Annotated in this window: 52 protein-coding genes (1 of these 52 cut by a window edge); 25 read left to right on the plus strand and 27 right to left on the minus strand. The window is 56.3% G+C overall.

Features of this window, described 5'->3' with window-relative positions; translation table 11 throughout:
* Window positions 1-908, minus strand: the 5' portion of a protein-coding gene (gene rfaD, locus OXR04_RS21035; RefSeq protein WP_267372692.1) for an ADP-glyceromanno-heptose 6-epimerase. It extends 25 nt beyond the left edge of the window; 908 of the gene's 933 nt are visible here — the first part of the coding sequence; it begins with the start codon at window positions 906-908; its stop codon lies beyond the left edge, outside the window.
* A 230-nt stretch (window positions 909-1138) separates the two neighbouring features.
* Here rfaD and OXR04_RS21040 point away from each other — a divergent pair, with 230 nt between their 5' ends.
* A complete protein-coding gene (locus OXR04_RS21040) occupies window positions 1139-2335 on the plus strand; it encodes a glycine C-acetyltransferase (RefSeq protein WP_267372707.1) in 1197 nt (398 codons plus the stop codon).
* 10 nt (window positions 2336-2345) lie between these two features.
* Complete coding sequence (gene tdh, locus OXR04_RS21045; RefSeq protein WP_058957367.1) at window positions 2346-3374, plus strand: L-threonine 3-dehydrogenase; 1029 nt, start codon at window positions 2346-2348, stop codon at window positions 3372-3374.
* 28 nt (window positions 3375-3402) lie between these two features.
* On the opposite strand, the gene OXR04_RS21050 is transcribed toward tdh, so the two are convergent.
* The 4 genes from OXR04_RS21050 to envC form a co-directional block, all read right to left on the minus strand.
* Window positions 3403-4314: a hypothetical protein gene (locus tag OXR04_RS21050; protein ID WP_009088083.1), complete on the minus strand. Its 912-nt coding sequence runs from the start codon at window positions 4312-4314 to the stop codon at window positions 3403-3405.
* Complete coding sequence (locus OXR04_RS21055) at window positions 4307-5536, minus strand: glycosyltransferase (protein ID WP_267372693.1); 1230 nt, start codon at window positions 5534-5536, stop codon at window positions 4307-4309. Before OXR04_RS21055 ends, OXR04_RS21050 begins: the two co-directional genes overlap by 8 nt.
* Window positions 5537-5638: 102 nt before the next feature.
* Entirely contained in the window at window positions 5639-6541 is a 903-nt protein-coding gene (locus OXR04_RS21060) for a divergent polysaccharide deacetylase family protein (RefSeq protein WP_267372694.1), read from the minus strand.
* 3 nt (window positions 6542-6544) lie between these two features.
* Window positions 6545-7846 carry a murein hydrolase activator EnvC gene (gene envC / locus OXR04_RS21065; RefSeq protein WP_267372695.1) on the minus strand — a complete coding sequence of 434 codons (1302 nt, stop codon included), beginning with the start codon at window positions 7844-7846 and terminating at the stop codon, window positions 6545-6547.
* 252 nt (window positions 7847-8098) lie between these two features.
* Between envC and OXR04_RS21070 the strand changes: the two genes are divergently transcribed.
* From OXR04_RS21070 to cysE, 5 genes are all read left to right on the plus strand, one after another.
* Complete coding sequence (locus tag OXR04_RS21070; protein ID WP_140029944.1) at window positions 8099-8530, plus strand: rhodanese-like domain-containing protein; 432 nt, start codon at window positions 8099-8101, stop codon at window positions 8528-8530.
* A 26-nt stretch (window positions 8531-8556) separates the two neighbouring features.
* Window positions 8557-8811 carry a glutaredoxin 3 gene (grxC, locus tag OXR04_RS21075; RefSeq protein ID WP_008926942.1) on the plus strand — a complete coding sequence of 85 codons (255 nt, stop codon included), beginning with the start codon at window positions 8557-8559 and terminating at the stop codon, window positions 8809-8811.
* 38 nt (window positions 8812-8849) lie between these two features.
* Window positions 8850-9320 carry a protein-export chaperone SecB gene (secB, locus tag OXR04_RS21080; RefSeq protein ID WP_009088070.1) on the plus strand — a complete coding sequence of 157 codons (471 nt, stop codon included), beginning with the start codon at window positions 8850-8852 and terminating at the stop codon, window positions 9318-9320.
* Window positions 9320-10336 carry an NAD(P)H-dependent glycerol-3-phosphate dehydrogenase gene (gene gpsA / locus OXR04_RS21085; protein WP_009088068.1) on the plus strand — a complete coding sequence of 339 codons (1017 nt, stop codon included), beginning with the start codon at window positions 9320-9322 and terminating at the stop codon, window positions 10334-10336. Before secB ends, gpsA begins: the two co-directional genes overlap by 1 nt.
* Before the next feature lie 68 nt (window positions 10337-10404).
* Window positions 10405-11226: a serine O-acetyltransferase gene (gene cysE / locus OXR04_RS21090; RefSeq protein WP_009088067.1), complete on the plus strand. Its 822-nt coding sequence runs from the start codon at window positions 10405-10407 to the stop codon at window positions 11224-11226.
* Here the strand turns inward: cysE and trmL are convergent.
* Genes trmL through cpxR form a run of 3 tightly spaced genes read right to left on the minus strand, consistent with a single transcriptional unit; the run spans window position 11223 to window position 13807 of the window.
* Window positions 11223-11696 carry a tRNA (uridine(34)/cytosine(34)/5-carboxymethylaminomethyluridine(34)-2'-O)-methyltransferase TrmL gene (gene trmL, locus OXR04_RS21095; RefSeq protein ID WP_009088065.1) on the minus strand — a complete coding sequence of 158 codons (474 nt, stop codon included), beginning with the start codon at window positions 11694-11696 and terminating at the stop codon, window positions 11223-11225. The genes cysE and trmL overlap by 4 nt on opposite strands.
* Window positions 11697-11732: 36 nt before the next feature.
* Window positions 11733-13112, minus strand: coding sequence for an envelope stress sensor histidine kinase CpxA (gene cpxA, locus OXR04_RS21100; protein WP_009088064.1), 1380 nt, complete (start codon window positions 13110-13112; stop codon window positions 11733-11735).
* Window positions 13109-13807, minus strand: coding sequence for an envelope stress response regulator transcription factor CpxR (cpxR, locus tag OXR04_RS21105; RefSeq protein WP_009088062.1), 699 nt, complete (start codon window positions 13805-13807; stop codon window positions 13109-13111). The genes cpxA and cpxR overlap by 4 nt, the downstream gene beginning before the upstream one ends.
* A gap of 148 nt (window positions 13808-13955) precedes the next feature.
* Here cpxR and cpxP point away from each other — a divergent pair, with 148 nt between their 5' ends.
* The 6 genes from cpxP to OXR04_RS21135 all read left to right on the plus strand — a co-directional run bounded on the left by cpxP (window position 13956) and on the right by OXR04_RS21135 (window position 19446).
* The gene (gene cpxP / locus OXR04_RS21110; protein ID WP_046100843.1) at window positions 13956-14465 is read left to right on the plus strand and encodes a cell-envelope stress modulator CpxP; all 510 of its coding nucleotides are present in this window, start codon (window positions 13956-13958) and stop codon (window positions 14463-14465) included.
* A gap of 455 nt (window positions 14466-14920) precedes the next feature.
* Window positions 14921-15076, plus strand: coding sequence for a general stress protein (locus OXR04_RS21115; RefSeq protein ID WP_003851267.1), 156 nt, complete (start codon window positions 14921-14923; stop codon window positions 15074-15076).
* Window positions 15077-15317: 241 nt separating this feature from the next.
* Window positions 15318-16220, plus strand: coding sequence for a CDF family cation-efflux transporter FieF (gene fieF / locus OXR04_RS21120; RefSeq protein ID WP_009088059.1), 903 nt, complete (start codon window positions 15318-15320; stop codon window positions 16218-16220).
* Window positions 16221-16425: 205 nt separating this feature from the next.
* A complete protein-coding gene (pfkA, locus tag OXR04_RS21125; protein ID WP_009088057.1) occupies window positions 16426-17388 on the plus strand; it encodes a 6-phosphofructokinase in 963 nt (320 codons plus the stop codon).
* Between the two features lie 143 nt (window positions 17389-17531).
* Window positions 17532-18521, plus strand: a complete 990-nt coding sequence (locus OXR04_RS21130; RefSeq protein WP_009088055.1) for a sulfate ABC transporter substrate-binding protein — start codon at window positions 17532-17534, stop codon at window positions 18519-18521.
* Between the two features lie 151 nt (window positions 18522-18672).
* A complete protein-coding gene (locus tag OXR04_RS21135) occupies window positions 18673-19446 on the plus strand; it encodes a CDP-diacylglycerol diphosphatase (RefSeq protein WP_267372696.1) in 774 nt (257 codons plus the stop codon).
* Between the two features lie 26 nt (window positions 19447-19472).
* Here the strand turns inward: OXR04_RS21135 and tpiA are convergent, their stop codons facing one another.
* Both tpiA and OXR04_RS21145 read right to left on the minus strand, forming a co-directional pair.
* Complete coding sequence (gene tpiA / locus OXR04_RS21140) at window positions 19473-20240, minus strand: triose-phosphate isomerase (RefSeq protein ID WP_009088051.1); 768 nt, start codon at window positions 20238-20240, stop codon at window positions 19473-19475.
* A 120-nt stretch (window positions 20241-20360) separates the two neighbouring features.
* Window positions 20361-20951: a DUF1454 family protein gene (locus OXR04_RS21145; protein ID WP_009088047.1), complete on the minus strand. Its 591-nt coding sequence runs from the start codon at window positions 20949-20951 to the stop codon at window positions 20361-20363.
* A 96-nt stretch (window positions 20952-21047) separates the two neighbouring features.
* Here OXR04_RS21145 and OXR04_RS21150 point away from each other — a divergent pair, with 96 nt between their 5' ends.
* Window positions 21048-21482: a DUF805 domain-containing protein gene (locus tag OXR04_RS21150; protein WP_267372697.1), complete on the plus strand. Its 435-nt coding sequence runs from the start codon at window positions 21048-21050 to the stop codon at window positions 21480-21482.
* Here the strand turns inward: OXR04_RS21150 and fpr are convergent.
* Window positions 21473-22219 (minus strand): ferredoxin--NADP(+) reductase, encoded by a 747-nt coding sequence (gene fpr / locus OXR04_RS21155; protein WP_154929290.1) that lies wholly within the window; start codon window positions 22217-22219, stop codon window positions 21473-21475. The two genes, OXR04_RS21150 and fpr, sit on opposite strands and share 10 nt — an antisense overlap.
* 273 nt (window positions 22220-22492) lie before the next feature.
* On the opposite strand from fpr, the gene emrD reads away from it, so the two are divergent.
* On the plus strand, window positions 22493-23686 hold the full coding sequence (gene emrD / locus OXR04_RS21160; protein ID WP_084690423.1) for a multidrug efflux MFS transporter EmrD: 1194 nt from the start codon (window positions 22493-22495) through the stop codon (window positions 23684-23686).
* On the opposite strand, the gene glpX is transcribed toward emrD, so the two are convergent.
* The 3 genes from glpX to OXR04_RS21175 form a co-directional block, all read right to left on the minus strand.
* Complete coding sequence (gene glpX, locus OXR04_RS21165) at window positions 23676-24686, minus strand: class II fructose-bisphosphatase (protein ID WP_267372698.1); 1011 nt, start codon at window positions 24684-24686, stop codon at window positions 23676-23678. The genes emrD and glpX overlap by 11 nt on opposite strands.
* 96 nt (window positions 24687-24782) lie before the next feature.
* The gene (gene glpK, locus OXR04_RS21170; protein ID WP_009088036.1) at window positions 24783-26294 is read right to left on the minus strand and encodes a glycerol kinase GlpK; all 1512 of its coding nucleotides are present in this window, start codon (window positions 26292-26294) and stop codon (window positions 24783-24785) included.
* Between the two features lie 30 nt (window positions 26295-26324).
* The gene (locus OXR04_RS21175; protein ID WP_009088034.1) at window positions 26325-27179 is read right to left on the minus strand and encodes an MIP/aquaporin family protein; all 855 of its coding nucleotides are present in this window, start codon (window positions 27177-27179) and stop codon (window positions 26325-26327) included.
* Window positions 27180-27584: 405 nt separating this feature from the next.
* Here OXR04_RS21175 and zapB point away from each other — a divergent pair, with 405 nt between their 5' ends.
* On the plus strand, window positions 27585-27824 hold the full coding sequence (zapB, locus tag OXR04_RS21180) for a cell division protein ZapB (protein WP_003851242.1): 240 nt from the start codon (window positions 27585-27587) through the stop codon (window positions 27822-27824).
* 71 nt (window positions 27825-27895) lie between these two features.
* On the opposite strand, the gene rraA is transcribed toward zapB, so the two are convergent.
* The 6 genes from rraA to priA all read right to left on the minus strand — a co-directional run bounded on the left by rraA (window position 27896) and on the right by priA (window position 35068).
* Entirely contained in the window at window positions 27896-28381 is a 486-nt protein-coding gene (rraA, locus tag OXR04_RS21185; RefSeq protein WP_009088032.1) for a ribonuclease E activity regulator RraA, read from the minus strand.
* A gap of 158 nt (window positions 28382-28539) precedes the next feature.
* The gene (gene hslU / locus OXR04_RS21190) at window positions 28540-29877 is read right to left on the minus strand and encodes an HslU--HslV peptidase ATPase subunit (protein ID WP_267372699.1); all 1338 of its coding nucleotides are present in this window, start codon (window positions 29875-29877) and stop codon (window positions 28540-28542) included.
* Between the two features lie 10 nt (window positions 29878-29887).
* Window positions 29888-30418 (minus strand): ATP-dependent protease subunit HslV, encoded by a 531-nt coding sequence (gene hslV / locus OXR04_RS21195; RefSeq protein ID WP_009088029.1) that lies wholly within the window; start codon window positions 30416-30418, stop codon window positions 29888-29890.
* Window positions 30419-30506: 88 nt separating this feature from the next.
* A complete protein-coding gene (gene ftsN / locus OXR04_RS21200) occupies window positions 30507-31520 on the minus strand; it encodes a cell division protein FtsN (RefSeq protein ID WP_267372700.1) in 1014 nt (337 codons plus the stop codon).
* Between the two features lie 152 nt (window positions 31521-31672).
* Window positions 31673-32710: a DNA-binding transcriptional regulator CytR gene (gene cytR, locus OXR04_RS21205; RefSeq protein ID WP_009088024.1), complete on the minus strand. Its 1038-nt coding sequence runs from the start codon at window positions 32708-32710 to the stop codon at window positions 31673-31675.
* 162 nt (window positions 32711-32872) lie between these two features.
* Window positions 32873-35068, minus strand: a complete 2196-nt coding sequence (gene priA, locus OXR04_RS21210; RefSeq protein WP_267372701.1) for a primosomal protein N' — start codon at window positions 35066-35068, stop codon at window positions 32873-32875.
* A gap of 226 nt (window positions 35069-35294) precedes the next feature.
* Between priA and rpmE the strand changes: the two genes are divergently transcribed.
* Complete coding sequence (gene rpmE, locus OXR04_RS21215; protein WP_003851227.1) at window positions 35295-35510, plus strand: 50S ribosomal protein L31; 216 nt, start codon at window positions 35295-35297, stop codon at window positions 35508-35510.
* A gap of 76 nt (window positions 35511-35586) precedes the next feature.
* On the opposite strand, the gene OXR04_RS21220 is transcribed toward rpmE, so the two are convergent.
* The 3 genes from OXR04_RS21220 to metJ all read right to left on the minus strand — a co-directional run bounded on the left by OXR04_RS21220 (window position 35587) and on the right by metJ (window position 39564).
* A complete protein-coding gene (locus tag OXR04_RS21220; RefSeq protein ID WP_267372702.1) occupies window positions 35587-37176 on the minus strand; it encodes a filamentous hemagglutinin N-terminal domain-containing protein in 1590 nt (529 codons plus the stop codon).
* 64 nt (window positions 37177-37240) lie between these two features.
* Entirely contained in the window at window positions 37241-38848 is a 1608-nt protein-coding gene (locus OXR04_RS21225; RefSeq protein WP_267372703.1) for a ShlB/FhaC/HecB family hemolysin secretion/activation protein, read from the minus strand.
* A 398-nt stretch (window positions 38849-39246) separates the two neighbouring features.
* The gene (gene metJ / locus OXR04_RS21230; protein ID WP_009088019.1) at window positions 39247-39564 is read right to left on the minus strand and encodes a met regulon transcriptional regulator MetJ; all 318 of its coding nucleotides are present in this window, start codon (window positions 39562-39564) and stop codon (window positions 39247-39249) included.
* Window positions 39565-39837: 273 nt separating this feature from the next.
* Here metJ and metB point away from each other — a divergent pair, with 273 nt between their 5' ends.
* The 3 genes from metB (at window position 39838) to metF (ending at window position 44535) form a co-directional block, all read left to right on the plus strand.
* Window positions 39838-40998 (plus strand): cystathionine gamma-synthase, encoded by a 1161-nt coding sequence (gene metB, locus OXR04_RS21235; protein ID WP_009088017.1) that lies wholly within the window; start codon window positions 39838-39840, stop codon window positions 40996-40998.
* Window positions 40999-41000: 2 nt separating this feature from the next.
* A complete protein-coding gene (locus OXR04_RS21240; protein WP_058957352.1) occupies window positions 41001-43436 on the plus strand; it encodes a bifunctional aspartate kinase/homoserine dehydrogenase II in 2436 nt (811 codons plus the stop codon).
* Between the two features lie 199 nt (window positions 43437-43635).
* Window positions 43636-44535, plus strand: coding sequence for a methylenetetrahydrofolate reductase (gene metF, locus OXR04_RS21245; RefSeq protein WP_267372704.1), 900 nt, complete (start codon window positions 43636-43638; stop codon window positions 44533-44535).
* A gap of 93 nt (window positions 44536-44628) precedes the next feature.
* On the opposite strand, the gene ppc is transcribed toward metF, so the two are convergent.
* Window positions 44629-47280 (minus strand): phosphoenolpyruvate carboxylase, encoded by a 2652-nt coding sequence (ppc, locus tag OXR04_RS21250; RefSeq protein WP_046100828.1) that lies wholly within the window; start codon window positions 47278-47280, stop codon window positions 44629-44631.
* 353 nt (window positions 47281-47633) lie between these two features.
* On the minus strand, window positions 47634-48782 hold the full coding sequence (argE, locus tag OXR04_RS21255) for an acetylornithine deacetylase (protein WP_009088011.1): 1149 nt from the start codon (window positions 48780-48782) through the stop codon (window positions 47634-47636).
* Between the two features lie 167 nt (window positions 48783-48949).
* Here argE and argC point away from each other — a divergent pair, with 167 nt between their 5' ends.
* From argC to argH, 4 genes are all read left to right on the plus strand, one after another.
* The gene (gene argC, locus OXR04_RS21260; RefSeq protein ID WP_267372705.1) at window positions 48950-49954 is read left to right on the plus strand and encodes an N-acetyl-gamma-glutamyl-phosphate reductase; all 1005 of its coding nucleotides are present in this window, start codon (window positions 48950-48952) and stop codon (window positions 49952-49954) included.
* A 14-nt stretch (window positions 49955-49968) separates the two neighbouring features.
* Window positions 49969-50745, plus strand: coding sequence for an acetylglutamate kinase (argB, locus tag OXR04_RS21265; RefSeq protein ID WP_009088007.1), 777 nt, complete (start codon window positions 49969-49971; stop codon window positions 50743-50745).
* A gap of 24 nt (window positions 50746-50769) precedes the next feature.
* A complete protein-coding gene (locus OXR04_RS21270; RefSeq protein WP_009088006.1) occupies window positions 50770-51990 on the plus strand; it encodes an argininosuccinate synthase in 1221 nt (406 codons plus the stop codon).
* Between the two features lie 91 nt (window positions 51991-52081).
* Complete coding sequence (gene argH / locus OXR04_RS21275) at window positions 52082-53455, plus strand: argininosuccinate lyase (protein ID WP_150030389.1); 1374 nt, start codon at window positions 52082-52084, stop codon at window positions 53453-53455.
* A 119-nt stretch (window positions 53456-53574) separates the two neighbouring features.
* Here the strand turns inward: argH and OXR04_RS21280 are convergent, their stop codons facing one another.
* On the minus strand, window positions 53575-54309 hold the full coding sequence (locus tag OXR04_RS21280) for a glutathione peroxidase (protein ID WP_140029930.1): 735 nt from the start codon (window positions 54307-54309) through the stop codon (window positions 53575-53577).
* Between the two features lie 122 nt (window positions 54310-54431).
* Between OXR04_RS21280 and oxyR the strand changes: the two genes are divergently transcribed.
* Window positions 54432-55349: a DNA-binding transcriptional regulator OxyR gene (gene oxyR, locus OXR04_RS21285; protein WP_009088000.1), complete on the plus strand. Its 918-nt coding sequence runs from the start codon at window positions 54432-54434 to the stop codon at window positions 55347-55349.
* Here the strand turns inward: oxyR and sthA are convergent.
* Window positions 55332-56732, minus strand: coding sequence for a Si-specific NAD(P)(+) transhydrogenase (gene sthA / locus OXR04_RS21290; protein ID WP_009087998.1), 1401 nt, complete (start codon window positions 56730-56732; stop codon window positions 55332-55334). The genes oxyR and sthA overlap by 18 nt on opposite strands.
* Between the last annotated feature and the right edge of the window lie 192 nt (window positions 56733-56924).

Raw genomic sequence — 56924 nt, forward strand, 5'->3', positions numbered from 1 at the left:
ATATAGTCAGCGACGCCCTGCGCCACCGTTTTAAACGGCTTGTCATAGCCCGCGGCACGCAGCTTCGTGAGATCGGCCTGGGTGTAAGCCTGATAACGGCCTTTGAGTTTTTCCGGGAATGGGATGTACTCAATCTGCCCTTTCTGATGAAACTTCAGCACGGCGTCGGCCACTTCCTGGAACGATTCGGCGCGGCCTGTGCCACAGTTGTAGATCCCGGAGACGTCGTTTTCCCAGCACCACAGGTTTACGGCTGCCACATCATCAACGTGGATGAAATCGCGTTTGAAGCCGTCACTGCCTTCAAACAGTTTTGGATTTTCATCGTTGCTGATCTGGGTGTTCAGATGGAACGCCACGCTTGCCATGCTGCCTTTGTGGCCTTCACGCGGTCCATAGACGTTGAAGTAGCGGAAGCCACACACCGGCGAGTTCGCTTCCGGCAGCATCTGACGAACATAGTGGTCGAACAGCATTTTGGAGTAGCCATACACATTCAGCGGCTGCTCATACTGACGCTCTTCGATGAAGTTTTCATTGCGGCCGCCGTAGGTCGCTGCAGAAGAGGCGTAAAGGAACGGGATCTCGCGCTCCAGGCAGTAGTGCAGCAGCTCTTTGGAGTACTGATAGTTGTTCTCCATCATGTACTTGCCATCCCACTCGGTCGTGGAGGAGCAGGCACCCTGATGGAATACCGCTTCAATCGGGCCTAAATCGTCGCCCGCGATCACGCTCATCAGAAACTCTTCTTTGTCCATGTAATCGACGATATCCAGGTCGACTAAATTGGCAAACTTAGTGCCATCCTTCAGATTATCCACCACCAGAATGTCGGTGTGACCGCGATCGTTCAGCGCTTTGACGATGTTGCTGCCAATCATTCCTGCGCCGCCAGTTACGATAATCATGTTGTTACCTTCAATGTTGTGGGGTGAAACAGGAGGTTTCACACACGAATACCTCACATCATAACATTTCATCAGGGTGCAGACAGCCAGATGACTCTGTAACGCCACAGGGTCGCCACCTAGAGGCGTGAACTATGCTGCAAAAATGACATTCTGTTGGGCGTTTTATCGTTAAGAAGCGCCCTGTTCAGTAAGATATGCCAGGTTTTTGCCATCTGAGGAGAGCAATGATGCCTGCGCAATTTTATCAACAACTTCGTCAGCAACTGGATGATGCACGTCAGGAAGGGCTGTTTAAACAGGAGCGGATCCTCACCTCTGCCCAGCAGACAGAGATAGCGGTAGGTCACGGTCCGGCAGTGATTAACTTTTGCGCCAATAACTATCTGGGCCTGGCCAATCATCCGGCGCTGATTCAGGCCGCGAAGGCGGGGATGGATTCGCACGGCTTTGGCATGGCGTCGGTGCGCTTTATCTGTGGCACGCAGGACAGCCATAAGCAGCTGGAAAAGCGGCTGGCCGCATTTCTCAGTATGGAAGATGCCATTCTTTACTCCTCCTGCTTTGACGCCAACGGCGGCCTGTTTGAAACGCTGCTGGATGCAGAGGATGCCATTATTTCCGATGCGCTGAATCACGCCTCCATCATCGACGGCATCCGGCTCAGCAAAGCGCAGCGCTACCGCTACGCGAACAACGACATGACGGCGCTGCGGGATTGCCTGCAGCAGGCGCGCGATAAAGGCGCACGCCATATCCTGATCGCCACCGATGGCGTTTTCTCCATGGATGGGGTCATCGCCAATCTGTCCGCCATCTGCGACCTGGCTGAAGAGTTCTCTGCGCTGGTGATGGTGGATGATTCCCACGCGGTGGGTGTTGTCGGGAATGGCGGACGTGGCACCCACGAATATTGTGACGTGATGGGCCGGGTTGACATCATTACCGGCACGCTGGGCAAAGCGCTGGGCGGCGCCTCCGGTGGCTACACCGCAGCAAAAGCGGAAGTGGTGGAGTGGCTGCGCCAGCGTTCCCGTCCCTATCTCTTCTCCAACTCGCTGGCCCCGGCGATTGTGGCCGCCTCGCTGCGGGTGCTGGATCTGCTCAGCGAAGGCGATGGGCTGCGTCAGCGTCTCCGGGATAACGCCCGTTTCTTCCGGCAGCAGATGACCGCAGCGGGCTTTACGCTGGCCGGGGCCGATCACGCCATTATTCCGGTGATGCTGGGTGAGGCCAGCGTCGCGCAGCAGTTTGCCCACCTGCTGCAACAGGAAGGCATTTACGTTACCGGCTTCTTCTATCCGGTCGTGCCAAAAGGGCAGGCACGCATTCGCACGCAAATCTCTGCGGCACATACCCAGCAGCAGCTGGAACGTGCGGTGGCCGCCTTTACCCGTATCGGCAAACAGCTGGGCGTCATCGCCTGAGGAGTCCGTTATGAAAGCACTCGCCAAACTGAAGAGGGAAGCGGGCATCTGGATGGTGACTGATGCGCCGATTCCTGAGCCGGGCCACAACGACCTGCTGATTAAAATCCGTAAAACCGCTATCTGCGGTACCGATGTCCACATCTACAACTGGGATGACTGGTCGCGCAAAACCATTCCGGTGCCGATGATTGTCGGTCATGAATATGTGGGTGAAGTCGTAGCAACAGGTCAGGAGGTAAAGGGCTTCACGCCTGGCGATCGGGTGTCGGGAGAGGGGCATATCACCTGCGGGCATTGCCGCAACTGCCGCGCCGGGCGAACGCATCTGTGCCGGAACAGCATGGGCGTGGGCGTTAACCGTCAGGGCTGCTTTGCGGAATATCTGGTCATCCCGGCCTTTAACGCCTTCAGAATTCCCGACAACATTTCCGATGAGCTGGCCGCGATCTTTGACCCGTTTGGTAATGCCGTGCATACCGCGCTGTCGTTCGATCTGGTTGGCGAGGATGTGCTGATCTCCGGCGCGGGGCCTATCGGCATCATGGCCGCGGCGGTCTGCCGCCATGTCGGCGCGCGTAACGTCGTGATCACCGACATCAATGACTACCGACTGGCGCTGGCGCGAAAAATGGGCGTCACCCGCGCGGTCAATGTGGCCCATGAAAATCTGCGCGACGTCATGCATTCGCTGGGGATGACGGAAGGATTTGATGTCGGACTGGAGATGTCCGGTGCGCCTCCTGCGTTTCGCGCGCTGCTCGACGTAATGAATCACGGCGGGCGGATTGCCCTGCTGGGTATTCCGCCGGGTGAGATGGCTATCGACTGGAATCAGGTGATCTTCAAGGGGCTCTTTATCAAGGGCATTTATGGCCGGGAGATGTTTGAAACCTGGTACAAAATGGCGGCGCTGATCCAGTCCGGTCTCGACTTAACGCCAGTCATTACGCATCGCTATGGGATTGACGACTTCCAGCAGGGCTTTGATGAGATGCGTTCAGGACGCTCGGGAAAGGTAATACTGAGCTGGGATTAACACACCGGCCGCCGCAGCGGCCGGATAATCAGCGTTGCTTCTTCTCTTCGTCGGTCAGGTAGCGCACCTTGCGCGTGTAATCCTGACCTTTAAAGTGGAGCGGCTGTTGCGGATCGGCCAGATATTTTTGCCATTCCGACAGCGGAAAGCCGCCATGTGCACCGACCACCTCCGCCGGGATCACCGCAGACTGACCGCCGATTTTCTTGGAGACCGGCCAGTTAGCCCATTCGCCCAGATTGACGGTTTTAATGTCCAGCATATCCAGCAGCACCGCGAGCGGCAGCTGATCGGTCGGCGGCTGACTGTCGTTCATCAGATGCCATGTGTCATTGAACAGCGTCAGCCACAGCGGTGAAATACGCTGCCAGACCTCACGGGTCGCCGCCAGATAGGCACCGTTAACGTGATCCACCAGATAAGGCCGAATACTGTGCGGGTAGTAGGCAGGAATCGCCTCCTGTGGCGCATCAGCCAGCTTGGCAATCATTTTTCCCTGACGAAAGCTGGAGTAGAGATGGCCAGGTTTCATCATGATCTCCGGCATCTTTAGCAGATTGAGGTCGGAATCGATCATCAGAATGCCGTCGCCTTTTGCCTGCAACGGGGCCTGCAGTTTGATTAAACGACTGCGGTAGATCTGCTTGTAGCGATAGTGCTCTTCGCGCTGCGGTACATCCAGCGTGGCCACGCGGGTTTTAGCGGGCAGGCTGCCAAAGGCGTCGGCAGGCTGATCGCTGACAATCACAATCTCCTCTGCCTGCGTGGCAAAGCGCGCCGCAAAATCGGCACTGAGCAGCGCCTCTTCGATATAGTCCGCGCCCGTGCAGGGGATTACGACAGAGGTAACCGGTACCGAGCCCTGAACTTCTTTTAGCGAATAAGGCAGGTTATGGCTCGCCCGGATATGGCGATAACGGGGATTTAAAAAATTAAGCATGAGGTTTCTTATTAGCGACACTTTGCAGAATATTTTCAACGCCGCTGATGTAGGTTTCAATGGCGTACTGTTCACGAACGCGTTTCGCTGCCGCATTGATCAGGCGCTGACGTAAGCCGGCATCCTGCCACAGCGCGGTTAAGTGCTGGGTCAGCTGCACCACGTTGCCATAATCAAACAGCAACCCGGTTTCGTCATGACTGATCAATTCGGCAGTACCGACCACACGGGAACCGATGACGGCGGTATTCACCAGCATCGCCTCCAGCACGACCCGAGGTAAGCCCTCACTGCGTGAGGCAAGAATAAACGCATCAAAGGCGGTGAGGTAATCCAGCGCATTGTTCTGAAAGCCCGTAAAGACCACATGCTGCTGGATATTCTCCGCCGTTGCGAGTTGCAGCAGGTGCTGGAGTTCCGGGCCGACACCGACAATCACCATCCGCCAGTCTGCGTCGGGATGAGCCCGTTTGAAACGGCCCAGCGCCTGCAGAATGTGATGATTGGATTTACGTAATATCAGTGAGCCGATGGTGCCAAACACAAAGGTGGTCGGGGAGAGTTTAAAACGCTGGCGAACGTCGAGGCGGTCAGGTAAAGGCTGGTGGATGTCGATCGCATTGTTGACGGTAAAACAGCGTTCCGCATCAACACCGTGGCTGATCAGCGTCTTATTTACCCCCTGCGACACGGCAATAATCGCCTGGCACTCCTGGTTCACCATGCTGACCAGGCGTGGTTCCAGCACCGGGTCGATACGGCAATGCTGCACCACCGCCACATCCAGGCTGCGCGCGGCCAGATAGCCCTCCACATTGGTGCTGGGCTGGTTATTCATGTAGAGCGTGTCGAATTTTCCCAGCTGGAGCAGGGAGTTAATTTTGCTGGCGTTGGGCATGATGCGCCAGCGTGTATCGATCTCATCGATAGCCCGCTTCTTCAGCTTTTTATTAAAAAACAGCAGCGCCCGCACGGCTTCTTTGACAAATTTTGCCCAGCGCGGCTGCCTGATCTGCGGGATGAAAAAGACCGGAATGGCCAGCGCATTGAGCGTGGCCTCAATGGTTTCGTCATTGCCACGGCTGTAGTTGTGATAGAAGCAGCAGGTAATATCAAATTTCTGACGATCGATACGTTTCAGCAGCTCCAGCATACTGTTGGTGCCGCCTCCCCACTCTCTGCCGTTATCCAGCAGCAGGATTTTTTGTTTATTAATCGTCATCCGTCTTACTATTCCCGCACCGCATGTTATGCCCGACCGGGATTATAGTAATTTTTACCTGCAATTGAACTTTAAGCTTAGCACTTAGCATTCATGGCAAATTCAGAACAGACTTTTCAGGGTGCTAAACAGCGGGCTGTGACTCACGCTTTCGCCTACCACTGTTAACGCCCGGGTCGCCGGAACCGGCGCAAGCGGCTGTTTCACTTTACACAGTTCTGCCGGCTGGAAGCGCGGTTTCGCCGGTTTCACCGGAACCGCTGGTGTCCGTGAGCCGCTGTGGCGTGTTTCGTTCAGCAACTGGCTGGGGCGAACCAGCGTAATGTCTGCGGGCAGAGAGGGCAGCATCTGCTGCAGCACCCGAACGGTGTTGGGGTGGGGATGACCGATAGCAATGGCATAACCGTCGCGCTGTGCCAGCTTCACCGCCCGGCTGAACTGCTGGCGGATAGCATTAATATCCTGACTGTCATCCAGGAACACCCGGCGTTTCAGTACCCTGACCTGGGTGCCCTGTGCGGCAGGAATTGCCTGGCTGTTGGCGATGGTCATGCTATCCAGAAAGTAGAGGTTATAGTGATTCAGCGCCTGCATTACCTTCTGCATACCGGAAAGGCTTGAGGTCATCCTGCTGCCCATGTGGTTGTTCAGGCCGACTGCGTAAGGCACGTTGCTGACCGCATTGTGCATAATGCGGGTGATCTCTTCGCTGCTCATCTCCGGGGTCAGCGTATCTTTTTCCAGTGGCTGTTTGCTGAGTGGCGCCATCGGCAGATGGATCAATACTTCGTGTCCACCCTGATGGGCTCTGGTAGCCATCTCCCGTGCATGGGGTGCGTTGGGCAGAACAGCCACTGAAATCGCCTGCGGCATCTGCAGAACTTTGTTCTCTTCGGCAGGCCGGTAGCCCACATCATCGATAACAATAGCCAGCTTGCCTGCCTGCGCCGCGAAGCTGAACAGCAGCGCGCTGAATAAAACGGAGATTTTTCGACGTTGCAGCAAAACTTATTTTCCTAACCACGGGAGTGGATTGACAGCCTGTCCCTGACGTCGGATTTCAAAATAGAGCGACGGGGTACCGCGCCCCCCGCTGGTGCCCACCAGGGCGATAGGCTGTCCTGCCTTCACCTGTGTTCCCACGCTCACCAGTGCACTCTGGTTGTAGCCATAAAGGCTCATGTCGCCTTTACCGTGCTCCAGCACCACGACCAGACCGTAGCCCTGCAACCAGTCGGCCATCAGGACCCGCCCGTCGGCAATGGCTTTCACCTCGGTGCCTTCCCGCGCATCAATCACCAGGCCTTTCCAGCGCAGTTCACCCTGCAGCTGTTCACCAAAGCGATGTTCGATGCGTCCGCGCACCGGCCACAACGCCTGCCCGCCCGCGCGACCGAGTCCTCCGGTACGGGCAACCAGTTCGCGTTCGCTCTGGGTCGGCTGATAGCTGGAGCCTTTGGCTTTGGCCTGCGCCTGGCGCTGACGCACTTTTTCTGCCTCACGGGCTTCGCGCGCCGCGCGCTCACGCGCTTCCCGTTCTGCCCGGGCGATCTTATCCTGCAGACGGCTTTCGTTCTGACGCATCTCGACCAGATCGGCCTGATCTTTTTCCAGCGCGCTTTCCAGCGACGTAAGGGTTTTCCTGCGCGCGTCGCTCGCCTGCTGCAGCTTCTGCTGCTGGCCCTGCTGCTGGGCTAATAGTGCTTTCTGCTGCTGTTGCTTCTGCTCCAGCGTAGCGCGTTGCTGATCCAGGTCCTGACGCGTCTGTTGCAGTGAGGCGATACTTTTCTGGCGCGCCGCGTTCAGATAACCAAAATAGGCCAGAATACGCTCGCTGCGCTGGCTCTCTTCTCCGCCCATCAACAGCTGTATACCGTTGTGCTGGCCCTGACGAAATGCGGCATCAAGCTGTTGCGACAGCAGGCTTTCCTGCTGGCTTTGCTGCTTCTCAAGCCGGGCGATGGAGGTGGTGAGCTGTTTAATATCGTTATTCAGGGCGGTGAGGCTGTTGCGGGTTTCACGCAACTGACGGCTCGCCTGGGCGATGATTTTTTCCTGACTCTGCAACTGATCCAGTAATTTGCTGCGCTGCACTTTCTGCGCCTTAACGCTTTTCTCTTTTTCAGCAATGTTCTGCTGAATAGATTGCAGCTGAGATTTACTGTCTTCCGCACTCTGTGCCCCAGCTGGCAACAACAGTGCTCCCGCGCAAAGCAGGCTGAGGGAGAGGGTGGACAACGGTGTGAACAACGGCCGATTTTCGCCGCTGGAACGGGTCCTTGTGTGCAAAACGGTAGTTTTTCCCTTCATAGGCCAATGATTATTCCACGATGAATCGCCGCTTACCAGTGCTCCCCACCGGCATTTGCTTTACCAGTTATGTCCGCTTTCACAATGAGATGGATTAAGCCTTACGCCATTTTTGCTATTCAGCCACTTTTTTTGGAAAATGGCGCACAAATCGATACTCTCGCCGCATAGCATCTGTACATGCGAAGTGGCGCAGGTATACTCAGAACCCTTGTTTTAGCTTATTAGCCCGGTCTGGAGTCGTTACCCCTCATGCAAGAAATTATGCAGTTTGCAAGCAATCACCCCATCCTGAGTCTCGCATGGGTCGTTTTACTCATTCTGGTGATTGTGACTACCGTTAAAGGAATGTTCTCTAAGGTAAAAACGATCAGCCGCGGTGAAGCGACCCGCCTGATTAACAAAGAGGACGCGGTGGTTGTCGACGTGCGTTCGCGCGACGATTTTCGCAGAGGGCATATTTCAGGTGCGCTGAATGTGGCAGCCGCTGAGATTAAAAAAGGCAACGCAGACGAACTGGAAAAGCACAAAGCGCAGCCCATAATTGTGGTATGTGCAACCGGACAAAGCGCGTCTGATTCCGCTGCACATCTGAGTGCTGCTGGCTTCCCGCAGGTCTTTGTTCTGAAAGATGGCATCAGCGGCTGGAGCGGCGAAAACCTGCCGTTAGTTCGCGGTAAATAACCTGTAACCTGACAGAGGTGCGTAGCATGGCAAATGTTGAAATGTACACCAAGGCCACCTGTCCTTACTGCCATCGGGCGAAAGCGCTGTTAACGCAAAAAGGCGTGTCGTTCCAGGAGATCCCCATTGATGGAGACATGGCGAAACGCGAAGAGATGATCAAGCGTAGTGGCCGCACCACCGTGCCTCAGATTTTTATTGATGCGCAGCACATTGGCGGCTGCGATGACTTATTCGCACTCGATAATCGCGAAGGTTTAGATCCCTTACTGCAGGCGTAAGTTTACGCCGGACAATCTCATACATAGGATTTGGTCACATGTCAGAACATAACACGAACGAAATGCAATTCCAGATTCAGCGCGTCTTCACAAAAGATATCTCTTTTGAAGCGCCTAATGCCCCGCAGGTTTTCCAGAAAGAGTGGGAACCGGACGTGAAACTGGATCTGGATACTGCATCTTCTCAGCTGGCTGACGATGTTTACGAAGTGGTACTTCGTGTGACTGTAACCGCCAACGTGGGTGAAGAGACCGCTTTCCTGTGTGAAGTTCAGCAGGCCGGTATCTTCACCATCAGCGGTATCGAAGGAACGCAGATGGCACATTGCCTGGGCGCTTACTGCCCGAACATCCTGTTCCCGTATGCCCGTGAATGCATTACCAGCCTGGTATCACGTGGCACCTTCCCGCAGCTGAACCTGGCACCGGTCAACTTTGATGCACTGTTCATGAACTATCTGCAGCAGCAGCAGGGTGAAGAAGGTGCTCAACAACATCAGGATGCCTGATGACCACTCACGCTTCGATTAGCGTCATCGGTGCCGGCTCCTACGGCACCGCTCTGGCGATTACGCTGGCCCGTAATGGCCATCCGGTACTGTTGTGGGGACATAACCCGGCGCATCTGGCGCAGCTTCAGACCGACCGCTGCAACACGGCTTTCCTTCCTGACGTTCCGTTTCCCGATAACCTCTCTCCTGAACCCGACCTGCAAAAAGCCATTGCAGCCAGCCGCGACATATTGATCGTGGTGCCGAGCCATGTCTTTGGCGACGTACTGCAACAGATTAAGCCTCATCTGCGGTCTGACTCGCGGATTGTCTGGGCGACCAAAGGGCTGGAAAAAGAGACCGGGCGCCTGCTGCAGGATGTGGCGCGTGAGATTCTGGGCGAGTCCATCCCGCTGGCCGTGATCTCCGGGCCGACCTTCGCCAAAGAGCTGGCCGCAGGCTTACCGACGGCTATCGCGCTGGCCGCAACGGATGCGCAGTTTGCTGACGATCTCCAGCTGAAGCTGCACTGCGGTAAAAGTTTCCGCGTTTATAACAACCCCGATTTTGTCGGTGTCCAGCTGGGCGGCGCGGTGAAAAACGTGATTGCTATCGGAGCCGGGATCTCTGACGGTATCGGATTTGGCGCCAACGCGCGAACCGCACTGATCACCCGTGGACTGGCTGAGATGAGCCGGCTCGGTGCTGCTTTGGGTGCCGATCCCACCACCTTTATGGGGATGGCGGGCCTGGGCGATCTGGTCCTGACCTGCACGGACAATCAGTCGCGCAACCGCCGGTTTGGCATGATGCTGGGCCAGGGCGAAGATGTAGATAGCGCACAACGCATTATCGGACAAGTTGTAGAGGGCTACAGAAACACCAAAGAAGTCAAAGCGTTGGCTTCAAGATTCGGTGTGGAAATGCCGATTACCGAGCAGATTTATCAGGTGCTGTATTGCGAAAAACCGGCGAGAGATGCAGCATTGAGCCTGCTGGGACGAACAAGGAAGGACGAAAACAGCACTGGCTAACGCAGGACGCGTAGCATCATCACCTGCAGCGCCCATTCAGGCGCTTTTTTTATCGGGAGAAAGCAGCAATGTCGTCTGATGAGTTAGAACTGGTCTGGAATAATATCAAAGCAGAAGCGCGAGCCCTGGCTGATTGTGAGCCGATGCTGGCCAGCTTCTTTCACGCGACATTGCTTAAGCATGAAAATCTCGGTAGCGCACTGAGTTATATGCTGGCTAACAAGCTGGCAAATCCGATTATGCCCGCCATCGCCATCCGCGAAATTGTTGAAGAAGCCTACCGTGAAGATCCGTCGATGATACTGTCAGCGGCTTACGATATTCAGGCGGTGCGTCAGCGCGACCCGGCAGTCGATAAATACTCCACGCCGCTGCTCTACCTTAAAGGGTTTCACGCCCTGCAGGCGTACCGCATCGGCCACTGGTTGTGGAATGAGGGCCGCCGTGCGCTGGCGGTTTATCTGCAGAATGAAATCTCCGTCTCGTTTGCAGTCGACATTCATCCCGCTGCCAGCATCGGTCACGGTATCATGCTCGACCACGCCACAGGCATCGTGATTGGTGAAACCGCCGTAGTAGAGAACGATGTCTCTATCCTGCAGTCGGTGACGCTGGGCGGTACCGGTAAAACCAGCGGCGACCGTCATCCTAAAATCCGTGAAGGGGTCATGATTGGAGCCGGTGCGAAAGTGCTCGGCAACATTGAAGTGGGCCGGGGGGCGAAAATCGGTGCCGGTTCTGTGGTGTTGCAGCCTGTGCCGCCGCACACCACGGCAGCAGGCGTACCCGCCCGTATCGTCGGCAAGCCAGGCAGCGATAAGCCATCAATGGATATGGATCAGCACTTCAACGGCAGCCTGGCGGGTTTTCAGTTCGGCGACGGCATCTAGTCTTTAATCAGCGCGCCGGCATAATCCAGCTGGCGCCACGCTTCATACACCACTACCGAAACGGCGTTCGACAGGTTCATGCTGCGGCTTTCTGCCCGCATCGGGATGCGGATTTTCTGCTGCGCCGGTAACGCCGCCAGGATCTCAGCTGGCAGTCCACGGCTCTCCGGTCCGAACAGCAGATAATCGCCCGCCTGATACGTCACAGCACTGTGTGCAGGCGTGCCTTTGGTCGTCAGCGCAAACAGACGTTCTGGTGCCTCTGAGGCGAGAAACGCCGCATAATCCGCATGGAATCTGATGGCCGTAAATTCATGGTAATCCAGCCCGGCGCGGCGTAAGCGCTTGTCATCCCAGGCGAAGCCAAGCGGCTGGATCAGGTGAAGCTGAAAGCCACTGTTGGCGCACAGGCGGATGATATTGCCGGTATTCGGCGGAATTTCTGGTTCAAACAAGACAATGTTAAGCATTAAGGCCCCCGATGACAGGGGCCGAAGCATAACAAATTATTGACGACCGGAGGAGTAGAGCGGTAACCAGAGGGTCAGTCTCAGACCGCCCAGTGGGCTGTCATCGGCTTTCACCCAGCCGCGATGCTGTTGCACGGCCGTGTCGACAATGGCCAGGCCCAGCCCGGTGCCGCCCGATTCGCGATCGCGCGCTTCATCGGTCCGGTAGAAGGGACGGAAAATCTGTTCCCGATCTTCCGGGCTTACGCCAGGACCATCATCATCGACGTGAACCGTGATACCGGAAATATCGACGGAGAAGCTGACGCTGATGTGGGTGTGTGAATAGCGCAGCGCATTGCGCACGATATTTTCGAGCGCACTCTCCAGAGCGTGCGGATTGCCATAGAGCGGCCACGGGCCCGGAGGATAGGGGATATCCATCTTCTTGCCCATCTGCTCAGCTTCGAAACGGGCATCTTCCAGCACCCCATTCCACAACTGATTGGCCTTCATCGCTTCGCTGACCAGCGCATTTTTATGCTGTGTGCGCGAGAGCACCAGCAAATCGTTGATCATGCCATCGAGGCGTTGCGCCTCCATCTCAATGCGTCCCAGCTCTTTACTTTCACCCTGGCGACGACGCAGCAGCGCGGTTGCCAGTTGCAGGCGGGTCAGCGGCGTACGAAGTTCATGACTGATGTCCGATAGCAGGCGCTGCTGACCGGTCATCATCCGCTCCAGCGCACTCACCATCTGGTTGAAGCTCGACCCGGCGGCCAGAAACTCCTGCGGGCCTGACTCCAGTTCCGGATGCTGGCGCAGGTTTCCGCTCGCCACCTCATCGGCGGCATATTTCAGTTTACGCGCCGGGCGCGCCAGGCTCCAGGCCAGCCACAGCAGTAGCGGGGAGCTGATCAGCATCGTCACGATAAGCAGCAGTAACGGGCGGTCAAACAGCAGATTGACAAAATCGAGCTGGGAGCTGTTAGCGGGACGGATCATGTAAAGCTGGTAGTTGTCTTCGCCATCCTGCACGGAGAAAGGCCCGACCAGCTCCACCCGACCATATTTCTTTTTCTGCGGATGATCGGCATTGTCAGACTGGCCGATAAAGTTACGGATCACCTGCATTTCGTTATGTTGTGCGCCGATCACCCGACCTTCGCTGGTGACTAACAGCAGCCGCTGACCCGGCGGTGCCCATTTTTCGACGGCACGAAACAGACGACGCCACCACATCAGATCGTTAGGAGGATCCTGTGACAGCTCGGCTTCGACGTGCTGCTCAATCATGATGCCCTGCCGCTGTTCACTTTCCAGCAGCGAGGTCATCTGACGTGAATCGAGTTTGGGCACCATGAGCACCAGCATCAGCACCAGCGCCAGGGTTAACCAGAAGATAGCGAAGATGCGGGTGGTCAGACTGCCAATCATGATGCCGAAACCATCAGATAGCCGCGGCCGCGTAACGTTTTAAACCAGGGATGACCATCACGGCGCTCAGGCAGCTTGCGACGCAGATTGGAGATATGCATATCAATGGCGCGGTCAAACGGCGTCAGACGCTTGCCCAGCACTTCCTGACTCAGGTGTTCGCGTGAGACCACCTGGCCCAGATGCTGCGCCAGCAGATAGAGCAGGGTAAATTCCGTGCCGGTCAGATCCAGCGTCACATCATCAAAGCTGGCCTCCTGACGACCGGGATTGAGACGCAGGCAGTCCACTTCCAGCGTCGGTGAGCTGTTATCGTGTTGCTGTTGCTGTTCACTCCAGTTCGAACGCCGCAGAATCGCGCGGATACGGGCCACCAGTTCACGATCGTTAAACGGCTTAGGCAGATAGTCATCTGCGCCCAGTTCGAGGCCCAGCACGCGATCCAGCTCGCTGCCGCGCGCGGTCAGCATGATGACGGGAGTCTGATGTTGCTGTCGCAGTTCTTTCAGGGTGTCGATACCGTTTTTCTTCGGCATCATGACATCCAGTAAAAGCAGATCAATAGAGTTGTCGAGCAGGTTCAGCGCTTGTTCACCATCGCTGGCCACTACCACTTCAAACCCTTCCATTTCTAACAGTTCTTTCAAAAGCGAAGTTAATTCGCGGTCGTCATCTACCAACAGGATTTTATTCATTTTTGTAGCCCTCCGCAGGCAAAATACCGTGTTCCTGGCGCACCTATCCATCGCTTTACGTAGTTTTACACCCCCTGACGGATGTTTGCAGCTGTCGCCGTACACTGGCTCTCGTTGAATCGCAAAACGGAACGAACTGGAGTACACGATGCGCAAATTAACCGCCGTCGTCCTTGCCTCAGCGATGACCCTGAGTATCGCCAGTGCAGGTGCTAAAGATGCGACGACGATTGACGAGATGCATCATGGCGGATTTCCGACAGGCAGTATGACGCAAAATCCGCAAAGCCACATGTTCGATGGCATTGAGCTGACGGAAGAGCAACGTCAGCAGATGCGTGACCTGATGCAACAGGCCCGACATGATCGCCCGGTGGTTCATATTGACGATATCGCAGCACTTCATGAGTTAGTGACTGCAGACCAGTTTAACGAAGCGGCCATCCGCAACAGAGCGGAAATTATCGCCAGAGTTCAGGTTGAACAGCAGGTTGAGATGGCACGCGTACAGAATCAGATGTTTCAGCTGTTAACGCCGGCCCAGCAGGCCACGTTACAGAAGAACTACCAGCGGCGGCTGAACGAGCTGCGCCAGTTTTCGAATTTGCAGTCGGCCTCATCGCTGCAGGCAGTGAGTAGTACCAGCAGTAACCAGTAACATAGTATCCCTGTTTTCCTTGCCATAGACACATCCCTGTCTTCCCCCGCCATGATGGCGGGGGTTTTTTTTATCTTTTTTTCACTTTTTCTGTTTTGACCCGAATCATCACCGCTCAACAAAACCCCGGTTTTGTTAGCGCCTGTTGGCTCTTTGCCGGCTTTCAGCTGCTGAAAGATGAACTGATCGGGGTTCTGGTTGCGTTTAAGCGCACCGGCAGGGCAAAACAGGGAAAAAATATTTTAACCCGTTGAAAAGAGTATATTTATTCGTCTGACCGGAAAAATAAATACTATTTTTCAGTAAGATAGCGATTTTACCGTTGCGCTTGATGGCGCCCTGGCTTTATCTACACTTAATCCTGTCACTGCAGGGAAGTGAAGTGATTTCGCGAAGTCTCAGGGAGCAACAACCACATTATGTAATCCCGAATGAATCTATTAACGGAGTAAATTATGGCAGAGCATCGTGGTGGTTCAGGTAATTTCGCAGATAATCCGCAAAAGGCCTCTGAAGCCGGTAAAAAAGGCGGCCAGAACAGCGGCGGCGGAAACTTTAAAAACGATCGTGAAAAAGCATCAGAAGCCGGTAAGAAAGGCGGCAAAAAATAACAGCTGCAACGTTTCCTGAACAGACCTGAACCTGAGGGTCTGGCACTGATGTAACTGATGTGTATGACACGCTGCCCCGTCCTTTTTCAAAGGCCGGGGCTTGTTTTTATCGGTTGCCCCCGCTGTAAAGAACCTCTCTCCGTTGCGCCTCCTTAAGCATTGCCCGACTCAGGGTGTTAAACTTCAGCCTTTCTTCCATCTGAATACGCCTCATCTGATGATGGGGTGCAGGGGATCCGGCATGCAACCCTCTTATGGCCGACTGGTAAAGCGTGCTGCGCTGGCCGCTACCCTTCTCGCGTCAGTGCTGTTGATCGTGAAAATCTTTGCCTGGTGGTACACCGGTTCGGTGAGTCTGCTCGCTTCGCTGGTGGACTCGCTGGTTGATATTGCCGCGTCACTCACGAATCTGCTGGTGGTGCGTTATGCGCTGCAGCCCGCCGATGAAGACCATACGTTCGGGCATGGTAAAGCGGAATCGCTGGCGGCACTGGCTCAGAGCATGTTTATTTCAGGCTCGGCGCTGTTTCTGTTCCTGACCGGCCTGCAACATCTGGCGTCGCCGGATGTTCTGCGGGCTCCCGGTGTCGGGATTGTGGTAACGGTTGTCGCGCTGAGTTCAACCCTGTTACTGGTGGCCTTTCAGCGCTGGGTGGTGCGGAAAACCCGCAGTCAGGCCATTCGGGCTGACATGCTGCACTATCAGTCCGATGTCATTATGAATGGCGCGATTCTGATCGCGCTGGTGCTGAGCAGCTATGGTTTTGCAAGGGCAGATGCCCTGTTCGCGCTGGGAATCGGCATTTTTATTCTCTACAGCGCGTTGCGTATGGGCTACGACGCAGTGCAGTCCCTGCTGGATCGCGCATTGCCGGAAGAGGAGCGCCAGCAGATTCTGACGCTGGCGACGAACTGGCCGCAGGTGCAGGGGGTGCACGATCTGCGTACCCGCCAGTCCGGCCCGACCAAATTTATTCAGCTGCATCTGGAGCTTGAAGACCAGCTGCCCCTGGTGCAGGCGCACCGTGTGGCCGATCAGGTTGAGAGGGCGTTACGCGACGCATTTCCCGGGTCAGACGTAATTATCCATCAGGACCCCTGTTCTGTGGTACCGTTCGAGAAGGAGGATTCTCCAGGTTTTTAACCTAAACGAATCAATTTGATACGTAAGGGACGACGTAACGCTAACATTGCTGCAAAAAATAGTGAAAAGTTGTCTGACCTGAATCAATTCAGCAGCAAGCCTTTGATATACTATCTGCCATCACATGTCGCGCTGGCCTTTAATGATGTTCAGCAGCGATCGACAGGCAGGATTAACCCTTCGTTTTAAAAATCCAGAGGTTGTCATGATCAAAAAAATTGGTGTATTAACCAGCGGCGGTGACGCCCCAGGCATGAACGCAGCTATTCGTGGAGTCGTGCGTTCCGCGCTGAGTGAAGGACTGGAAGTTTTTGGGATCTATGATGGCTATCTGGGATTGTACGAAGACCGCATGATCAATCTCGATCGCTACAGCGTCTCCGACATGATCAACCGCGGCGGCACCTTCCTGGGTTCTGCGCGCTTTCCTGAATTCCGTAATGAAGATATTCGCCAGGTGGCCATCGAGAACATGAAAAAGCGCGGCATTGACGCGCTGGTGGTGATCGGCGGCGATGGCTCCTACATGGGGGCGAAACGTCTGACCGAAATGGGCTTCCCCTGCATCGGCTTACCGGGCACCATCGACAACGACGTTGCCGGAACGGATTACACCATCGGTTACTTTACGGCGCTGGAAACCGTGGTGGAGGCCATTGACCGCCTGCGTGATACCTCTTCGTCGCATCAGCGTATCTCCATCGTTGAAGTGATGGGCCGCTACTGCGGCGATCTGACGCTGGCGGCGGCCATTGCGGGTGGCTGTGAGTTCATCGTGCTGCCGGAATTCCCTTATACCCGTGAAGAGCTGGTCGCGGAAATCAAAGCGGGCATCGCCAAAGGGAAAAAGCACGCTATCGTGGCGATTACCGAACATATCTGCGATATCGACGATCTGGCGCGCTTTATTGAAACAGAAACCAAACGCGAAACCCGTTCCACCGTGCTGGGCCATATTCAGCGTGGTGGCGCGCCCTGTGCCTATGACCGTATTCTGGCGTCACGCATGGGCGCTTACTCCATTGAGCTGCTGATGCAGGGCTACGGTGGTCGTTGTGTTGGTATTCAGAATGAGAAGATGGTGCATCACGACATCATCGACGCGATTGAAAACATGAAGCGTCCGTTTAAGCGCGACTGGCTCGACACCGCGAAAAAACTCTACTAATCCCTCTGCGGGGTGTGCGTTACCGCACGCCCCGGCATCGCCAGCCTATATTCCCCACAGTTATAACCACTTATTTTTAATTCTTTAAGCTCTGTATTGGTTTATGTCACGCTACGCCCATAACGACATTGGGAGAGTGCGTAATGAACAAGTGGAGTATCGGCGTTACCCTGTTGCTGGCCTCAACCAGCGTTCTGGCAAAAGACATTCAGCTGCTTAACGTGTCCTACGATCCAACGCGTGAGCTGTACGAACAGTACAATAAAGCGTTCAGTGCGCACTACAAACAGGAAACCGGCGATAACGTCGTGGTGCGTCAGTCCCATGGCGGCTCCGGCAAGCAGGCAACCTCCGTAATTAACGGCATCCGGGCAGATGTGGTGACGCTGGCCCTGCAATCCGATGTCGATGCCATTGCAGAACGCGGGCGTATTGATAAAAACTGGCTTCAGCGTCTGCCGGATAACTCCGCCCCTTACACCTCGACCATTGTCTTCCTGGTACGCAAAGGCAATCCCAAAGGCATTCATGACTGGAGCGACCTGATCAAACCAGGTGTCTCTGTCATCACCCCTAACCCGAAAACCTCCGGCGGGGCACGCTGGAACTATCTGGCGGCCTGGGGCTGGGCGCTGGATCACAACAATGGCGATCAGGCTAAAGCGCTGGCTTACGTCAGAGCGCTGTTTAAAAACGTTGAGGTGCAGGATTCCGGTGCGCGTGGCGCGACCAACACCTTCGTTGAGCGCGGCATTGGTGACGTCCTCATCGCCTGGGAAAACGAAGCCTATCTGGCGGTGAACAAGCTGGGCAAAGATAAGTTCGAGATTGTGACGCCGAGTGAATCCATTCTGGCTGAGCCGACCGTGTCGGTAGTCGATAAGGTGGTGGACGAAAAGGGTACGCGTAAGGTTGCGGACGCCTATCTGAAATACCTCTACTCGCCGGAAGGCCAGACGATTGCCGCGCAGAACTACTACCGTCCGCGTGATGCTGAGATTGCGAAGAAATTTTCCAGCACCTTTGCGCCCGTGAAACTGTTCACCATTCAGGACAAGTTTGGTGGCTGGACACAGGCTCAGAAAGCCCACTTCGCCGATGGCGGCAGCTATGACCAGGTCATGAAACCGTAAGGCATGGCGGTCAGCGCATCTCTGCGCTGACCGCTTAACGCGACACCTCTCTCTTCTCCACCCCTGCTGCGCTATCAGCCAGAATTCCCCGTGACATTCTTTTCCCGCCAGGCGAGGATGCAGGCTGCGAAGCCACTCAGGAAGCGTTGTTATGCCGATACACCGTCATGCAGCCCGCGGGATGGCGATCCTGCTGGTGCTGGTCATTGCGGGGATGCTGGCGGCCGCACTGCATTTTAAAAAGAACAGTGATGCGCTGTGGCAGATCGTCAGCGAGAAATGTGTGCCCCACCAGCAGAGCAGTGGCAACCCTGCGCCCTGTCAGCGTGTCGATCGGCCACATCGTTATGCCATGCTGAAAGATATCCATGGGCCATTGCAGTTTCTGCTGATTCCGCTCGACAGGATCACGGGCATAGAAAGCCCGCGCTTACTTCAGCCCGCCACACCCAACTATTTTGCCTTTGCCTGGCATGAACGCTATCTGCTAGCCCAGCGGCATGGCTCGCCGATTGACGACCGGGTTCTGTCGCTGGCTATTAATTCAGAGTATGGCCGCACCCAGAACCAGCTTCATATTCATCTCTCCTGCCTGCGCCCCGATGTGCGTCGGCAACTCGATACGCTGACGCCGCAGCTTAACGACCAGTGGCAGCGCAGCACGCTGCGTCAGCATCACTACTGGCTGCGTGCCCTGACGCCAGCCGAACTGGCGCAGCAGAGTGCCTTTATCCGTCTGGCCAGTGAGCGGCCACAGGCGCGCACAGAGATGGGGAAATATGGACTGGCGCTGGCGCAGTTAAGCGACGGGCGACTGGTGCTGATGGCGATAGAGCGAAACTGGCTGCTGCTGAATAGCGGGTCGGCGGAGGAGGTGCAGGATCATACCTGCCAGCTGATTGCGCCCATAAAAAAGGCGGCTTAAGCCGCCTTTAATCTGTGCATCAACGCTTAGGCGCTTTTTGCCGCCGCCGCCGCTTTCACGATGACCGCAAACGCATCAGCTTTCAGTGACGCACCGCCAACCAGCGCACCATCGATGTCAGGCTGGGTGAACAGCTCTGCCGCATTTTTGTCGTTAACGGAGCCGCCGTACTGAATGATGACCTGCTCCGCGACTGCCGCATCTTTCTTCGCGATGTGGTCACGGATGAATTTGTGCACGGCCTGAGCCTGCGCAGGGGTCGCCGATTTACCGGTACCGATAGCCCAGACGGGCTCATAGGCGATGACCGCACCGTTGAACGCTTCAGCGCCCTGGGTTTCCAGCACGGCATCCAGCTGACGAGCGCAGACTTCTTCGGTTTTACCCGCTTCGTTTTCTGCTTCGGTTTCACCGATGCAGAGCACGGGAACCAGACCCACTGACTTCAGCACCGCGAATTTCTTCGCGATGAACTCGTCGCTCTCTTTGTGGTAAGTACGACGCTCTGAGTGGCCGATAATGATATATTTCGCGCCGATATCTTTCAGCATCTCTGCGGAAACTTCACCGGTGAAGGCACCAGACAGGTTAACGTCTGCGTTCTGTGCACCCAGTGCAATGTGACTACCGGAGAGGGCGTGTTTTGCCTGCTCGAGATAGAGTGCCGGCGGTGCAATGGCAACGCCACAACCGTCAACGCCAGACAGTTCCTTGCGCAGACCGGCGATCAGTTCAGCTGTGATCTGCTTGCTGCCATTCAACTTCCAGTTACCCATAACCAGTGGATGTCGCATTCTATCCTCCGCATAACGCGATACATGAAAAATCGCTGCCAGCCGGCAGCGTTGTCTGCCAGACAGTATAGAGATCAAATGTTGCGATGGCTTTGCTTTTCGTCATTTTCGGCCACATCATCAGGGGCTGGCGAGCGCCAGTTTGACCGGCTCAATCGCAAAGGTCAGCCCCTTGTCACCGCTGTCAGAGACGACAAATCGCAGCGCGCCGTCGACCTGCGCATAGTAGGGCGAATCCTTGCCGGCATTCAGCAACGCCTCCAGCTTTTTGCGCCCCTCTTCGGCACTTAATCCCGGCACAAAGAAGCGCAGCAGCGCGGTCATGTAGGCCAGCGCCTTTTGCTGCGAGGCGCTCTGATCCGGGCCAGGTAACGGCAGCCAGGTAATCTGCAACGTTTTGATTTTGCCGGTGCCGGGCTCCAGCGCCGTAGAGGCGTAGAGCGTCTCATTGATTTTGCTGGCAGCCCGCGTCAGGTTGCTTTTGTCACCGCGATTATCAATAGCGCGATACTCCGGCAGGATGAGCGCGGCATTGGCCAGATTATACTTTTCGCGAAACTGGCCGATAGTCATATCAAAGGTGGGCGCACCCGCCAGCAGATAGGGGGCGGGAGGCAACGCATCGGTCCGCTCCTGCGGTGGCGGATCGGCGGCAAAGACCGGAACCGTCAGCGCAAACGATAACAGCAGTGCGCCAGGCAAATTCTTCATTTTGTCGATCCTGTCCCGTAAACTCAGGCGCAAATTAAAACGGTTTTTATCCGCGAGGTCAAAAGCGCGGCAGCTCTCTTTTCCGGATGATAAAGCATGACGTTACAACAATGGTGTTTTTCCTGGCGCGGCCGGCTGGGACGACGTGATTTCTGGATCTGGCAGGCGGTCTGGCTGCTGACAACGACACTGCTCTTCGTGCTGGCGGCTAACGACTGGCTCGATACCCAGATGGCGGCCTTTGGCGTGGTCTGCCTGCTGTGGCCTGCCAGCGCGGTGATCGTCAAACGGCTGCACGATCGCGATCGTCCCGGCTACTGGGGGGTGCTGGTGATCGTGGCCTGGCTGCTGGTGGTGGGGAACTGGAACATGCTGGCGGGCATCCTGCCCTGGCTACTGGGACGCGCCATTCCCTTTGTTTTACTGGCGGGCCTGCTGCTCGACCTCGGCGTTTTTCGCGGCTCCCCCGGCGCTAACCGGTTTGGCCCGGCGACCCAGCCGGTGCGATACCGCTCAACGGCTCACCAGTAATGTTCGCTGGTGATATGCCCCGGCTTACGCTTAAGGTGTTTGCGCATCTCACGTGTCTCTTTCAGGAGTTGCTGAGTATCACGCACCATCTGCGGGTTACCGCACAGCATCACATGGCTGCTCTCTGCATCCAGTGTCAGACCGGTGGCCCGCTCCAGCTCGCCATTCTCAATCAGCGCAGGCACCCGGCCAGTCAGCGAACCGGCAATCTCTTCGCGACTTACCACCGTCTGAATCTGTAGCTGACCCTGATAACGCTGCTGCAGCTGCTGCATCAGCGGTAAAAAACTCAGGTCGGCCGCATAACGCGCGGCATGCACCAGCACGATATTTTCAAAGCGTTCCAGCCCTTCGCCCTGCTGCAGCATCGACAGGTAAGGACCAATAGCGGTGCCGGTCGCCAGCATCCACAGCGTCCTGCACGGCGGAACCTCATCCAGCACAAAGAAGCCCGCGGCTTCTTTGGTGACCATCACCTGATCGCCTGGCTGAAGGGCATGCAGATGCGGACTGAGTTTGCCCTCTGGCACCGTAACCAGATAGAACTCCAGCAGATCATCTTTCGGCGCGTTGACGTAGGAGTAAGCGCGCTGCACGCGTTCCCCCTCAATTTCCAGCGCCAGTTTGGCAAATTGCCCGGCGATAAAGGGATCGACCGGTGCCGTCACCCGCAGACTGAACAGCGCATCCGTCCAGTTTTTGACTTCCTTTACTTCAGCATTGACCCACTCAGCCATACTCACTCCCTGGTTATTGATGATTCAGGCAGGTCACTATTTTCGCGGCTGCCCGGCGCGATTGCCAGCCTGCGCCCTCGCAAAGGCTCGAATCGACAAACTGTTGCATTCCCTTTACAGGCTGGTGCATAAACTTGACAGGCGCAAGCCAGGACCTTTTCGTCTGCCTCTCGCTTTGTCACCTAATCCTGATATTTTGCCCGCCATAATAAGATGTCCGGCGGGTGAACCGCTGTTTTAACCTCCTTTCACAGAAAGATATTTTGTATAACCATGATGACGAAACTGGAAAATCGCCCGCTGCTGGTGATGCTCATTGTGCTGGTGGCCGTGGGTCAGATGGCGCAGACCATTTATGTTCCGGCTATGGCGGTAATGGCCGATGCGCTGAACGTGCGGGATGGCGCGCTGCAACGCGTGATGGCGGCCTATCTGATGACCTATGGCGGATCGCAACTGATCTACGGCCCGCTGTCGGACAGCGTGGGGCGGCGCCCGGTGATCCTGGCAGGCATGCTGATCTTTATGATCGGGGCGGTGACCGCGCTGATGGCGACCTCGCTGGATATGCTGGTGCTTGGCAGCGCCGTGCAGGGGCTGGGAACCGGCGTGGCTGGCGTGATGGCCCGCACCATGCCGCGCGATCTCTATGAGGGTCACGCGCTGCGCCGTGCTAACAGCCTGCTGAATATGGGCATTCTGGTCAGCCCGCTGCTGGCACCGGTGATTGGCGCGCTGCTGACCCAGCTCTTTGGCTGGCATGCCTGCTTTGCCTTCCTGCTGCTGCTCTGCCTGACGGTCACCGGCGCGATGGCGCGCTGGCTGCCGGAAACCCGGCCGCAGAGTGCAGAAGTGACGCCCTTCTTTAAACGCTACGCCCGTCTGCTCAGCGACGCGAATTTCGTCCGCTACATCGTGCTGCTGATTGGCGCGCTCGCCGGAATTGCGGTATTTGAGTCGAGCTGCGGTGTATTACTGGGCGGCGTGCTGGGCCTGCACAGCCTGACAGTCAGTATCCTGTTTATTCTGCCGATTCCGGCGGCCTTCTTTGGCGCCTGGTTTGCCGGACGCGAGCAGGGCTCCTGGCATAGCCTGATGTGGTGGGGCGTGAACAGCTGCCTGCTGGCGGGCATTCTGATGTGGATCCCGGCGTGGTTCGGCGTGATGAATATCTGGACCCTGCTGGTGCCGGCCGCGCTCTTCTTTTTTGGTGCCGGTATGCTTTTTCCGCTGGCAACCTCTGGCGCTATGGAGCCTTATGCCTGGCTGGCGGGTAGCGCGGGCGCGCTGATTGGCGGGCTGATGAACCTGGGCTCGGGTCTGGTCGCGTGGCTGTCAGCGATGATGCCGCAGCGCGACCAGTTCAGCCTGGGGATGCTGATGTTCTTCACGGCGCTGGTGATGCTGCTCTGCTGGTTGCCGCTCTCACGTCAGCCGGAGCGCGGCAACCAGGCGGTTACAGGATAAACGGATGAAGCGCCGGATCCTTGCGGTCAAGATAGTGAATCGACTGGATACGGCGGATGGTGCGTGATTTACCGCGAATCAGCAGAGTTTCGCTGGTGGCGATATTACCCTGACGCGTAATGCCTTTCAGCAGCTCGCCACTGGTAATGCCGGTGGCGGCAAAGACCACGTTGTCGTTGCGCGCCATCTCACTCAGCGTCAGCTTTTTCCCTGCCTCAATCCCCATCTCTGCACAGCGCTGCAGCTCCTGCTCGCCGAGCAGACGGTTTTCCGCGCTGTCGCCCTTAACGTGATGACGCGCCAGCAGCCGGCCCTGCATATCGCCGTCCAGCGCCCGGATGACGGCCGCAGAGACCACGCCTTCCGGCGCACCGCCGATGCCATACATCACATCCACTTCGCTGTCCGGCATGCAGGTCAGAATGGAGGCGGCCACGTCGCCATCCGGGAAGGTGAAGACCCGCACACCCAGCTGCTGCAGCTGACCAATCACCGCGTCATGGCGGGGTTTTGCCAGAATCGACACGGTTAACTGCGACAGCGGCTTGTTCATTGCGATAGCGATATTACGCAGGTTGGTTTCCAGCGGCAGGTCGAGATCGATTGTCCCGTGGGCGGCCGGCCCCACAATCAGCTTCTCCATGTACATATCGGGTGCGTGGAGAAAACTGCCCTTGTCGCCCACGGCCATGACGGCCAGCGCGTTAGCCTGACCCAGCGCCGTCATGCGGGTGCCTTCAATCGGATCGACCGCAATATCGACCGCGTCGCCGCGACCGGTGCCGACTTTTTCACCGATATAGAGCATCGGGGCTTCGTCGATTTCGCCTTCGCCGATCACAATCTGGCCGTCGATCTCAATGGAGTTGAGGACGTGACGCATGGCATGGACAGCCGCGCCATCGGCCGCATTTTTGTCGCCGCGCCCTAACCAGTAATAGCCCGCCAGAGCGGCAGCTTCGGTTACGCGGGAAAATTCAATGGCAAGTTCTCGTTTCATGGTCTCTGCCTGACAAAAAACAGACAGGCAGTGTAACACAGCGGGAGAGTGGGGCGGGGAAAAGGCCCGCGACACAGACGGTCGCGGGCCCCGGTATTACTCTTCTTCTTCCCACGCCTGCGCGCGGGCGACGGCTTTTTTCCAGCCGGCATAGCGGAAGTTACGTTCAGTGGTTTCCAGGCTTGGGCGGAACTCACGCTCAATCACCGATTTTGCACGGACTTCATCCAGATCCTGCCAGAAGCCGACGGCCAGACCCGCCAGATACGCTGAACCCAGCGCCGTAACTTCACGCACTTCCGGACGCTCAACACGGGTGCCGAGGATGTCAGACTGGAACTGCATCAGGAAGTTGTTGGCCACCGCGCCCCCATCCACACGCAGCGCCTGCAGACGGGTGTTCGCATCGTTCTGCATCGCTTCCAGAACGTCGCGGGTCTGATAAGCGATCGACTCCAGCGTGGCACGGATGATGTGGTTAGCGTTCGCACCGCGCGTCAGACCGAAGATCGCGCCACGGGCATACGGGTCCCAGTAAGGTGCGCCCAGACCGGTGAATGCCGGCACCATGTAGACGCCGTTGGTATCTTTCACTTTCATCGCAAAGTATTCAGAGTCAGCGGCATCGCTGATCAGCTTCATCTCATCGCGCAGCCACTGAATCGAGGCACCCCCGATGAACACCGCGCCTTCCAGCGCATAGTTCACTTCACCACGCGGGCCACAGGCGATGGTGGTCAGCAGGCCATGCGTTGAGGTTACCGCTTCAGTACCGGTGTTCATCAGCATAAAACAGCCGGTGCCGTAGGTATTTTTCGCCATGCCAGGCTGGACGCAGAGCTGGCCATAGAGCGCCGCCTGCTGGTCACCGGCAATACCGGCGATAGGAATACGCGTGCCGCCTTTACCGCCGATGTTGGTCTGACCATAGACTTCAGACGACGATTTCACTTCCGGCAGCATTTCACGCGGGATATCCAGAATATCCAGCAGGCGCTGATCCCACTCCAGCTTGTGAATGTTGAACATCATGGTACGGGAGGCGTTGGTGTAATCGGTGATATGTACGCGGCCCTGGGTCATTTTCCAGACCAGCCAGGTATCAACGGTGCCGAACAGCAGCTCGCCACGTTTCGCACGCTCACGTGCGCCTTCAACGTTATCGAGGATCCACTTCACTTTGGTGCCGGAGAAGTAGGGGTTAATCACCAGACCGGTGGTGTGCTGGATATACTCTTCCAGTCCCTCTTTCTTCAGTTTGTTACAGTAGTCTGCGGTGCGGGGATCCTGCCAGACGATGGCGTTATAGACCGGCTTACCGGTCTCTTTGTCCCAGACGATAGCGGTTTCGCGCTGATTGGTGATACCGATAGCGGCAATTTCATCGGAGCGAATATCGGCGTGTGCCAGCACTTCAACCAGCGTGGAGCTTTGAGAGGCCCAGATATCCATCGGATCATGCTCAACCCAGCCCGCTTTCGGGTAGATCTGGGTAAATTCACGCTGCGAGACGGCGACGATGTTGGCGTCATGATCGAGGATCACGGCGCGTGAACTGGTTGTGCCCTGATCGAGCGCGACAATGTATTTTTTATCTGTGGTAGTCATAAATTCAGTCCTGATGATAAAAGGTGAAACTTACGCTTTACGCTGCTGAGCGCGTGCAACCGGTTTGTCTGCAGGAACACTGGCAGGTTCCTTCGCGGTGCCTGGCAGATAGCGGCCAATCAGTGCGCGATAACCTACGGCACCCAGGCAGGCACCGACCAGCGGACCAAAAATCGGTACGAGGAAGTAAGGGATGTCACGACCGCCGGTGAAGGCAACGTTACCCCAGCCTGCCAGCCATGCGAAAATCTTCGGTCCGAAATCACGTGCCGGGTTCAGGGCAAAGCCGGTCAGCGGACCCATTGCGCCACCAATTACCGCGACCAGCAGGCCGATCAGCAGGGGTGCCAGTGGGCCGCGTGGGATGCCGTTACCGTCATCCGTCAGACCCATGATGACCGCCATCAGTACCGCCGTGATGACCATCTCAACCAGGAATGCCTGACCGACACCGATGTGCGGGTTAGGATAGGTTGAGAAGATGCCCGCCAGGTCGAGACTCTCAACCGTGCCGCGCACCATCTGATGGCTCTGCTCATAGTCAATAAAGAGGCTGTAGTAGAGGCCATAGACCAGCGCTGCGGCACAAAAGGCGCCGGCAACCTGTGAGATGATGTAAGGCAGAACTTTACGTCCTTCAAAATTAGCAAACAGGCAGAGCGCCACGGTAATGGCCGGGTTCAGGTGCGCACCCGAAATGCCTGCGGTGAGGTAGGCGGCCATTGAAACGCCCAGCCCCCAGATGATGCAGATTTCCCACTGACCGAATGCGGCACCGGCGAGTTTCAGTGCGGCCACACAGCCCGCGCCGAAGAAAATAATCAAGCCTGTCCCCAGAAATTCGGCAATACACTGACCTTTGAGCGTGTTAGTTGTCTGACTCATAATAGTGGTTCCTGAAGCGAGGTTAAATTTTATCAGTTTTTGTTCTCATTCCATGAGTCGCCCAGCTTTATTGTAGGGTTGGTGTGAATTTATCGTTAACGAACATAAACGAGAAATAGCGAAATCATTTTTTGTGTACTGTGTCATAAAAATGCGCGTTTTCGCGTATTCCGGCTTTCTTTCGCCCTTAAATGCGCCGGATAGCGGGCGTGGCGGAGGGATCGCTGTGTGCCGTTGATCTGAGCGCAGCATAAATTCAGGCATAGACTGAAAAGTGTTACAGACTACGCCCGGCGCGCCCGCGTTGCTGGACTTGCGGGGTGAGGGTACATACAATCGGGACAACGTTGCTGGCTAGCGCTGGCATCATCAACGCCTTGCAGGAATTTAGGAGAGGTCAGAAAGATGTCATTTGAAGTGTTTGAGAAACTGGAAGCGAAAGTACAGCAGGCGATTGATACCATCACCCTGTTGCAGATGGAAATCGAAGAGCTGAAAGAGCAGAACAACTCACTGCGTAACGATGCGCAACAAGTCGCGGGCAACCACGATGCGCTGATGCGTGAAAATCAGCACCTGAAAGAAGAGCAGCACGTCTGGCAGGAACGTCTGCGCGCACTGCTGGGAAAAATGGAAGAGGTTTGAAGCCTCAGCTGATGTGAAAAACGGGTGCTCAGGCACCCGTTTTCATGTCTGCTCCCGGTTGCTGTCGGACCTTATTCGAGGTCCAGCGCATCCTCTGACAGAATGATACCGGTGTTGTCGGCATAGAGATGGTCGCCGGAAAAGAAGGTCACGCCGCCGAAATTGACGCGCACATCGCTTTCGCCAATCCCTTCACCCGCTGCGCCGGCCGGAATGGCGGCAATCGCCTGAATGCCAATTTCCAGCTCTTCCAGCTCGTCAACCTGACGTACTGACCCGTAGATGACCAGGCCTTCCCACTCGTTAGTGGCTGCCAGACGTGCCAGCTGCGCATCCACCAGCGCCCGACGCACGGAACCGCCGCCATCAATCACCAGCACCCGGCCGCGGCCATTTTCTTCCAGCAGGTCGTAGAGTAAGCCGTTGTCTTCAAAGCATTTCACTGTGGTAATCTGACCACCGAATGAAGTGCGCCCACCAAAGTTTGAAAAAAGCGGTTCAACAACATTCACTTCTTCATGGTAGATATCGCAGAGTTCAGATGTATCGTATTTCATAAGGGTTTCGTCTGTTTGCCACAGGAATGCTAAGTATATCGCTATATGCAGATTGTTGGCAAAATCATCACCCTGAAAAAAGCATCGTTCGATCAAGAACATGCATAAAAAAGCCCAGCCGGTTCGGCTGGGCTTCTGAAAAGTGCGACATCCGTGAATCAGAGAATGAAGCGGCTCAGGTCTTCGTCAGCCACCAGTTCATCCAGATGTTTACCCACATAGTCAGCATCAATGGTGACCGATTCACCGTGACGATCGCTGGCGTCATAGGAGATATCCTCCATCAGACGTTCCAGCACGGTATGCAGACGACGCGCACCGATGTTTTCGGTGGTTTCGTTAACCTGCCATGCGGCCTCAGCGATCCGGCGGATACCATCCTCGGTGAAATCAATATTCACGCCTTCGGTATTCATCAGCGCTTTGTACTGCACGGTCACTGACGCGTTAGGCTCTGTCAGAATGCGCTCGAAATCATTCACGGTCAGCGCCTGCAGTTCAACGCGGATAGGCAGACGGCCCTGCAGTTCCGGGATTAAATCGGACGGGCTGGCAACCTGGAACGCGCCCGAAGCGATAAACAGAATGTGGTCCGTTTTCACCATACCGTGCTTGGTTGAGACCGTGCAGCCTTCCACCAGCGGCAGCAGGTCGCGCTGAACGCCTTCGCGTGACACATCCGGACCGCCAGCATTCTGGCCGCCGCGCTTACAGATTTTGTCGATCTCATCGATAAACACGATACCGTGCTGCTCGACGGCATCGATGGCGTCCTGTTTAAGCTCTTCCGGATTCACCAGTTTTGCCGCTTCTTCTTCGATCAGCAGCTTCATCGCTTCTTTGATCTTCAGCTTGCGGGCTTTCTGCTTCTGGCCGCCGAGGTTCTGGAACATCGACTGCAGCTGGCTGGTCATCTCTTCCATTCCCGGAGGCGCCATGATTTCGACGCCCGGGCCGCTGGCGGCCAGGTCGATCTCGATCTCTTTGTCATCCAGCTGGCCTTCGCGCAGTTTTTTACGGAACGACTGGCGCGCCGCAGAAGGTTCCGCGCTCTGCTCTGACTGGCCCCAGTTGTTTTTGGCTGGCGGAATCAGAACATCCAGGATGCGCTCTTCCGCCATCTCTTCTGCACGGTATTTGTTCTTTTCAATCGCCTGGCTGCGCACCATCTTAATGGCGGAGTCGGTCAGGTCGCGAATGATCGAATCGACTTCCTTACCGACATAACCCACTTCGGTAAATTTGGTCGCCTCGACCTTGATAAAAGGCGCATTGGCCAGTTTAGCCAGACGACGGGCGATCTCCGTTTTACCGACACCGGTCGGTCCGATCATCAGGATGTTTTTCGGGGTCACTTCATGGCGCAGCTCTTCATCCAGCTGCATGCGACGCCAGCGGTTGCGCAGTGCAATAGCCACGGCGCGCTTGGCGCTGTCCTGGCCGATAATAAAGCGGTTCAGTTCGCTGACGATTTCGCGTGGAGTCATCTCAGACATAGTTATACCTTTACGCCCTGGAGGTTAATTCTTCGAAATTAACGTTATGGTTAGTGTAGATGCAGATATCGCCTGCGATGTTCAGCGACTTCTCAACGATGTCGCGCGCGCCCATGTCGGTATTCTCCAGCAGCGCACGTGCCGCGGCCTGGGCGAAAGGTCCGCCGGAGCCGATGGCAATCAGATCGTTTTCAGGCTGAATTACATCACCATTACCGCTGATGATCAGTGAGGCGGACTCATCCGCGACCGCCAGCAGGGCTTCAAGTCGACGCAGCATACGGTCAGTACGCCAGTCTTTAGCCAGTTCCACCGCGGCTTTCACCAGGTGGCCCTGATGCATTTCCAGTTTACGTTCGAAAAGCTCAAACAGGGTGAAGGCGTCTGCGGTGCCGCCAGCAAATCCGGCAATCACCTTATCGTTGTATAAACGACGCACTTTTTTAACGTTGCCTTTCATCACGGTATTGCCGAGCGTAGCCTGGCCATCACCGCCAATCACTACCTGGCCGTTGCGTCGTACACTTACTATTGTTGTCACGGGCAGACCCCTTGTTGCAGTCGGAAAAGGACTCCGCGCACGGGGCGCGGAGTATCATGCAACAGATATGGGGCGGGTTTGACGGGTTTCAACCCCCGATTGAGAGGGGAATGCAGCCGGAGTGGCCGGAACTGCGCAGACGCTTCAGTGTGCTGTCCGCAGAGGCGCGATCTTTATACGGACCAATCACCACGCGATTCCAGCCGCCACCGGTCGTAATGCGGCTTTCAAATCCTTCAAAGGCTAAACCGGCACGCACTGACTCCGCCTGGTCGGTGCCTTTGAATGACCCGCACTGTACCATCCAGCGCTGCGAAGAGGCTTTCTCCGCCGGTTTCGCTTTTGCGGTCTCCTGCGGTTTTGACTGCACCTCGGGTTCCCGCGTAACTGGCGCAGGCTGCGTCTGGCGCTGAACATTTTGCTGCTGCTGCTGCTGACGTTGCTGCTGTAACTGCAGCTGCTGCTGACGCTGCTGTTGTTGCTGCTGCAACTGCTGCTGGCGCTGTTGCTGCTGTTGAGCCTGCAACTGCTGACGTTGCTGCTGCAGCTGTTGTTGCTGAACCTGCTGCTGCTGACGTTGCTGCTGTTGCTGGAATTGCTGCTGCTGGCGTTGCAGCTGCTGTAACTGCTGCTGATGCTGCAGCGTCTGCTGACGTTGCGCCGGTGTCTGTTCGTTCCACGGCACTTCGTTCAGCTGCGTTGGCTGCTGGCGCATATCCGCCTGCATCTGCTCCAGCAGCTGACGCTGCTCGTCAGTCAGCTGCGTCTGCGACTTCACCTCGCCACCCGAAGAGGGTTCGATAGGGGTCGGCACGGTAACCTGACGGTTCTCCAGCTCTTTAATATATTTCCAGCGCTCTTCGGGCTTCGGCGGTAAGCCATTGCCGTTGGCTTTATGATCCGTAATGACCGGCACGTCCTCTTTCTTGTGATGCGCCAGGAACCATAAACCACCGGCAAAGGTCACCAGCACGGCGACCGCCAGTACAATCATCAGTTTGGATGTTCCCGAACCGCCTTTGCTCTTCTTGCCGCGGCTGGGGCTTTTTTTGCGACGCGTCCCTGTTGAACGCCCGCGGCCTACGTAATCTTTTTGTGCCACTCTCGTTCTTATACCCTTCAAAAATAGTGCCAGATGGGCGAAATGATGATTTTTACGCGCCCGGCAAGGAGTCCGCCATGTTACTCAAGGGTCGGAACTTTGACCAGCAGTGTTCGCTTTAAGAATCTACTGAAAAAGCGCGGCGAATACGCTTATTTTTCACGCTTTTTTGCGCGCGCCGTGCTGCCCCGAATGGTCAGACCCGCGTCCAGTAGCCGCGAACCGCTGATGACCCGTTTGCCATTCAGCTCATCCAGCAGCAGCAGCATCGCTTCCCGGCCGATCTGATAACGCGGTTGGGTAACGGTAGTCAGCGGCGGCTCGCAGTAGCGCGACAACTCGATGTCATCAAATCCCACCACAGAGAGATCGTCAGGTATCCGCAGCCCGCAGCGTCGGGCCTGATTCATCGCCCCGAGCGCCATAATGTCGCTGTGGCAAAACAGCGCGCGCGGTGGCTGCGGCAGGGTCATCAGCTGATTCATCGCGGCAACGCCCGCTTCAAAGGTGAAATCGCCGCGCACAATATAGGTGGGGTCGACCGTCAGGCCACTGCGCCGCATCGCCTGGACATAGCCCTGTAAACGATACTGACAGAGCGGCATCTCTTCCGGCCCGGCGATGCAGGCAATCTGTGTGTGACCTAACTGCAGCAGATGATTAACCGCTTCAAACGCGGCGGTCAGGTTGTCGATGTGCACCGAGGGCAGTGACATTTCGGGCGCAAACTCATTCGCCATCACCATCGGCGGCAGGTTGCGCTGCTCATCAATGCCGGCATCGAAGGGCAGCTGTGAGCCCAGCAGGACCATGCCATCTATCTGGCGTGTCACCATCAGGTTGAGAAAGGTTCGCTCCTGCTGATTCTGATGGGCGCAGTCGCCAATCAGCACCAGATAACCCTCTTCGGCTGCCGTGACTTCAATGCCGCGGATGATTTCACTGAAGAAGGGATCGCAGATATCAGGGACAATGACGAGGATGGTTCGGGTCTCATTGCGACGCGCGTTGCGTGTGGGACCATGTGCTGCATAGCCGACGGCGGCAACGGCCTGTTCGACTTTCTGTCGGGTGGCCGCAGAAACTTTCTCCGGATTCATCAGCGCACGCGATACGGTGGCGGTTGAGACACCCGCATGTTCCGCGACATCCTTCATCGTGGCGGCGGGCGGTTGTTGATTCTGCTCCAACACATGCTCCTGACGCATTATGGCGTGTTCGATTCTGTTTTTGCCTGCTCAGAGGCAAACCAGCCACATTGTTAACGATTGCGTGGCTGGTTGTTACTTAATTTGCATAAAAATTGTGACTTATGCGACATTTTTCGATCTGGCTCGCAACGTCAGCGGAGATCAGCTCTCGGTAGGATCAATATCCAGCGTCCATTTCACTTTGCGCGCGGCGGGCAGGGTGAAAATCAGCGGCAGCGAACTGCTCAGCAACTGCTGCAGACGCTGTCGGGAAGGGTGCTGAACCAGCAGTTGCCAGCGCCAGCGGCCGCTGCGTTTTGGCTGCAGGGCCGGGACCGGCCCCATAAACCACATGGCCTGATCGTTGAGCGGACTGGCCTCCAGCAGGTTACGAAGCTGTTGCAGAAATTCAGCTGCCTGCTGATTATCCATATCTTCAGCGCGAAACAGCGCATGGCGGCTCCAGGGCGGCAGGTGAACCGCCTGGCGCTCCAGCAGTGCCTGCTGCGCAAACGCCGTATAGCCCTGGTGCAGCAGGGTCTGAAGCAGCGGATGTTCCGGGTGGTGGGTCTGCAGCAGGACTTCGCCCTGCTTACCGGCACGCCCGGCGCGCCCGGCGACCTGGGTGTAGAGCTGAGCAAAGCGCTCCGCCGCCCGGAAATCGGCGGAAAACAGCGCCCCATCGACATCCAGTAGCGACACCAGCGTCACGTCAGGGAAGTGGTGGCCCTTCGCCAGCATCTGAGTACCAACCAGAATGCGCGCGCCTCCGCGATGCACATCGGCCAGATGCTGCTCCAGCGCCCCTTTACGGCTGGTGGTATCACGATCGATTCGCGACACCGGCACGCCAGGGAACAGCGTGCCGAGCTGCTGTTCCAGCTGTTCCGTGCCGACACCGACCGGCAGCAGGTGAGTCGAGCCACACTGCGGGCACTGATGAGGAAGCGGACGCTGGCTGTCGCAGTGGTGGCAGCGCAGCTGGCGATGATGCTGATGCAGCGTGTAGTAGCGGTCACAGCGGTGACACTCGGCAATCCAGCCGCAGTCGTGACAGAGCAGGGCGGGCGAAAAGCCGCGGCGGTTAAGAAACAGCAGCACCTGATTATCCGCCTGCAGGTGCTGACGCATTTTGCCAATCAGGCCCGGTGCCAGGCCGCCGATCAGCTGCACACCTTTTAAGTCGATCAGCTGTTGCAGCGCCGGTCTGGCATTGCCTGCGCGCTTTGTCAGGTCGAGCTGGCGGTACTTGCCGCTGCGCACATTGTGCAGCGTCTCCAGCGCGGGCGTCGCCGATCCCATTACAATCGGGATATTTTCTTCATGGGCGCGAAACACAGCCAGATCGCGCGCCTGATAGCGCCAGCCCTCCTGCTGCTTGTAAGAGCTGTCGTGCTCTTCATCAATGATGATGACCCCCGGCCGGGCCAGCGGGGTAAACAGCGCCGAGCGGGTGCCAATCACAATCGCCGTTTCACCGCGCCGCGCACGTAACCAGACGGCCAGCCGCTCACTGTCGTTTAAGGCGGAGTGCAGCACGTCAATCGGCGCATCAAAACGCTCCCGGAAACGGGCAATTGTCTGCGGGGTCAGGCCGATCTCCGGGACCAGCACCAGCGCCTGTTTTCCCCGAGCCAGCACATTCTCCAGCACGCTGAGGTAGACCTCCGTTTTGCCGGAACCGGTGATGCCCGCCAGCAGCCAGGCGGCGTAATGTTCGTCATCTGCCCGAATTGCACCGACCGCCATCGCCTGATCTGTATTCAGACGCAGGCGTTCGCCTTTAACGGCGAAGGTGGTTCGCCAGTCGTGCCGCTGCGGCTGATGCTCATACAGCTCGCACAGCCCTTTGATGCGCAGAGCCTGAAGCGTCGCCTCCGTCAGGTCGTGTTCGCTGACCTGATGGCGATAGAGCGGCTGCTGACGCAGGGCAGCCAGCGCCTGCTGCTGTTTGGGCGCGCGCTTTAAACTCTCCGGCGTGGTCGCCCGGCCCTGCTCGGTAATTTCCCAGCGCCATAACGGGTTATCCTGCGCGGGTTTGCCCTGACGCAGCAGCACCGGGATGGCATGATTCAGCACTTCGCCCTGGGGAGAGTGGTAGTAGCTGGCGGCCCAGTTAAGGATGCGCCACAGCGAAGAGGGATAGAGTGACTCGCTATCCAGCACCTCAATGACGCGCTTGAGCTGTCCTTCGGGCAGATCGCTGCTCTCACGCAGGGCGACCACAATGCCGATCATCCTGCGATTGCCAAAGGGCACACTTACGCGACCACCAATGACCGGTTGCGCGCCCTGTGGCGGCAGATAATCAAACAGGCGGGGCAAGGGGACGGGCAGGGCAACCTGGACAACGGGCATAACTCTCTCTTTCCGGCTCGGGCATCGGGAGGGCTAGTGTACACGCTGGACCCGGATGGCGGGTATCCCAGGATAAATTTGCAGCAATGACAACTTCTCTGTATAATATGCCGCCTTCGGTGAGAAAGACCTTGCCGGAGTACACCCTATAATGTTCAACCGCGTGTGGTGCTGTGCAGGTTTACGCCTGGCACGGAGAGCGACACGGCCTTCTATGAGGTTTCCCATGAAACAAGGTATTCACCCGAAATACGAAGCAGTTACTATCAAATGTACCTGCGGCAACGAGATCCACACCCGTTCAACACTGACTCACGAACTGAACCTGGACGTCTGTGGTAAATGCCACCCGTTCTATACCGGTAAGCAGCGTGAAGTGGCAACTGGTGGCCGTGTTGACCGCTTTAACAAGCGTTTCAGCGTGCCAGGCGCTAAAAAATAAGATTAAAAGGCACCTGAACCTGCGGGTTCGGCGGCAACAAAAAACCCAGCCTCGGCTGGGTTTTTTTATGGCCCGGTTACAGGCTGGAGTCTGTTTCAGGCTTGTTCAATTCCAGAAGCTGCGTGGTGTAATCACCATCTAAATCAGCAATGGTAGTGATCTTAGGCGCTGAAATCGAAATTTTATCCGCTTTCATGGTGCCCTGCCTGCACAATAACCACAGCCGGCAGGATGTATTACTGATTTTGCCATCCGTTGTCAGCGCCAGGGTTGCCGCCTTCAGGGTACCCTTATTAGAAATTCCACTTTTACCGGTCACGCTTAACCGCTCAGTCGCCTGCATCACGCCCTGATTGCTGAAGTCGTCAGAAACGAGAGAGGCATTCTGCGCTGTGAGGGTTCCGGCGTTAGAGACAGTTACGGCAGAAACAGAGGCTGTGCTCTGTGCGGTAACATCGCCTGACCGGAGGCTGACCCCTTTAACGGCGTATAAGCCAATAGTGTCCGCCTGAATCGAGCCGGAGTTAATCAGGCTGGTGTTGGCGACAGGCGTGATAACGCCGTTCACCGTGCTGTAGCCGGTCTGCATTGTCAGGGCTCCAGCCGTGCTGATGGTGCCTTTATTTTCGATATCTCCCGCCAGCGAAAAAATGCTGACGGTACCATCGCCACTGATCTGCCCTTTCTCGTTGTTAGTCACTTTTCCATAACTCACGATGCTGGCGTTATTGGTGGCTTTAACAGTGCCTTCATTCGTGAATGTATTTGTTGTCTGCAGAGCAGCCTGGCTGGCAGAAAGCGTCCCTTTGTTCGTCATGCTGCCGCTGGCTGCGATGCTCATCACGCCAGCGTCAAGGGTTCCGTTGTTGGTTAACGTGCCATTGGTTGAGATATAAAGGCTGTTGGCATTCAGGACGCCATTATTGTTGACGCCCGCACCGGCTTCCGTAGTTTGCAGCTGGATCAGGCCTGCTGTTGCTCCGCCCAGCGCGCTGACATCGATGCTGTTGCCGCCAGTCCGGCCCGTCGTGCTGGCTGTGGCCTGACCCGAGGCCCTGTTATAGGTGTATTTACCGGCAATCGCTTTCAGCTGGGTTGTCCCGACTTTGCCCTCAAGATTGATTTTTTGTGCCAGCAGGTCCGTATAATCGGCGCCTGTCAGCCCTTTGCCTTTAACCGTAAGGGTGCCTTTCGTCACATTAAAGCCCGTCAGTGCACCATCGGTTAAAACTGGCGTGCCGGTGGTCAGGGTGGCGCGTCCGGTATTGATAAAATTACAGCCGGAACAGGTGATCCCGTTTGGGTTGGCGATAATCACATCGGCCTTCTGACCTGCGACTTCAATAAAGCCGTTCAGTGAGGAAGCTTTATTTGAGATGACCTCGTTCAGAATCAGACTGGCTGAGCTATTCAGATTGCTGTTCCGGGCAATATTACCCCTGTCGCGAACCATATCTGTGGTGCTGTTATTCAGTACCAACCCCTTTTCGGAGACGTTGAAGCTCTGATACATATTATGTGACATACCATTCGCATCCGGCTGATTAATATTAACCACGGTCGAACCATTTGCATGCTGATAACTGTTCAGTGCAGAAAGCGCAGGCTGACTACACAGGGTGGCGAGCGTGGCCAGGAATAGCAGATTAAACTTATGCGTATTCATTTTTTTTCCTCTGGATGTGTGTGTTTATTTTAAAACTCTTTTTATTTAACGCTTTTACTTCTTACTAATATTTCCACTGCAGTGAAAAACCGAGCGTAACGGGATCGGTGTGGAAAGCCTGGGGTTTTTTAACCGGGGTGCCGGCAAAAAGATCAAAACGTGTTTTCAGGAGTGTTCCCCGCAGGCCAGCCACGCTGCCTATAACGGTTTTTCCGGCATATTCCTGCTGGCTGCTATTACCGTAGACATGGCCTGCGTCAATACCGATATAAGGCTGAACCGGTTTGTCAGGGAAAATCCAGCTGATATCGTTGCGCCAGAACCAGCCTTTATTATCCTGAAGCGCGTATTCGCCATCGAAGCCACGAACCGTCCAGCGGTTTGCCAGCGAAAAGCGATTCAGCGAAGAGAGGGTGTCGGGTGAATATTGCACACTGACATGGGGTGAGTAGTTCAGCCAGTTATCTCCCACCTGGAAATTAACCGAACCTTTCAGATCCAGCGTCATAACCCGGCCCTGCGTATCAATGAGCCCATACGTCTGTTCAACGGTATGGCTGCTGTTAAACCAGGGCATCTTCCGTTGATAGCTCAGGGTCGTCGTCAGCGCCGCGTTATCGTCATGCATCTCATGCTGCAGCAACGCTTTCCAGCCCGCACTTTTTTTATGCATGCTGATGAGGTCCCGGTCATTAAGTGAATAACGCGATGACGTATTGAAGATTTGCAGGCCAGCTGTGGTGGTCTGAAAGAGGGTTCGCGAAAGCAGTCGGTTGAGCTGCGCACTGTAGTAGCTGTTCTTATTATCCAGTGCCCATTCTGACCAGTTTCCGGTCAGGCGTTGCTGATAATGACTCTGGCTGGCATAGAGATCGAGCCACCAGAAACCCCATGGCACCGAATAACCCATCGATTTATTATCATTGCCTTTGCGGGTCTGTTTCGGAGCAATATCGTGGCCGTAAGAGACGTAAAATATGTCACTTAATGACGCAATGTTGTTTAAATAGAGTGCAGTTCCCCCCTGATAACGCCCGGTCGCCGCCGAGCCGGCATCATTCAGCCAGGCGCTCATCTGCCAGTATTTATCCTGTTCGCGCTGGATAACGATATCGCTTTCACCTTTGCTGCTGCCTGGCAATAACTGAACGTTAACCCGCGATCCCGGGACGCGCTGAAGATTAAGGCTGCCCTGTTCCAGATCGCTGAGTTCGAGCAGATCACCCGCGCTGAACGGCAGGGTACTGGTCAGATTAATGTCGTCGCCACTCGCCTTATTTAGCACGATTTTTCCGACGTGACCGGCATGAATATCAAACGTTAACGTACGGCCCGACAGATTCTGTTCGGGCAAATTAACACGCGTTGTAATATAACCCAGCCGGATAATTTCATTCTGCAGCGTTTTAGCGAGAAGTTTTATTCCGTTAATGCCCAGGCACTTCCCTTCTGCCTGTGCGGTAAAATAGCGTAATTTTCTGAGGTGCAGTTTTTTACTGTCCTGATTCAGCGAAATATTATCGATCGGATAGCAATTTTCCTCATGCGGAAACGGAATCGCTTCCGGTCTGAAGTCCTCTTTTTCAGACATGCCAGGCGGCAGGTCAGGCGTTAATTGCGCTTTGCGCTCCCGATCCTGTTGCCGGGCATTAATATTCTCATTTTGCACCATTATAGCCGGTGCCACGCTGGATGCAGAAGTGAAATAACTGGTTGTGCCGGTGATGAAAAGAATAAAAAAAGTGGGTGCGAAGGATTTTATTTTATATTTGATGCTCATTGGCTTTCCGTGAAATTGTCGCTCTGACAAAATCTTACGGATGCGCATAATAGTGAACAATAGTAATAATTCTATTGTCCGGATAAAACAATATTCTTATTGCAATGGAAATAACGCAATAATAAGGAAAAGAGGGTAGATTTTTCTGATACGTCTGGCAGGCAATATGCAGGCGATGGCGTCAGGCCGGAAGAGAGGAGCGTCACAGGGGGCAGAACGGATCAGAAAAGCGGCTCCCTGAGCGGAGCCTGCTTCTCTGCAGCGAGGTCAGGCGACAACGGCGCCGGGGATCAATATTCCCATGTGTCCGGATCAACACCCATCTGGCGCATAATTGCTTTCGCTTCTTCCGGGATCTCATCGCTGCGCTCTTTGCGCAGGTCGACGTCATCCGGCAGCGGTTGACCCGTAAAGGCATGTAAAAAGGCTTCGCAAAGCAGCTCGCTGTTGGTGGCGTGACGCAGGTTATTCACCTGACGACGGGTACGCTCATCCGTTAAAATCTTCAGCACGCTCAAGGGGATAGACACTGTAATCTTCTTGACCTGCTCGCTCTTCTTACCGTGCTCAGCGTACGGGCTGATATATTCGCCGTTCCATTCAGCCATGGGTTACCTTAATTAATAAACGTTAAATGTGAGGAAATCAGCGGATTATGCCTGATTTTTTCCTGCCTGACCCCTGATATGGCGGGTTTTCTTCGTTCACTGCCTCTGTATTTCAGAGAGGAACGCCAGGCGATGACGCATAATTTTAGCGGGTATTGCGTTTCTGCTCAATCTATACGCAAAGACATTTAGATGTCCAGATGTATTGACGTCTAATTAGAGGGTGATATCCTGTGAGCCACATTTTATTCACTTTTCAGGAACAATTCGCTCATGACGCGTAAACCGGCAACCATCGCAGTGCGTAGCGGTTTGAATGATGACGAACAGTATGGCTGCGTTGTCCCGCCTATCCATCTTTCCACAACCTATAACTTCCTGGATTTTAATGAGCCGCGTGCGCATGACTATTCCCGTCGGGGTAACCCCACGCGTGATGTCGTGCAGCGCACGCTGGCGGAACTGGAAGGCGGTGCGGGCGCGGTATTAACCAATACCGGGATGTCGGCGATTCATCTGGTGACGACGGTGTTCCTGAAGCCTGGCGATCTGCTGGTTGCGCCACATGACTGCTATGGCGGCAGCTATCGGCTGTTTGACAGCATGAATAAGCGTGGCGCATATCGGGTGAAATTTGTTGATCAGGGCGATCCGGTGGCACTGCAGGCGGCACTGGATGAGAAACCTAAACTGGTGCTGATCGAAAGCCCCAGCAATCCGCTGCTGCGCGTGGTGGATATCAGCGCGATTTGCACCGCTGCCCGGGCGGCGGGTGCCATCAGCGTGGTGGATAACACCTTTATGAGTCCGGCCCTGCAGAATCCGCTGGCGCTGGGGGCAGACCTGGTGATCCACTCCTGTACGAAATATCTCAACGGTCATTCCGACGTGGTGGCAGGCGCGGTGATTGCTAAAGATCCGCAGCTGGCGACGGACCTGGCCTGGTGGGCAAACAACATTGGCGTCACGGGCGCGGCCTTTGACAGCTACCTGCTGCTGCGCGGGATTCGCACACTTTCACCACGCATCGCAGCGGCGCAGCGCAATGCGCTGGCGATTGTGGAGTATCTGAAGCAGCAGAAACGGGTGAAAAAGTTGTATCATCCTTCGCTGCCGGAGAACGCCGGACACGAACATGCCGTTCGTCAGCAGCGCGGCTTTGGCGCCATGCTGAGTTTCGAGGTTGACGGTGACGAGGCGCTGCTGCGCCGCTTCCTGAAAGCGCTGCGGCTGTTTACGCTGGCGGAATCGCTGGGTGGCGTTGAGAGTCTGATCTCCCACACCGCCACCATGACGCACGCGGGGATGTCGGCAGAGGCACGCGCTGCAGCGGGCATTTCCGATACGCTACTGCGGGTTTCTGTTGGTATTGAAGATCACGAAGATTTAATTGCCGATCTGGATAATGCATTCCGGGTCGCAGCCGAGGGTTAAGCATGACGATTTCAGCAGGCACGGGAACGCCGACTATCAGGCAGTTGCATAAATTTGGCGGCAGTAGCCTGGCCGACGCACGCTGCTATCAGCGTGTGGCCAGCATCATGGCGGATTACAGTCAGCCGGGCGACATGATGGTGGTCTCTGCGGCTGGCTCGACCACCAACCAGCTGATTAGCTGGCTGAAGCTGAGCCAGAGCGACCGGCTCTCCGCGCACCAGGTGCAACAGGCTTTACGGCGTTACCAGAGCGAACTGATCGGTGCGCTGCTGCCTGCTGAGATGGCGGAACCCTTAACCGCGGCATTTATTCGCGACCTGGAAAAGCTGGCCGCGCTGCTGGATGGACCGATAACCGATGCGGTCTACGCCGAAGTGGTCGGCCACGGTGAACTCTGGTCGGCGCGCCTGATGGCAGCGGTGCTGAGTCAGCGCGACATGCAGGCCTGCTGGCTGGATGCGCGTGAGTTTCTGCGTGCTGAACGTGCGGCCCAGCCGCAGGTCGATGAAGGCAAATCCTGGCCGCTGCTGCAGACCCTGCTGGCACAGCATCCGCATCAGCGCATCGTGGTGACCGGCTTTATCAGCCGCAATGATGCGGGTGAAACCGTCCTGCTTGGCCGCAACGGTTCCGACTACTCCGCCACGCAGATTGGTGCGCTGGCAGGTGTGGGACGGGTCACGATCTGGAGCGATGTGGCGGGCGTCTACAGCGCTGATCCACGCAAAGTTTCTGATGCCTGTCTGCTGCCGCTGTTAAGGCTGGACGAAGCCAGTGAGCTGGCGCGTCTGGCGGCCCCGGTGCTGCATACCCGCACCCTGCAGCCGGTTTCCGGCAGCGATATCGACCTGCAACTGCGCTGCAGTTATCAGCCGGAGCAGGGTTCCACCCGCATCGAGCGGGTGCTGGCCTCCGGAACCGGCGCACGCATCGTGACCAGTCATGATGATGTCTGTCTGATTGAAATCCAGCTGCCGGAGCAGCATGACTTCGCCCTCCTGCACAAAGAGATCGACCTGCTGCTGAAGCGGGCGCAGCTGCGTCCGCTGGCGTTTGGCGTCCATCCTGACCGCCAGCTGCTGCAGCTCTGTTACACCTCTGAAGTGGTCAACAGCGCCTTTACGCTGCTGCAGGATGCCGGACTGCCGGGCCATCTGCAGCTGCGTGACGGCCTGGCGCTGGTGGCGCTGGTGGGCGCAGGCGTGACCCGCAATCCGCTGCATACCCATCGCTTCTGGCAGCAGTTAAAAGATCAACCCGTTGAATTTATCTGGCAGTCTGAAGAGCACATCAGCGTGGTCGCGGTGCTGCGTGTCGGTCCCACTCAGCATCTGATTCAGGGATTACATCAGTCACTGTTCCGTGCAGAAAAGCGTATCGGCCTGATGCTGTTTGGCAAAGGCAATATCGGCTCACGCTGGCTGGAGCTGTTTGCCCGCGATCAGGAAACGCTCTCAGCGCGCACCGGCTTTGAATTTGTGCTGGCGGGTGTGGTGGACAGCCGTCGCAGCCTGCTGAGTTATGACGGACTGGATGCCAGCCGTGCGCTGGCCTTCTTTGACGACGAAGCGGTGGAGCGTGACGAAGAGTCGCTGTTCCTGTGGATGCGCGCCCATCCCTTTGATGATTTAGTGGTGCTGGATGTCACCGCCAGTACGCCGCTGGCGCAGCAGTATCTCGACTTTGCCAGCCACGGTTTCCATGTCATCAGCGCCAATAAAGTGGCCGGTGCATCCGACAGCCAGACCTGGCGGCAAATCCGTGATGCTTTTACCAAAACCGGGCGTCACTGGCTCTATAACGCCACTGTCGGTGCAGGTCTGCCGATCAACTATACGGTGCGCGATCTGCGTGACAGCGGTGATACCATCCTGGCGATCAGCGGGATCTTCTCCGGCACGCTGTCATGGCTGTTCCTGCAGTTTGACGGCACGGTGCCCTTCACCGAGCTGGTGGATCAGGCGTGGCAGCAGGGCCTGACCGAACCCGATCCGCGGGCCGATCTCTCAGGGCAGGATGTGATGCGCAAACTGGTGATCCTGGCGCGTGAGGCGGGCTATAACATCGAGCCGGATCAGGTGCGGGTCGAATCGCTGGTGCCAGACAACTGCCAGCAGGGCTCGGTTGACCATTTCTTTGAAAATGGCGATGAGCTGAATGAGCAGATGCTGCAGCGACTGGAAGCGGCGCGGGAGATGGATCTCGTGCTGCGTTATGTTGCCCGTTTTGATGCCAACGGCAAGGCGCGCGTCGGGGTTGAAGCGGTTCGTCCGGAACATCCGCTGGCCTCGCTGCTGCCCTGCGACAATGTCTTCGCCATTGAGAGCCGCTGGTATCGCGACAACCCGCTGGTAATTCGCGGGCCGGGTGCAGGCCGGGATGTCACCGCCGGTGCTATCCAGTCAGATATCAATCGCCTCGCACAACTGCTCTAGTCCTCCCCTCAGGCGCTTCGGCGCCTGTTTTCAATGCGTTACCGCTGCCTGTTGAATCTCTTTCATGCTGGTTGAAAATTGATCATCGCTGTTCACGATTTATTCGTTGACGGCACGATCGGATTGGGTCATTTTGAACATCTGGACGTCTAAACGTTCAGATGTTCGCGGTCCAGTTTTTAACCGATGAGGATGCAGGATGAGTTTCTTTCATGCCAATCAGCGCGAAGCGCTAAACCAGAGCCTAGCTGAGCTGAACGGGCGCATTAACGTCTCATTTGAGTTCTTCCCACCGCGGTCTGGTGAAATGGAAGAGACCCTGTGGCGTTCCATCGACCGTCTGAGCAGCCTGAAACCGAAATTTGTTTCTGTCACCTACGGTGCCAACTCAGGCGAGCGCGATCGTACGCACAGCATCATCAAAGGCATCAAAGATCGCACCGGCCTGGAGGCGGCCCCTCATCTCACCTGTGTTGATGCCACCCGCGATGAACTGCGCGCTATCGCCCAGGATTACTGGCATAACGGCATCCGTCACATTGTGGCGCTGCGGGGTGATCTGCCAGAGGGAGGCGGCAGGCCGGAGATGTACGGCAGCGATCTGGTGGCGCTGCTGAAAGAGGTCGGCGATTTTGATATCTCCGTCGCGGCCTATCCGGAAGTCCATCCCGAAGCGAAAAGCGCCCAGGCCGATCTGATTAACCTGAAGCGAAAAATCGATGCAGGCGCAAGCCGCGCCATTACCCAGTTTTTCTTCGACGTGGAAAGCTATTTACGTTTCCGCGATCGCTGTGTTGCGACCGGCATCGACGTTGAAATTGTGCCGGGTATTCTGCCGGTTTCTAACTTTAAACAGCTGCAACGCTTTGCCACGCTGACCAATGTGCGCGTGCCGGGCTGGATGAACGCGATGTTTGCCGGGCTGGATGAGGACCCGGAAACCCGGAAAATGGTCGGGGCAAACATTGCGATGGACATGGTGAAAATCCTGTCACGCGAAGGGGTGAAAGATTTTCATTTCTACACGCTGAACCGCGCTGAAATGAGTTACGCCATCTGCCACACGCTGGGCGTGCGTCCGGTTGCGGCGGCAGCCTGACCGCCTGGCTTCAGGCAATAAAAAAGTCGGGACTGTCCCGACTTTTTTTATGGTGACGTTCAGAGGGCGCGGACGCTTCGCCGCGCCTGCGCGCTAACCGGTGTTACGCATGCCTGCTGCCACGCCCGCAATGGTCACCATCAGGGCCTGCTCAACGCGCGGATCCGGCTCATCGCCGCGTGCTTCCTGTGCGCGTGAACGATGCAGCAGTTCCGCCTGAAGGACGTTAAGCGGGTCGGTGTAGACGTTACGCAACGCAATTGACTCGGCAATCCACGGCTGGTCGGCCATCAGGTGCGAGTCGTTGGCGATGGTCAGCACCGCTTTGATATCGGCATCAAGCTGATCGCGCAACTGCTTGCCCAGCGGCCAGAGGGATTTGTCGACCAGACGCTGATCGTAATACTCTGCCAGCCACAGGTCCGCTTTTGCGAACACCATCTCCAGCATTCCCAGACGGGTAGAGAAGAAAGGCCAGTCACGGCACATCGCCTCCAGCTGATCCTGATGACCTGCCGCCATCGCCTGCTGCAGGGCCGCACCGGCACCCAGCCAGGCAGGCAGCATCAGACGGTTCTGCGTCCAGGCGAAAATCCATGGGATGGCACGCAGCGACTCCACGCCGCCGGTCGGGCGACGTTTAGCCGGGCGTGAGCCGAGCGGTAATTTACCCAGCTCCTGCTCCGGCGTGGCTGAACGGAAGTAGGGAACGAAGTCGGCATTTTCACGCACATAGCCTCGATACATCGCACAGGAGTCAGCGGAGAGCTGATTCATGATGTCACGCCATTCGCGTTTTGGCTCCGGCGGTGGCATCAGGTTCGCTTCCAGAATTGCGCCGGTATAGAGCGACAGACTGGCGATGGTGACGGCCGGTAAACCATATTTGAAGCGAATCATCTCGCCCTGTTCGGTGACGCGCAGACCGCCGCGCAGACTTCCTGGCGGCTGCGACAGCAGCGCGGCATGAGCCGGTGCGCCGCCACGGCCAATGCTGCCGCCGCGTCCGTGGAACAGGGTCAGGGAGATGCCCGCTTTCTCGCAGGTTTTGATCAGTGCATCCTGCGCCTGATATTGCGCCCAGCTGGCGGCCATCACACCAGCATCTTTCGCCGAGTCAGAGTAGCCAATCATCACCATCTGTTTGCCCTGAATAAAGCCGCGATACCAGTCGATGCTCAGCAGCTGGCTCATCACATCATTGGCGTTGTTCAGGTCATCCAGAGTTTCAAACAGCGGTGCAACCGGCATCGCATAGCTGATGCCCGCTTCTTTCAGCAGCAGATGCACGGCCAGCACGTCAGACGGGGTTTTCGCCATTGAGATCACGTAGGCGGCGATGGAGCCCTGTGGCGCTTCAGCCGCGACGCGGCAGGTTTCCAGCACTTCACGCGTCTCGTCGCTGGGTTCCCAGCTGCGCGGCAGCAGAGGACGCTTAGAGTTCAGCTCACGGATCAGGAAGGCCTGCTTGTCCGCTTCAGACCAGCTTTCATAGTCGCCCAGTCCCAGATAGCGGGTGACTTCGGCAATCGCTTCGGTGTGACGGGTGCTCTCCTGGCGCAGATCGATACGCACCAGCGGCACGCCAAAACATTTCACGCGGCGCAGCGTATCAAGCAGCTGACCGTTGGCGATAATGCCCATGCCGCACTGCTGCAGCGACTGGTAGATGGCAAATAGCGGGTCCCACAGCTGATCGTTGGAGACCAGCAGGTCGGCCGGACGCGGCAGACGCTCGCCCTTCAGGCGATGTTCCAGGAATGACTGCGTGCTCATGAGCTGGCTGCGCAGACGCTTCAGGATCACACGATAAGGTTCGATCGCTTCCGGATCGCCGCTGAGTTCACGGATCTCATCGCTGCACTCCGACATCGACAGCTCGGAGATCAACACGCCGATATCGCGCAGGAACAGGTCAGTGGCTTTCCAGCGGCTCAGCTGCATCGCATGACGGGTGATCGACGCCGTCACATTCGGGTTGCCGTCGCGGTCGCCACCCATCCAGGAGGTGAACCGGACCGGGACGAAATCCACCGGCAGCTTAATGCCAAACGCCTCTTCTACCTGTTCGTTCAGCTCACGCAGAAAGGCAGGAACGCCTTCCCACAGGCTGTTTTCCACTACGGCAAAGCCCCATTTGGCTTCATCAATAGGGGTGGGACGGTATTTGCGGATTTCATCGGTGTGCCATGCCTGCGCAACCAGCTGGCGCAGGCGGCGCATAATCTGGTTACGTTCGTAGTCAGAGACATCGCTGTGGTCGAGTTGTTTCAGGCAGCTGTTAACTTCGACCAGCTTGTGAATCAGGGTACGGCGGGTGATTTCGGTCGGATGCGCGGTCAGCACCAGCTCCAGCGACAGCGACTCAATGGCCGCCAGAATGTCGCTTTCACGGATATCTTTCTGCTGTTTCAGGGTCTCAAAGGTCTTTTTCAGCAGTTCCGGGTGATTCGCCCCTTCGCCACTCTGGGAAATGGTCTGATACTGCTCGGCCACGTTGGTGAGGTTAAGAAACTGGCTGAAGGCGCGTGCAACCGGCAGAAGCTCTTCGTTGGAGAGATTCTGCAGCGTATTGAGCAGTTCTTTACGATGTGTGTCATTGCCTGCACGGGATGACTTGGAGAGCTTACGGATGGCTTCAACCTGGTCGAGGATGTTCTCGCCCAGAGCTTCCTTAATCGTATCCCCGAGCAGTTTGCCGAGCATACTGACATTACTTCGCATTGCGGAATATTGTTCGTTCATTGGACCCTGACACCCTTATCGTCTTGAAAAACTTCTACACCCGACCTTTCAGGCAGCAGAAAAATCGGCAACGTTCTGCTCCCGCTAATCTACAGGGAACCGGCTCCGTTGCCGCCTGTCAGCATTCTGAAACGTTCTGGATAGTCACCCGGTGGGCATAACAACGTCTTTTATCTAGCCACGTAATGTTGCGTTCGTCAAATGCGTTAAAGTGGGCTGAACAGGTCGCTAAATAACGGAAATTCGAAGAATTTATCGGGAACAAAGCGGGATAAGTTATTCTTATTGGTAAATCCCGCAGAATGAGGGGGCATTTTACTGTTAATACAGTGAAATGCCCCATTTACTGTCAATCAGTGACAGAAATGCTGCACAACCTGACTGATAAGCGCCCGTGTCGGCTTGATAAATGCAGTATCAATAAATTCATCTGGCTGATGGGCCTGATTAATGGATCCTGGCCCCAGCACCAGCGTCGGACAGAGCTGCTGAATAAAAGGGGCTTCGGTGCAGTAGTTGACGATTTCGGTCGGCGTGCCCAGCAGTTTTTCCACCACACTCACCAGTTCATGATTCGCCGGACACTCATAGCCGGGAATCGGTGGATGCAGTTCGGCCACCGTGACACGGCCTGGCCAGCGTGCGCTGACCGGAGCCAGTGCCTCGTTAAGCAGCCCATCCAGATCGCTGAGAGAAAGACCCGGCAGCGGACGGATATCCATATGCAGTTCACAGCAGGCGCAGATACGGTTAGCGGCATCACCGCCATGAATATGGCCGAAGTTCATGGTGGGATAAGGGATGGCAAAGCCATCATGGTGATAACGTTCCTGCAGGGTCGTGCGCAGTTGCATCAGATGGGTAATCGACTCATGCATCAGTTCAATGGCGTTCACGCCGCGAGCCGGATCGCTGGAATGGCCCGATTTCCCTTCAATACGGATCACATTCGACAGGTGTCCTTTATGTGCCCGCACCGGCTTGAGTGATGTCGGTTCACCGATGATGGCGCAGTCGGGGCGCAGCTGCGTCGATTCAGAGAAATATTTCGCGCCGGCCATCGTGGTCTCTTCATCGGCCGTGGCAAGAATATAGAGCGGCTTGCTGAGGGTGCTGACATCCACATCCCGCAGCGTATCGAGAATAAAGGCGAAGAAACCTTTCATGTCTGCCGTACCCAGGCCATAGAGCTTGTTGTCGTGCTCAGTCAGGGTAAAGGGATCGCGTGTCCAGCGGCCATCATCAAAGGGAACGGTATCGGTATGCCCGGCTAACAGCAGGCCGCCCGCGCCGGTGCCGGTCCGCGCCAGCATATTAAATTTATTGCGGGTGCCGGGTACAGGCTGCACTTCCACGCTGAAGCCGAGGTCACGAAACCAGCCTGCCAGCAAATTGATTAAAGTTTCATTACTCTGATCCAGAGCCGCATCGGTTGCGCTGATCGACGGTGTGGCGATTAACTGGCGGTAGAGTTCAATAAAAGGCGGTAATTTTGTCTTCACTGTTGACGGTCCTTGGGTTAGGATGTATCCATATTCATGCATTAATAGTGAATAAAAATACATTAACGTCCTCTGCAAGGGAACCTTAAATCACTGCAGAAGACTGAGTGGGTTACGGGGCAAGGCCGCGGCCCGGGACGTGCGACTGTAAAAGGGGTTACAGCCTGATGTTGAATACGCTGATCGTTGGTGCCAGTGGTTATGCTGGAGTAGAGCTTGCCACCTTCCTGAATCGTCATCCACATATCAACATAACCGCTTTAGCGGTTTCGGCGCAAAGCCCTGATGCAGGTAAGCGCTTGTCCGATCTTCATCCGCAGCTGAAAGGCGTGGTGGATCTTCCGCTGCAGCCACTGAGCAGCGCGGCGGAGTGGGCAGACAAAGTGGATGTGGTCTTTCTGGCGACGGTGCATGAAGTCAGCCACGATCTGGCTCCGGAATTTCTTAAGGCGGGTTGTGTGGTGTTCGACCTGTCGGGCGCTTTCCGGGTCAATGACGCTGAGTTCTACACCCACTTCTATGGCTTCACCCATCAGCATGGCGACTGGCTGGACAAAGCCGTTTACGGCCTGGCGGAATATCAGCATGAAAACATCCAGCAGGCGCAGCTGGTGGCCGTGCCGGGTTGCTATCCGACCGCCGCGCAGCTGGCGCTGAAACCGCTGGTGGATGCCGGACTGCTAAACGACGCGCAGTGGCCGGTCATCAATGCCACCAGTGGCGTGAGCGGTGCCGGCCGTAAAGCCAATGTCGGCACCAGCTTCTGCGAAGTGAGCCTGCAGCCTTACGGCCTGTTCAATCATCGTCATCATCCGGAGATTGTGGCCCACCTTGGCACCCCGGTGATCTTCACCCCACATCTGGGCAGCTTCCCGCGCGGTATCCTGGCGACCATTACCTGCCGTCTGAAAGCGGGTGTCAGCCGCGAAGATATTGCCGCCGTTTTCCATCGCGCCTATGACAATAAGCCGCTGGTGCGTTTCTATGACCAGGGTGTGCCGGCGCTGAAAGCCGTCGTGGGCCTGCCTTACTGCGATATCGGATTTGAGACGCAGGGCGAGCATCTGATTGTCGTGGCAGCCGAAGATAATCTGCTGAAGGGTGCGGCATCGCAGGCGGTGCAGTGCCTGAACATCCGGTTCGGCTTCCCAGAAACGCAGTCACTGATTTAACGGACAAATAAACCATGACCAATCCATTGATTATCAAACTGGGCGGTGTGCTGCTGGACAGCGAAGAAGCGCTGGCCCGCTTGTTTGAAGCGCTGCTGAAATATCGCAGCACCCATCAGCGTCCACTGATCATTGTCCACGGCGGCGGTTGCCTGGTGGACGAGCTGATGAAAAAGCTGGCGCTGCCGGTGATGAAGAAAAATGGCCTGCGCGTCACCCCAGCCGATCAGATCGACATCATTACCGGTGCGCTGGCGGGAACCGCCAATAAAACGCTGCTGGCCTGGGCGAAAAAATCGGGCATCAACGCGGTTGGCCTCTGCCTGGGCGATGCGGGCATCGTGAATGTCACTGCCTTTGATCCGGAACTTGGCCATGTGGGCCACGCCATGCCAGGCGACCCGGCACTGCTGAATACGCTGCTGGCGGCGGGTTACATGCCGGTGGTGAGCTCTATTGGCATCACTGAGGGCGGCGAACTGATGAACGTCAACGCCGATCAGGCGGCGACGGCACTGGCTTCAACGCTGGGTGCGGATTTAGTTCTGCTCTCCGACGTGAGTGGTATTCTCGACGGCAAAGGTCAGCGCATCGAAGAGATGACCGCTGACAAAGCGGAGCAGCTGATCACCCAGGGCATTATTACCGATGGCATGATTGTGAAAGTGCACGCGGCGCTGGATGCCGCGCGTACGCTGGGCCGCCCGGTCGATATCGCCAGCTGGCGTCACGCTGAGCGGCTGCCTGACCTGTTTAACGGCGTGTCGATTGGCACCCGGATTCTCGCTTAACGACTCTGATTCAAGGATTACGAAATGCAAACGCAAAACATCAAAAAAATCGTTCTGGCTTACTCCGGTGGTCTTGATACCTCGGCAATCATTCCATGGCTGAAAGAGAACTACGGTGGCTGTGAAGTGGTCGCTTTTGTGGCGGATATCGGTCAGGAGCGTGGCGATCTGGAAGGTGTTGAGAAGAAAGCGCTGCAGTCTGGCGCCTCGGAATGCCACGTTGTCGATCTGCGTGAAGAGTTTATCAGCGACTACGTTTACCCGGTGCTGCAGACCGGTGCGCTCTATGAAGGCACCTATCTGCTCGGCACCTCAATGGCCCGTCCTATCATCGCGAAAGCGCAGGTTGAGCTGGCACTGAAAGTAGGCGCGGATGCGCTGTGCCACGGTGCAACCGGTAAAGGGAATGACCAGGTGCGTTTCGAAACCACATATACCGCCCTGGCACCGCAGCTGAAAGTGGTTGCCCCATGGCGTGAATGGAACCTGCGTTCGCGTGAAGCGCTGCTGGACTACCTGAAAGAGCGCAACATCCCGACCACCGCCTCACTGGAAAAGATCTACAGCCGTGATGAAAACGCCTGGCACATCTCTACCGAAGGCGGCGTGCTGGAGAGCCCGGCCAATGCGCCGAATAAAGATTGCTGGGTCTGGACCGTCGATCCGCTGGAGGCGCCCGATCAGCCTGAAGAGGTGACCGTGACCGTCGAGAAGGGTCGTGTTGTGGCCGTTAACGGCGAAAAACTGAGCCCGTTCCAGTGTCTGGAAAAACTCAACGAGCTGGGCGCAAAACATGGTGTCGGCCGTATCGACATCGTGGAAAACCGTCTGGTCGGGATTAAGTCCCGTGGCTGCTACGAAACCCCGGGCGGCACCATCATGGTCAGCGCGCTGCGTGCCGTTGAACAGCTGGTACTGGATCGCGACAGCTTCAAATGGCGCGAGCAGCTCGGCCACGAGATGTCCTATGTGGTCTATGACGGTCGCTGGTTTGCCCCGCTGCGTAAGTCGATTCAGGCTGCTGCCGAATCGCTGGCGGAAGAGGTAAATGGTGAAGTTGTGGTGCAGCTCTACAAAGGCCACGCGACAGCCACTCAGAAACGCTCGGCTAACAGCCTCTACTCGGAAGAGTTCGCCACCTTTGGCGAAGATGAGGTTTACGACCACCGTCATGCAGGCGGCTTTATCCGTCTGTTCTCGCTCTCTTCACGTATCCGTGCGCTGAACGAGCAGAAGAAGAAGTAATATTTCAGGCGAGGTGCGCCTTGCCTCACAGATTCAATCCAGGGGCGGCATTTATGCCGCCCCTTGTTTAACGATTCAGAGGAGTTTTCACATGGCACTTTGGGGTGGACGGTTTACTCAGGCAGCGGATCAACGTTTTAAACAGTTCAACGACTCGCTGCGCTTCGATTACCGCCTGGCAGAGCAGGACATTATTGGCTCTGTTGCCTGGTCCAAAGCGCTGGTGACGGTAAACGTGCTGACCCAGGATGAGCAGCAGCAGCTGGAAGCGGCCCTGAATACGTTGCTGGGTGAAGTGCGCGAGAATCCTGAGCAGATTCTGCAAAGCGACGCCGAAGATATTCACAGCTGGGTTGAAGGACAGCTGATCGACAAAGTGGGCGCGCTGGGTAAAAAACTGCATACCGGCCGCAGCCGTAACGACCAGGTCGCGACCGATCTGAAACTCTGGTGCAAGATGCAGGTTGAGGCATTGCTGGGCGCGACACGCGATCTGCAGCAGGCGCTGGTCGTCACTGCGGAAGCGAATCAGGATGCAGTGATGCCGGGCTACACCCATCTGCAGCGTGCGCAGCCGGTGACCTTCGCGCACTGGTGTCTGGCCTATGTGGAAATGCTGGCGCGTGATGAGAGCCGTCTGCAGGATACCCTGAAGCGTCTTGATGTCAGCCCGCTGGGCTGCGGCGCACTGGCCGGAACGGCCTACGAAATCGATCGTCAGCAGCTGGCAGGCTGGCTGGGTTTTGCCTCCGCCACGCGCAACAGTCTCGACACTGTCTCCGATCGCGATCATGTGCTGGAGCTGCTCTCTGATGCGGCGATCGGCATGGTTCATCTGTCGCGCTTCGCCGAAGATATGATCTTCTTCAACACCGGTGAAGCGGGCTTTATCGAGCTGTCAGACAAAGTTACTTCCGGCTCATCGCTGATGCCGCAGAAGAAAAACCCGGATGCGCTGGAGCTGATTCGTGGCAAATGCGGTCGGGTGCAGGGCGCACTGACCGGCATGATGATGACGCTGAAAGGTCTGCCGCTGGCGTACAACAAAGATATGCAGGAAGACAAAGAGGGGCTGTTTGACGCGCTGGACACCTGGCTCGACTGTCTGCACATGTCCGTGCTGGTGCTGGATGGCCTGCAGGTGAAACGTCCGCGCTGCCAGGAAGCCGCAGAGCAGGGCTACGCAAACTCCACTGAACTGGCCGACTATCTGGTCGCCAAAGGTGTGCCGTTCCGTGAAGCTCACCACATCGTCGGCGAGGTCGTAGTCGCGGCCATCGGGCAGGGTGTGGCGCTGGAAGCCCTGTCGCTGGCACAGTTACAGCAGTTCAGTGCGGTGATTGACGACGATGTCTATCCGATTCTGGCACTGCAATCCTGTCTGGATAAACGTAATGCGCAGGGGGGCGTCTCGCCACAGCAGGTTGCCCGCGCCATCGGTGAGGCGAAGCAGCGGCTGGCATAATCCGCAGGCAAAAAAAGGCGGGCACAACAGATGCCCGCTAACCTCTAGCTTCAGAATTACTACTTTATTATAGGCACATCATCAAAGCGCCCGCTCTCCCGGCCGACGCTAAGATTCTCTTACGCTGACAGCAGGAACTGCTGCAGATCCTCACTGCCGCCGATATGACGACCGCCCATGAAAATCTGCGGCACCGTCGCCCGGCCTGATACGGCTCGCAGACTTACGGTTGTGGCATCCTGACCCAGCACAATTTCTTCATACTGGATGCCATGATCCATCAGCATCTGTTTTGCCTGGGCGCAGAAGATGCAGCCAGGTTTCGTAAAGATGGAGACTGACTCCTGTGCTTTGCACTCCGGGGCCAGATAGCGCAGCATGGTATCGGCATCGGAGACCTCAAAGGGGTCGCCAGGCTTGTTCGGCTCAACGAACATTTTCTCCACCACGCCGTTACGTACCAGCATGGAGTAGCGCCATGAGCGCGGGCCAAAACCGAGATCGGCTTTCTCAACCAGCATCTCCATACCTCGGGTGAACTCGCCGTTGCCATCAGGAATGAAGGTAATATTGTCTGCCCGCTGTTCTGCTTTCCAGGCGTTCATCACGAAGGTGTCATTGACCGAGACGCAGAGAATCGTGTCCACGCCATGTTGGGCAAACAGGCCCGCTAGTTCGTTGTAACGCGGCAGATGACTGGATGAGCAGGTAGGGGTAAAGGCACCCGGCAGGGAAAAAACAATCACCGTTTTGTCTTTGAACAGCGATTCTGTGGTGACATCGACCCAGCGATCGTCCTGGCGCGTATGAAACGTGACGGACGGAATGGCTTTACCTTCCTGACTTGCAAACATTTTTTCTCCTGATAACCCCTTTCCATTTGATGCGCGCATTATTCCGAACCGCCCTTGATAGGGCCAATCGTTCATTGCTATTCTATCTATCGCCACGGGCTATCGTGGTTTGGAGGGTAATAATGAATATTCGTGATCTTGAATATCTGGTCTCACTTGCTGAATATCGCCATTTCCGCCGTGCGGCAGATGCGTGTCATGTCAGTCAGCCAACGTTAAGCGGGCAGATCCGCAAGCTGGAAGATGAGCTGGGTGTGATGCTGCTGGAGCGTACCAGCCGTAAAGTGCTGTTTACCCAGGCCGGTTTGCTGCTGGTGGATCAGGCGCGCACGGTTTTGCGTGAAGTAAAAGTGCTGAAAGAGATGGCCAGTCAGCAAGGGGAAGCGATGTCAGGCCCGCTGCATATCGGCCTTATCCCGACCACCGGCCCCTACCTGTTGCCACAGATTATCCCGATGCTGCACCAGACGTTCCCGAAACTGGAAATGTATCTGCATGAAGCGCAGACGCAGCAGCTGCTGGCACAGCTCGACAGCGGCAAACTGGACTGCGCGATTGTGGCGCTGGTTAAAGAGAGTCAGGCCTTTATCGAGGTTCCGCTGTTTGATGAACCGATGAAGCTGGCGATCTACGAAGATCATCCGTGGCGCGACCGCGATCGGGTACCGATGTCCGATCTGGCGGGCGAGAAATTACTGATGCTGGAAGATGGGCACTGTCTGCGTGACCAGGCGATGGGATTCTGTTTTGAGGCGGGTGCCGACGAAGATACCCATTTCAGGGCAACCAGTCTGGAAACGCTGCGCAATATGGTGGCAGCAGGCAGCGGCATTACACTGTTACCGGCGCTGGCGGTTCCGCCGGAACGTATCCGCGATGGGGTCTGCTATCTTCCGTGCTACAAGCCGGTACCACAACGCACGATTGCGCTGGTCTATCGGCCGGGTTCGCCTCTGCGCAGCCGTTATGAACAGCTGGCAGAAGCAATCAAAACCCACATGCAGCACTATCTCGACACGACGTTAAAACAGGCGGTTTAAGCCGTTTAACGCCGCCACGCGATAGGCTTCCGCCATCGTCGGATAGTTAAAGGTGGTATTCACGAAGTACTCAATCGTGTTGCCACCATTTTTCTGCTCCATGATCGCCTGACCGATGTGAATAATCTCGGCGGCACGCTCACCAAAGCAGTGGATCCCCAGAATCTCTTTGGTTTCCCGGTGGAACAGGATCTTCAGGCTGCCGACGTTCATCCCCACAATCTGCGCCCGCGCCAGATGTTTGAACTGCGCGCGTCCCACTTCATAGGGCACTTTCATGGCGGTCAGCTGCTGCTCGGTTTTGCCCACAGAGCTGATTTCCGGAATGGTGTAGATACCGGTCGGGATATCTTCAATCAGATGCGCTGACGCTTCTCCTTTAATAATCGCCTGCGCGGCAATGCGGCCCTGATCGTAGGCGGCAGAGGCCAGACTCGGATAGCCAATCACGTCACCGACCGCATAGATGTGCGGCTGCGCGGTCTGATACATGCTGTTGACTTTCAGCAGGCCACGGCCATCCGCTTCCAGACCGACATTTTCCAGCGACAGGGAATCGGTGTTGCCGGTTCGGCCGTTGGCGTAAAGCAGGCAGTCCGCTTTCACTTTCTTGCCGGATTTCAGATGGATGATGACGCCATCTTCCACGCCCTCAATCTTCTCAAACTCTTCGTTGTGACGAATCACCACGCCGCTGTTCCAGAAGTGGTAGGAGAGCGAATCAGACATCTCCTGATCGAGGAACGCCAGCAGACGATCGCGGGTATTGATCAGGTCAACCTTGACGTTCAGACCGCGAAAAATCGAGGCGTATTCACAGCCAATCACGCCAGCGCCGTAAATGATGACGTGTCCCGGTTCGTGATGCAGGTTGAGAATGGAGTCTGAGTCATAGACGCGGGGATGGGTAAAGTCGACATCGTCAGGATGGTAAGGACGTGAACCACAGGCGATGACAAATTTCTCTGCCGTCAGCCGCTCACGCGTCCCATCAGGTTGTTCAATCTCAATGGTGTTGGCATCAACAAAATGCGCATCGCCCTGGTACAGTTCACAGCGGTTACGCTCGTAGAAACCCTGACGCATGGCCGTCTGCTGGCTGATCACGTTTTCCGTGTGATTGAGAATGTCGGCAAAAGAGGAGCGAAGGAGTCGGGTGTGATCGCTGTAAAGCGGGTTCTGATTAAATTCGATAATGCGACTGACGGCGTGACGGAGGGCTTTAGAGGGGATGGTGCCCCAGTGGGTACAGCCGCCGCCGATGTTATGGTAGCGTTCGATCACGGCGATGCGCGCTCCCTGTTTTACCAGCCCCATCGCCGCCCCTTCACCGCCGGGCCCTGAGCCAATCACAATGGCATCGTAATCGTAAGACTTTTGCATACCGATACGTCCTATTATTTATACATTTTTACAACGAGATTCTAACATCTCGTCGCGCACTTCTGAATTCTATCAGCGATTTTCATCACAGTTTGACAAAGAGTGAGGTTCACAGGTGGTGACAAAGATTGCCAATCTGTACGCTGAAATTTTTGATATAGTGCCTGCCTAACACCGCTAAAGGCAGAGAGA

Source organism: Pantoea sp. GM_Pan_3 (assembly GCF_026541045.1).
In the GTDB taxonomy this organism is placed as follows: Bacteria; Pseudomonadota; Gammaproteobacteria; order Enterobacterales; family Enterobacteriaceae; genus Pantoea; species Pantoea anthophila.

What these genes read in the sequence shown, in the direction of transcription:
- OXR04_RS21040 (WP_267372707.1), top strand. Translation starts at nt 1,139, where the DNA reads ATGCCTGCGCAATTTTATCAACAACTTCGTCAGCAACTGGATGATGCA.
- tdh (WP_058957367.1), top strand. Translation starts at nt 2,346, where the DNA reads ATGAAAGCACTCGCCAAACTGAAGAGGGAAGCGGGCATCTGGATGGTG.
- OXR04_RS21050 (WP_009088083.1), bottom strand. Translation starts at nt 4,314, where the DNA reads ATGCTTAATTTTTTAAATCCCCGTTATCGCCATATCCGGGCGAGCCAT.
- OXR04_RS21055 (WP_267372693.1), bottom strand. Translation starts at nt 5,536, where the DNA reads ATGACGATTAATAAACAAAAAATCCTGCTGCTGGATAACGGCAGAGAG.
- envC (WP_267372695.1), bottom strand. Translation starts at nt 7,846, where the DNA reads ATGAAGGGAAAAACTACCGTTTTGCACACAAGGACCCGTTCCAGCGGC.
- OXR04_RS21070 (WP_140029944.1), top strand. Translation starts at nt 8,099, where the DNA reads ATGCAAGAAATTATGCAGTTTGCAAGCAATCACCCCATCCTGAGTCTC.
- grxC (WP_008926942.1), top strand. Translation starts at nt 8,557, where the DNA reads ATGGCAAATGTTGAAATGTACACCAAGGCCACCTGTCCTTACTGCCAT.
- secB (WP_009088070.1), top strand. Translation starts at nt 8,850, where the DNA reads ATGTCAGAACATAACACGAACGAAATGCAATTCCAGATTCAGCGCGTC.
- gpsA (WP_009088068.1), top strand. Translation starts at nt 9,320, where the DNA reads ATGACCACTCACGCTTCGATTAGCGTCATCGGTGCCGGCTCCTACGGC.
- cysE (WP_009088067.1), top strand. Translation starts at nt 10,405, where the DNA reads ATGTCGTCTGATGAGTTAGAACTGGTCTGGAATAATATCAAAGCAGAA.
- trmL (WP_009088065.1), bottom strand. Translation starts at nt 11,696, where the DNA reads ATGCTTAACATTGTCTTGTTTGAACCAGAAATTCCGCCGAATACCGGC.
- cpxA (WP_009088064.1), bottom strand. Translation starts at nt 13,112, where the DNA reads ATGATTGGCAGTCTGACCACCCGCATCTTCGCTATCTTCTGGTTAACC.
- cpxR (WP_009088062.1), bottom strand. Translation starts at nt 13,807, where the DNA reads ATGAATAAAATCCTGTTGGTAGATGACGACCGCGAATTAACTTCGCTT.
- cpxP (WP_046100843.1), top strand. Translation starts at nt 13,956, where the DNA reads ATGCGCAAATTAACCGCCGTCGTCCTTGCCTCAGCGATGACCCTGAGT.
- OXR04_RS21115 (WP_003851267.1), top strand. Translation starts at nt 14,921, where the DNA reads ATGGCAGAGCATCGTGGTGGTTCAGGTAATTTCGCAGATAATCCGCAA.
- fieF (WP_009088059.1), top strand. Translation starts at nt 15,318, where the DNA reads ATGCAACCCTCTTATGGCCGACTGGTAAAGCGTGCTGCGCTGGCCGCT.
- pfkA (WP_009088057.1), top strand. Translation starts at nt 16,426, where the DNA reads ATGATCAAAAAAATTGGTGTATTAACCAGCGGCGGTGACGCCCCAGGC.
- OXR04_RS21130 (WP_009088055.1), top strand. Translation starts at nt 17,532, where the DNA reads ATGAACAAGTGGAGTATCGGCGTTACCCTGTTGCTGGCCTCAACCAGC.
- OXR04_RS21135 (WP_267372696.1), top strand. Translation starts at nt 18,673, where the DNA reads ATGCCGATACACCGTCATGCAGCCCGCGGGATGGCGATCCTGCTGGTG.
- tpiA (WP_009088051.1), bottom strand. Translation starts at nt 20,240, where the DNA reads ATGCGACATCCACTGGTTATGGGTAACTGGAAGTTGAATGGCAGCAAG.
- OXR04_RS21145 (WP_009088047.1), bottom strand. Translation starts at nt 20,951, where the DNA reads ATGAAGAATTTGCCTGGCGCACTGCTGTTATCGTTTGCGCTGACGGTT.
- OXR04_RS21150 (WP_267372697.1), top strand. Translation starts at nt 21,048, where the DNA reads ATGACGTTACAACAATGGTGTTTTTCCTGGCGCGGCCGGCTGGGACGA.
- fpr (WP_154929290.1), bottom strand. Translation starts at nt 22,219, where the DNA reads ATGGCTGAGTGGGTCAATGCTGAAGTAAAGGAAGTCAAAAACTGGACG.
- emrD (WP_084690423.1), top strand. Translation starts at nt 22,493, where the DNA reads ATGATGACGAAACTGGAAAATCGCCCGCTGCTGGTGATGCTCATTGTG.
- glpX (WP_267372698.1), bottom strand. Translation starts at nt 24,686, where the DNA reads ATGAAACGAGAACTTGCCATTGAATTTTCCCGCGTAACCGAAGCTGCC.
- glpK (WP_009088036.1), bottom strand. Translation starts at nt 26,294, where the DNA reads ATGACTACCACAGATAAAAAATACATTGTCGCGCTCGATCAGGGCACA.
- OXR04_RS21175 (WP_009088034.1), bottom strand. Translation starts at nt 27,179, where the DNA reads ATGAGTCAGACAACTAACACGCTCAAAGGTCAGTGTATTGCCGAATTT.
- zapB (WP_003851242.1), top strand. Translation starts at nt 27,585, where the DNA reads ATGTCATTTGAAGTGTTTGAGAAACTGGAAGCGAAAGTACAGCAGGCG.
- rraA (WP_009088032.1), bottom strand. Translation starts at nt 28,381, where the DNA reads ATGAAATACGATACATCTGAACTCTGCGATATCTACCATGAAGAAGTG.
- hslU (WP_267372699.1), bottom strand. Translation starts at nt 29,877, where the DNA reads ATGTCTGAGATGACTCCACGCGAAATCGTCAGCGAACTGAACCGCTTT.
- priA (WP_267372701.1), bottom strand. Translation starts at nt 35,068, where the DNA reads ATGCCCGTTGTCCAGGTTGCCCTGCCCGTCCCCTTGCCCCGCCTGTTT.
- rpmE (WP_003851227.1), top strand. Translation starts at nt 35,295, where the DNA reads ATGAAACAAGGTATTCACCCGAAATACGAAGCAGTTACTATCAAATGT.
- OXR04_RS21220 (WP_267372702.1), bottom strand. Translation starts at nt 37,176, where the DNA reads ATGAATACGCATAAGTTTAATCTGCTATTCCTGGCCACGCTCGCCACC.
- OXR04_RS21225 (WP_267372703.1), bottom strand. Translation starts at nt 38,848, where the DNA reads ATGGTGCAAAATGAGAATATTAATGCCCGGCAACAGGATCGGGAGCGC.
- metJ (WP_009088019.1), bottom strand. Translation starts at nt 39,564, where the DNA reads ATGGCTGAATGGAACGGCGAATATATCAGCCCGTACGCTGAGCACGGT.
- metB (WP_009088017.1), top strand. Translation starts at nt 39,838, where the DNA reads ATGACGCGTAAACCGGCAACCATCGCAGTGCGTAGCGGTTTGAATGAT.
- OXR04_RS21240 (WP_058957352.1), top strand. Translation starts at nt 41,001, where the DNA reads ATGACGATTTCAGCAGGCACGGGAACGCCGACTATCAGGCAGTTGCAT.
- metF (WP_267372704.1), top strand. Translation starts at nt 43,636, where the DNA reads ATGAGTTTCTTTCATGCCAATCAGCGCGAAGCGCTAAACCAGAGCCTA.
- ppc (WP_046100828.1), bottom strand. Translation starts at nt 47,280, where the DNA reads ATGAACGAACAATATTCCGCAATGCGAAGTAATGTCAGTATGCTCGGC.
- argC (WP_267372705.1), top strand. Translation starts at nt 48,950, where the DNA reads ATGTTGAATACGCTGATCGTTGGTGCCAGTGGTTATGCTGGAGTAGAG.
- argB (WP_009088007.1), top strand. Translation starts at nt 49,969, where the DNA reads ATGACCAATCCATTGATTATCAAACTGGGCGGTGTGCTGCTGGACAGC.
- OXR04_RS21270 (WP_009088006.1), top strand. Translation starts at nt 50,770, where the DNA reads ATGCAAACGCAAAACATCAAAAAAATCGTTCTGGCTTACTCCGGTGGT.
- argH (WP_150030389.1), top strand. Translation starts at nt 52,082, where the DNA reads ATGGCACTTTGGGGTGGACGGTTTACTCAGGCAGCGGATCAACGTTTT.
- OXR04_RS21280 (WP_140029930.1), bottom strand. Translation starts at nt 54,309, where the DNA reads ATGTTTGCAAGTCAGGAAGGTAAAGCCATTCCGTCCGTCACGTTTCAT.
- oxyR (WP_009088000.1), top strand. Translation starts at nt 54,432, where the DNA reads ATGAATATTCGTGATCTTGAATATCTGGTCTCACTTGCTGAATATCGC.
- sthA (WP_009087998.1), bottom strand. Translation starts at nt 56,732, where the DNA reads ATGCAAAAGTCTTACGATTACGATGCCATTGTGATTGGCTCAGGGCCC.